Annotated in this window: 49 protein-coding genes, 4 tRNA genes and 1 pseudogene (1 of these 54 running past the window's edge); 11 read left to right on the top strand and 43 right to left on the bottom strand. The window is 49.7% G+C overall.

The window, feature by feature from the left end; all coding sequences use genetic code 11:
- Window positions 1-315: integrase core domain-containing protein (locus tag IO95_RS02810; protein ID WP_037383713.1), on the top strand; the 315-nt coding region annotated here is incomplete at its 5' end.
- A 261-nt stretch (window positions 316-576) separates the two neighbouring features.
- On the opposite strand, the gene IO95_RS02815 is transcribed toward IO95_RS02810, so the two are convergent.
- The 13 genes from IO95_RS02815 to corA form a co-directional block, all read right to left on the bottom strand.
- Entirely contained in the window at window positions 577-1464 is an 888-nt protein-coding gene (locus IO95_RS02815) for a nucleotidyl transferase AbiEii/AbiGii toxin family protein (RefSeq protein ID WP_037383716.1), read from the bottom strand.
- A 1-nt stretch (window position 1465) separates the two neighbouring features.
- Window positions 1466-1990 (bottom strand): type IV toxin-antitoxin system AbiEi family antitoxin, encoded by a 525-nt coding sequence (gene abiEi, locus IO95_RS02820; protein ID WP_023492693.1) that lies wholly within the window; start codon window positions 1988-1990, stop codon window positions 1466-1468.
- A gap of 458 nt (window positions 1991-2448) precedes the next feature.
- Entirely contained in the window at window positions 2449-3795 is a 1347-nt protein-coding gene (locus tag IO95_RS02825; RefSeq protein WP_023492694.1) for a VasL domain-containing protein, read from the bottom strand.
- Between the two features lie 1099 nt (window positions 3796-4894).
- Window positions 4895-6490: a type VI secretion system protein TssA gene (tssA, locus tag IO95_RS02830; protein ID WP_023492869.1), complete on the bottom strand. Its 1596-nt coding sequence runs from the start codon at window positions 6488-6490 to the stop codon at window positions 4895-4897.
- A gap of 123 nt (window positions 6491-6613) precedes the next feature.
- Complete coding sequence (locus IO95_RS02835; RefSeq protein ID WP_037383720.1) at window positions 6614-7249, bottom strand: hypothetical protein; 636 nt, start codon at window positions 7247-7249, stop codon at window positions 6614-6616.
- A 61-nt stretch (window positions 7250-7310) separates the two neighbouring features.
- On the bottom strand, window positions 7311-7904 hold the full coding sequence (locus tag IO95_RS23405; protein WP_051791082.1) for a hypothetical protein: 594 nt from the start codon (window positions 7902-7904) through the stop codon (window positions 7311-7313).
- 249 nt (window positions 7905-8153) lie between these two features.
- Entirely contained in the window at window positions 8154-8423 is a 270-nt protein-coding gene (locus IO95_RS02845) for a hypothetical protein (protein ID WP_037383722.1), read from the bottom strand.
- Window positions 8424-8898: 475 nt separating this feature from the next.
- Complete coding sequence (locus IO95_RS02850; protein ID WP_152554884.1) at window positions 8899-9336, bottom strand: hypothetical protein; 438 nt, start codon at window positions 9334-9336, stop codon at window positions 8899-8901.
- A 341-nt stretch (window positions 9337-9677) separates the two neighbouring features.
- Window positions 9678-10169: a type VI secretion system effector Hcp gene (gene hcp / locus IO95_RS02855; protein ID WP_037383727.1), complete on the bottom strand. Its 492-nt coding sequence runs from the start codon at window positions 10167-10169 to the stop codon at window positions 9678-9680.
- 68 nt (window positions 10170-10237) lie between these two features.
- Window positions 10238-10480 carry a hypothetical protein gene (locus tag IO95_RS02860; protein ID WP_023492509.1) on the bottom strand — a complete coding sequence of 81 codons (243 nt, stop codon included), beginning with the start codon at window positions 10478-10480 and terminating at the stop codon, window positions 10238-10240.
- A gap of 107 nt (window positions 10481-10587) precedes the next feature.
- Window positions 10588-12135, bottom strand: coding sequence for a type VI secretion system contractile sheath large subunit (gene tssC, locus IO95_RS02865; protein WP_037383736.1), 1548 nt, complete (start codon window positions 12133-12135; stop codon window positions 10588-10590).
- 36 nt (window positions 12136-12171) lie between these two features.
- A complete protein-coding gene (gene tssB / locus IO95_RS02870) occupies window positions 12172-12669 on the bottom strand; it encodes a type VI secretion system contractile sheath small subunit (protein ID WP_023492894.1) in 498 nt (165 codons plus the stop codon).
- Between the two features lie 630 nt (window positions 12670-13299).
- On the bottom strand, window positions 13300-14250 hold the full coding sequence (gene corA, locus IO95_RS02875) for a magnesium/cobalt transporter CorA (protein WP_037383738.1): 951 nt from the start codon (window positions 14248-14250) through the stop codon (window positions 13300-13302).
- Window positions 14251-14647: 397 nt separating this feature from the next.
- Between corA and IO95_RS02880 the strand changes: the two genes are divergently transcribed.
- On the top strand, window positions 14648-15121 hold the full coding sequence (locus tag IO95_RS02880; RefSeq protein WP_023489776.1) for a WbuC family cupin fold metalloprotein: 474 nt from the start codon (window positions 14648-14650) through the stop codon (window positions 15119-15121).
- A 61-nt stretch (window positions 15122-15182) separates the two neighbouring features.
- Here IO95_RS02880 and uvrD read toward each other — a convergent pair whose 3' ends face one another.
- The 6 genes from uvrD to IO95_RS02910 form a co-directional block, all read right to left on the bottom strand.
- The gene (gene uvrD / locus IO95_RS02885; protein ID WP_023489775.1) at window positions 15183-17345 is read right to left on the bottom strand and encodes a DNA helicase II; all 2163 of its coding nucleotides are present in this window, start codon (window positions 17343-17345) and stop codon (window positions 15183-15185) included.
- Window positions 17346-17507: 162 nt separating this feature from the next.
- Window positions 17508-18227, bottom strand: a complete 720-nt coding sequence (gene yigB / locus IO95_RS02890; RefSeq protein ID WP_023489774.1) for a 5-amino-6-(5-phospho-D-ribitylamino)uracil phosphatase YigB — start codon at window positions 18225-18227, stop codon at window positions 17508-17510.
- Entirely contained in the window at window positions 18227-19138 is a 912-nt protein-coding gene (gene xerC / locus IO95_RS02895; protein ID WP_023489773.1) for a tyrosine recombinase XerC, read from the bottom strand. Before xerC ends, yigB begins: the two co-directional genes overlap by 1 nt.
- The gene (locus tag IO95_RS02900) at window positions 19135-19839 is read right to left on the bottom strand and encodes a DUF484 domain-containing protein (protein WP_023489772.1); all 705 of its coding nucleotides are present in this window, start codon (window positions 19837-19839) and stop codon (window positions 19135-19137) included. The genes xerC and IO95_RS02900 overlap by 4 nt, the downstream gene beginning before the upstream one ends.
- Window positions 19840-19852: 13 nt before the next feature.
- Window positions 19853-20677 carry a diaminopimelate epimerase gene (gene dapF / locus IO95_RS02905; RefSeq protein WP_023489771.1) on the bottom strand — a complete coding sequence of 275 codons (825 nt, stop codon included), beginning with the start codon at window positions 20675-20677 and terminating at the stop codon, window positions 19853-19855.
- 107 nt (window positions 20678-20784) lie between these two features.
- Window positions 20785-20982 carry a lipoprotein gene (locus IO95_RS02910; RefSeq protein ID WP_037383741.1) on the bottom strand — a complete coding sequence of 66 codons (198 nt, stop codon included), beginning with the start codon at window positions 20980-20982 and terminating at the stop codon, window positions 20785-20787.
- Window positions 20983-21060: 78 nt separating this feature from the next.
- On the opposite strand from IO95_RS02910, the gene cyaY reads away from it, so the two are divergent.
- Window positions 21061-21381 carry an iron donor protein CyaY gene (gene cyaY / locus IO95_RS02915; protein ID WP_023489769.1) on the top strand — a complete coding sequence of 107 codons (321 nt, stop codon included), beginning with the start codon at window positions 21061-21063 and terminating at the stop codon, window positions 21379-21381.
- 276 nt (window positions 21382-21657) lie between these two features.
- Here cyaY and IO95_RS02920 read toward each other — a convergent pair whose 3' ends face one another.
- Window positions 21658-24216 (bottom strand): class I adenylate cyclase, encoded by a 2559-nt coding sequence (locus IO95_RS02920; protein WP_037383744.1) that lies wholly within the window; start codon window positions 24214-24216, stop codon window positions 21658-21660.
- A gap of 276 nt (window positions 24217-24492) precedes the next feature.
- Here IO95_RS02920 and hemC point away from each other — a divergent pair, with 276 nt between their 5' ends.
- The 6 genes and pseudogenes from hemC to IO95_RS24965 all read left to right on the top strand — a co-directional run bounded on the left by hemC (window position 24493) and on the right by IO95_RS24965 (window position 29801).
- Window positions 24493-25434 carry a hydroxymethylbilane synthase gene (gene hemC / locus IO95_RS02925; protein WP_037383788.1) on the top strand — a complete coding sequence of 314 codons (942 nt, stop codon included), beginning with the start codon at window positions 24493-24495 and terminating at the stop codon, window positions 25432-25434.
- Window positions 25431-26174, top strand: a complete 744-nt coding sequence (gene hemD / locus IO95_RS02930) for a uroporphyrinogen-III synthase (RefSeq protein ID WP_023489404.1) — start codon at window positions 25431-25433, stop codon at window positions 26172-26174. The genes hemC and hemD overlap by 4 nt, the downstream gene beginning before the upstream one ends.
- A 17-nt stretch (window positions 26175-26191) precedes the next feature.
- Window positions 26192-27319, top strand: a complete 1128-nt coding sequence (gene hemX, locus IO95_RS02935; protein WP_023489403.1) for a uroporphyrinogen-III C-methyltransferase — start codon at window positions 26192-26194, stop codon at window positions 27317-27319.
- Window positions 27320-27322: 3 nt separating this feature from the next.
- On the top strand, window positions 27323-28516 hold the full coding sequence (gene hemY, locus IO95_RS02940) for a protoheme IX biogenesis protein HemY (protein ID WP_023489402.1): 1194 nt from the start codon (window positions 27323-27325) through the stop codon (window positions 28514-28516).
- A 798-nt stretch (window positions 28517-29314) separates the two neighbouring features.
- Window positions 29315-29575 carry a type II toxin-antitoxin system Phd/YefM family antitoxin gene (locus IO95_RS02945; protein WP_023489400.1) on the top strand — a complete coding sequence of 87 codons (261 nt, stop codon included), beginning with the start codon at window positions 29315-29317 and terminating at the stop codon, window positions 29573-29575.
- Window positions 29553-29801: pseudogene (locus IO95_RS24965) on the top strand (type II toxin-antitoxin system RelE/ParE family toxin). The gene IO95_RS02945 and the pseudogene IO95_RS24965 overlap by 23 nt, the downstream one beginning before the upstream one ends.
- A gap of 219 nt (window positions 29802-30020) precedes the next feature.
- Here IO95_RS24965 and IO95_RS02950 read toward each other — a convergent pair.
- The 18 genes from IO95_RS02950 to trxA all read right to left on the bottom strand — a co-directional run bounded on the left by IO95_RS02950 (window position 30021) and on the right by trxA (window position 46418).
- Window positions 30021-30097, bottom strand: a tRNA-Pro gene (locus IO95_RS02950).
- 75 nt (window positions 30098-30172) lie between these two features.
- A tRNA-Leu gene (locus IO95_RS02955) sits at window positions 30173-30259 on the bottom strand.
- Between the two features lie 55 nt (window positions 30260-30314).
- Window positions 30315-30390, bottom strand: a tRNA-His gene (locus IO95_RS02960).
- A 75-nt stretch (window positions 30391-30465) separates the two neighbouring features.
- A tRNA-Arg gene (locus IO95_RS02965) sits at window positions 30466-30542 on the bottom strand.
- A gap of 194 nt (window positions 30543-30736) precedes the next feature.
- The gene (gene wecG / locus IO95_RS02970; RefSeq protein WP_023489399.1) at window positions 30737-31477 is read right to left on the bottom strand and encodes a lipopolysaccharide N-acetylmannosaminouronosyltransferase; all 741 of its coding nucleotides are present in this window, start codon (window positions 31475-31477) and stop codon (window positions 30737-30739) included.
- A gap of 2 nt (window positions 31478-31479) precedes the next feature.
- Window positions 31480-32856, bottom strand: coding sequence for an ECA oligosaccharide polymerase (gene wzyE, locus IO95_RS02975; protein WP_023489398.1), 1377 nt, complete (start codon window positions 32854-32856; stop codon window positions 31480-31482).
- Window positions 32853-33938 carry a TDP-N-acetylfucosamine:lipid II N-acetylfucosaminyltransferase gene (locus IO95_RS02980; protein WP_037383749.1) on the bottom strand — a complete coding sequence of 362 codons (1086 nt, stop codon included), beginning with the start codon at window positions 33936-33938 and terminating at the stop codon, window positions 32853-32855. The genes wzyE and IO95_RS02980 overlap by 4 nt, the downstream gene beginning before the upstream one ends.
- Window positions 33935-35185 carry a lipid III flippase WzxE gene (gene wzxE, locus IO95_RS02985; RefSeq protein WP_023489396.1) on the bottom strand — a complete coding sequence of 417 codons (1251 nt, stop codon included), beginning with the start codon at window positions 35183-35185 and terminating at the stop codon, window positions 33935-33937. Before wzxE ends, IO95_RS02980 begins: the two co-directional genes overlap by 4 nt.
- Window position 35186: 1 nt before the next feature.
- Window positions 35187-36317, bottom strand: coding sequence for a dTDP-4-amino-4,6-dideoxygalactose transaminase (gene rffA, locus IO95_RS02990; protein ID WP_023489395.1), 1131 nt, complete (start codon window positions 36315-36317; stop codon window positions 35187-35189).
- Window positions 36304-37023 (bottom strand): dTDP-4-amino-4,6-dideoxy-D-galactose acyltransferase, encoded by a 720-nt coding sequence (rffC, locus tag IO95_RS02995; RefSeq protein ID WP_023489394.1) that lies wholly within the window; start codon window positions 37021-37023, stop codon window positions 36304-36306. The genes rffA and rffC overlap by 14 nt, the downstream gene beginning before the upstream one ends.
- On the bottom strand, window positions 37001-37882 hold the full coding sequence (gene rfbA / locus IO95_RS03000) for a glucose-1-phosphate thymidylyltransferase RfbA (protein WP_023489393.1): 882 nt from the start codon (window positions 37880-37882) through the stop codon (window positions 37001-37003). Before rfbA ends, rffC begins: the two co-directional genes overlap by 23 nt.
- Window positions 37883-38023: 141 nt before the next feature.
- The gene (gene rffG, locus IO95_RS03005) at window positions 38024-39091 is read right to left on the bottom strand and encodes a dTDP-glucose 4,6-dehydratase (protein ID WP_023489392.1); all 1068 of its coding nucleotides are present in this window, start codon (window positions 39089-39091) and stop codon (window positions 38024-38026) included.
- On the bottom strand, window positions 39088-40350 hold the full coding sequence (gene wecC / locus IO95_RS03010; RefSeq protein WP_023489391.1) for a UDP-N-acetyl-D-mannosamine dehydrogenase: 1263 nt from the start codon (window positions 40348-40350) through the stop codon (window positions 39088-39090). The genes rffG and wecC overlap by 4 nt, the downstream gene beginning before the upstream one ends.
- Complete coding sequence (wecB, locus tag IO95_RS03015) at window positions 40347-41477, bottom strand: non-hydrolyzing UDP-N-acetylglucosamine 2-epimerase (protein ID WP_037383752.1); 1131 nt, start codon at window positions 41475-41477, stop codon at window positions 40347-40349. The genes wecC and wecB overlap by 4 nt, the downstream gene beginning before the upstream one ends.
- A gap of 365 nt (window positions 41478-41842) precedes the next feature.
- Window positions 41843-42895: an ECA polysaccharide chain length modulation protein gene (gene wzzE / locus IO95_RS03020; RefSeq protein WP_023489389.1), complete on the bottom strand. Its 1053-nt coding sequence runs from the start codon at window positions 42893-42895 to the stop codon at window positions 41843-41845.
- A 20-nt stretch (window positions 42896-42915) separates the two neighbouring features.
- Window positions 42916-44013, bottom strand: coding sequence for a UDP-N-acetylglucosamine--undecaprenyl-phosphate N-acetylglucosaminephosphotransferase (gene wecA / locus IO95_RS03025; protein WP_152554885.1), 1098 nt, complete (start codon window positions 44011-44013; stop codon window positions 42916-42918).
- Between the two features lie 276 nt (window positions 44014-44289).
- The gene (rho, locus tag IO95_RS03030; RefSeq protein WP_021181558.1) at window positions 44290-45549 is read right to left on the bottom strand and encodes a transcription termination factor Rho; all 1260 of its coding nucleotides are present in this window, start codon (window positions 45547-45549) and stop codon (window positions 44290-44292) included.
- 542 nt (window positions 45550-46091) lie between these two features.
- Window positions 46092-46418 carry a thioredoxin TrxA gene (gene trxA / locus IO95_RS03035; protein WP_023492843.1) on the bottom strand — a complete coding sequence of 109 codons (327 nt, stop codon included), beginning with the start codon at window positions 46416-46418 and terminating at the stop codon, window positions 46092-46094.
- Window positions 46419-46672: 254 nt separating this feature from the next.
- Here trxA and rhlB point away from each other — a divergent pair, with 254 nt between their 5' ends.
- Window positions 46673-47959 (top strand): ATP-dependent RNA helicase RhlB, encoded by a 1287-nt coding sequence (gene rhlB, locus IO95_RS03040; protein WP_023490484.1) that lies wholly within the window; start codon window positions 46673-46675, stop codon window positions 47957-47959.
- 9 nt (window positions 47960-47968) lie between these two features.
- Entirely contained in the window at window positions 47969-49462 is a 1494-nt protein-coding gene (gene ppx / locus IO95_RS03045; protein ID WP_023490485.1) for an exopolyphosphatase, read from the top strand.
- A gap of 46 nt (window positions 49463-49508) precedes the next feature.
- Here ppx and rep read toward each other — a convergent pair whose 3' ends face one another.
- From rep to IO95_RS03070, 5 genes are all read right to left on the bottom strand, one after another.
- Window positions 49509-51530, bottom strand: coding sequence for a DNA helicase Rep (rep, locus tag IO95_RS03050; protein ID WP_037383765.1), 2022 nt, complete (start codon window positions 51528-51530; stop codon window positions 49509-49511).
- A gap of 119 nt (window positions 51531-51649) precedes the next feature.
- Complete coding sequence (locus IO95_RS03055) at window positions 51650-53143, bottom strand: pitrilysin family protein (protein ID WP_023490487.1); 1494 nt, start codon at window positions 53141-53143, stop codon at window positions 51650-51652.
- 225 nt (window positions 53144-53368) lie between these two features.
- On the bottom strand, window positions 53369-54655 hold the full coding sequence (locus IO95_RS03060; RefSeq protein WP_023490488.1) for a dicarboxylate/amino acid:cation symporter: 1287 nt from the start codon (window positions 54653-54655) through the stop codon (window positions 53369-53371).
- A 323-nt stretch (window positions 54656-54978) separates the two neighbouring features.
- Window positions 54979-56358, bottom strand: coding sequence for a DASS family sodium-coupled anion symporter (locus IO95_RS03065; RefSeq protein WP_023490489.1), 1380 nt, complete (start codon window positions 56356-56358; stop codon window positions 54979-54981).
- A gap of 185 nt (window positions 56359-56543) precedes the next feature.
- Window positions 56544-57671: the 3' portion of an EAL domain-containing protein gene (locus IO95_RS03070; RefSeq protein WP_023490490.1), read on the bottom strand. 360 nt of this gene lie beyond the right edge of the window; only the last 1128 of its 1488 coding nucleotides appear in the window; its start codon lies beyond the right edge, outside the window — the gene reads right to left on this strand; the stop codon is at window positions 56544-56546.

A 57671-nucleotide genomic window follows, 5' to 3' on the forward strand; every position in this document is an offset into this window, starting at 1 on the left:
CCGGCTAAACCGGTGCAGTGGCTGACGGATAACGGTTCAGCGTACACCGCGCATGACACAAGGAAGTTCGCCAGAGAGTTGAATCTGGAACCGTGTACAACAGCAGTAAGTAGCCCGCAAAGTAACGGAATGGCAGAGCGGTTCGTGAAAACGATGAAGGAAGACTACATCGCGTTCATGCCAAAACCGAATGTGAGAACGGCACTGCAGAATCTTGCGGCGGCGTTCAATCATTACAATGAAAATCATCCGCATAGTGCGTTGGGATATCACTCCCCGAGAGAATACCGACGCCAGCGGGCATCGTTAACTTAAGATACAAAAGCTGTCTGGAGATGGCGGGTCAAGAACAACCTGATCGACAATGTGACCGCGAGATTACCAACACCCAAGCCAGATGACTTGCCAACAAAGGCCTCTCTTCAACATGCATTAGATTGAAAAAACAACTATCCGTTTGGCATTTGTTAAGTGTTGTTACGCTGACTCAAACCATCGCCTCTTCGTAAACTTTATCTACTTCAGCAAACCTTAGCACGCGCTCTAGGCGGGTTAATACCTACCCCAAATAGGGGACTACGCCATATCGAATTTATTCTTTGGCATATCGTTATTGAGCAACTCGGATACGATATCATTCACTTCTCCCTGTACGTAGGTCCAATATTCTGGGTTATCGAGGGTTCTTTCTTTAATTTGCTGGGGAATAAAACGGCTCATTTCCATGTTGAAGTCGTTACGTACTTCGTCTTCCGACATCAGTTTGGCTAGCTGTACCGCGAGCGCATGATGAAAGTCTTCTGTCTGCTTTTGTCTGGCGACCAGTTTTTGCTCAACCAGTGTCTTTGATAAGTTGATACCGCGTTGCTTTATCCAGACAATATCCCATATATCTCGGGGTTTTATACGTCTTGCTCGATAAGCTAAGGCGATCAGTTTATCTGCCAGCGTTTCTTGTAAAGACTGTACCGGAACCAAGATCCCCTCTGTCGGCACAACAATATCGTAGTGATTTAATAACGCACGCTTTTCGATATCGAATGACGGAATAGCGCATACATCAATATGCATTTTTTGCCGAGGTAAATCGGGACGATTAGCCTCTTTTACGATGCTAATTTTCCAAGAAACAGTATCACCCTGCTTTTCACCAGAAGGTTTGCTTACCCAAACTTCCGTTTCATACTTGTTCTGAATGTAGGTTTGGATTTCGGATTCTAGCCCTTCAAATTCCGAAGGTTTGAAATCATGACCGCCATTAAAATCAAGGTCTTCTGACAGCCTTGCGCTGTTGTAGCACATGCGCAATGATGTGCCACCAATGAAGGTAAGCCGCTGCATAACCCCTTGCTTGATCAACACATCCATAATGTCATGATGCAGGATCTCTTTCTCTATTACCGGTGTCACTGCTGCATAATCAGGGTTGGCCTGCACGATTTGGCGAATTTGTTGCTTCAGCATATTAGCTCTCCAACATATGTAGATTGCGCTGGCAGTGCTTTAGGTCAGCGATCGCTTGTTCTGTGTGCGCTCGGTACATTTTGATATCTGGGTCAAAGTACAAATTGGGGGCAATTTGCTCAACAGGCTTTTTAGTATGGGTCAATTCAATCACGCCATAGGGCGTATCAAAGCAACCACTTCGACCTTTAGTCATCACCGAGACTCTCCCCATCACGACTTGTGAAATATCACCAGTATGACTTAGCTGGCTTTCTAGGCTGATGTAGTTCAGCACGGAGCTCCGCAGCTTTTTGACAATTTTATAAATCGCAGTCTCAGGTTCAGGCGGCGTGATAACGCTTTCATATAACCCTTTCACAACCCGTCTGAGTAGCCCTTTCTTAACGCAATCTGTTAGGAACTTTCTAAAGGCTGGGTCACAAGGCACGCCAAGCATAAAAGCCAACTCCGCTGCACTATGAATGCCTCCGCCTGCATTAACCGCTTTAGCCAATGCACTTAATAGCTCACCCGATTTGGTCATAGGTCTACACTTAGTTGCCATTATGGTAATTAAGTGTAGACCTCGCACGGAAGTTTAACAATAAAAAAGTCTACGTAACATTACTTATTAAGTAACATTATGTAGACCTGTTAAGTAAGGGGATCCATTACCGGCTTAGAAAGCGAGATTGCTATCTAGGAACGCTACCTTGCGGAGTTTAGCTATTCCTTGCTGGCATTACAGCAAGGAATAGCCAGGGCTGCTGACGATTTAATCGTGCTTTACGACTGTGACTTTTACGACTGTGACTGCTGGTCATGAGTCGCTTAAAACGACGCTCAAACTCCAACGCATCCTTGTTAAACCGATAAGACAAGTAGTTGGGTCTATTTCTTGCTCACCATATGATTTTTTCGCTTAACAAGATCTTATAAACCAGCCAGGCTACGGTCATATATACCCGTAGCCATTCACACGGCTGGCAAATAAATGCCATATTAACGACTTCCCACCTGCTGTTTGATCAGCATATAGCGGTTAAGCAGTTGTGCCAGCCGCAGTTCTGCCTGTGACTGTACATTGCCCGATAAGCTGTTATCTGTTGAGGCCGTCGCCAGTTGGCGCAGTTGCTCTTCCATCGGCACCGTTTTGCCAAATTCCTGGGTAATGGCAAACACCATGGTTTTCAGTTCGCTGCCCGTCATGTATTTGCCCTTCCGTTCATCCAGCGCATTCAGCCGGTCGGTCAGTTGCTGGAGTTTCACCATCCCCTGATGCCAGTTGTCTAGCGCCGCCAACGGTAAAGCATTGGCTTCCAGCTGTTGTTGCCACGCTTTCTGCATCTGTTCCGCCTCCGGGTTGCTCGGCCACAGGGTCTGTGACTGCGCAATCAGTTGCTGTCCATACTGCAGCGCCCAGGCCGGGGGCAGTGCCATTAGCCAGTTAAGCTGCGTAGTATTCTGCTGCGCCAGATTCCCCGCCTGCCGCTGGGCCAGTGAACCCGGCTCACGCAATGCATTGAGTTGAGCAGCCTGACGCGGGAGTTCGGGCAACGGCGTTATTGATGCCACCAGTTGTTGCTCCACCGCCGTGGGCGAATGCAGGTGATGCCAGCCCCAGAGTAGCAGGCCCCCCACCAATAAAGCACTACTAGCCCCGCCGATAAACGACCAGACATAACCCCGTTTCTCCGGTGGAGGGGGAGGTTCCGGCAACGATTGTGCTACGTAGACCAGTGGTTGATGGCCGCTCAGTTCAGTCACCGGTTGTGCCGTGACAGCTTGCGCAGGCAGCACTACCGTCGGTTCTGGTTGCCCTTCATAGGGGGCATTTTCCAACCGGGTGATGGCCTGCTTGACCTGATGCAGTAACCCGTCCATCCGGCTGGCTTGTTTCAGCTCATGGCGCACCAGCGCCTCACAAAAGCTGTTCAGCCCTTTTTCCGCCTGATACAACGCCGGCAGTTCATCACGCGCATCGAGGGGAAAGGTGCGCAATACCGCCTGCAAACGAGGGCTCAGACCGGCGATAATTTCCATCCGCGCATGACTGTGCCCCGGCCACATCACCGCCCATTGATAACTCACCAGCGCATTGAGCAGTGCCAGCCCTTCGTTAAACCCTACCATCCCGGCAATATGGGTACGTGCCAGGGTGTACCAGGCGGCGGTCTGCAGCTCGACCCCATTTTGTTCAAACAGCCGCAAACACAGGATTTCCGCCTGTTTCCAGTTCACATCTGGCCGCGCCGGATGGGAAAGCTTCATCATCTCATCCCGCAGCGCGGCATAATCAGCCAGGGCTCGCGGGTCACCGCCGTTTTTAAGTTGTCTGCGTGTATTCACGTGGCAAGCTCCCTCTGTTCCAGAAGAAAATTAATTAATAATCGAGTTTATTTTATTGAAGGAAATACGTTGAAACCCGCCTCGCAAGCAGTAACGAGAGAGACTCTCTGCCCATTAAAGAGCCGCGTATCTTTCTTCACAATCCAACCTTAAATTGTTTACTCTGCAATGATATATTGACTGTTACTTATCTCACTACCCATAAAAACGCCACTGCACATCTCTTTTTTACTCTTCAACTCCCTTAAGTTCAGCTATTTTATCCTTTAAGCTATTGATCTTCCTTATTGAAAAAAATGAAATAATCGCGAGGATAATAATAAATAAGATTATTGACGCCCAGTACAATTCATATACTACATCATATATCCCCGAGACCATAAAATATTAATTCTTACCCATAAAATAGGGTTCAAAGCCATACTTAACATCCACCAAAATAACATACAGCATAGCTGTCATTACAGTAAAAAATATAAAGACTGGCGACAGCCATGTAATCAAGCGTAACATAAATTTAATCATTTTCAGATCATGATATATACCTATAAGTTGCTTCATTGCAACCTGCCTTCGCCCCAGCCACAGAGTTATTATACCCCCAGGGTCGCTCAGTTAAGGCTTAAAGCATTTCGCTTTATTTTAACTATATTTTTTACCTGATTTACTATCTGATAAATTTATTCGATAGTAGAATTACGCTGGTGCTTAGCAAAAAGCCAACCCAAGTGAATAGGTATATATTATCAATTGAATTCAATAAAGCATCATAGCCATTGTAATATTCTCTATTACCCAAGATTGTAAGTGCCTTATAATTTAGCAATACATTTACAGCTGGAATGGCTAAGCCTATAAAAAACACCAACAGAGCAAGGAAAATAAAAACAAGTTTATATGGTTTATATTATTTATTGAAACAGCCCATTTATTGACCCGACTTTCACCATCAGTGAAAATCGGGTTTAGCTTTTTTAATGTATGGGACGCATCATATTCCGTGATAATACTTATCACCTCCACCACCGCAGGTCGTTTTATCCTGGATGAACAGATAATAAGCTTTTGTCATTCTCTATCCTTTTAATTATGAAATCACTCAACCACACAATACCGCCGCACGCGCTGGGTCGAGGCTGATAAGCCCGGAAAGCAGGGATTCCATCTCCGGTTGCAGGCGGTTTTTATCCGCTTCGCTACGCGCCGCTTTTAACCGCAACAGTTTCAGGCGGCGGGCCTTCACTTCAAACATCAGTTCCGGGGTCCATTGCGGCAGAGTGAGTGTATGACCACTGCTGTCGAGCTCCGCCAACAGGTGCAGGGCCATGTCGTTTTTACCGTACTGCTCCGCTACCCGCGCCATCAGCAGGCGCATCAGCCAGCGGTCACGACTGCTAGTGAACCCTGGGCGCGCCTGCAGCCAATTCAACGCAGCTTCAATTCCTTCGCTGTCTGCCAGTTGCAGCACTTCCGGCTCCAGGGTCAATATCTCATCATGGGCATGAGAAGCCGCCGCCACCGATTGCCCCTGCCAGCCCGGCAGATTGTCCTGAACCTTTTCCTCTATCCAGTTCAGGGTCACTTCATCGGCAAAAGGAGTGCCGTCACTGAACGCCAGGTTTTCCAGCCCCGGCAAGCGGCTCAGTAGCCCTTGCAGGTCATGGCAGATAATATCCGCCACCACACCGTCACTCCCCAGTTTCACCCAGGCCTGCCACAGATACCATTGCACATCCAGGCACAGATGATTGACCCCCTGGGAAAATTGGCTGTCCGCCTGCTCCAGCAACTCCGTCCAGCTCTGCTGAAGATAAAGCCGTTTCAAGTGGGCACGGTGTTCTGGTTTCGGGGGAGCCAGGCGGGTACGGCCACTGGCATCCAGCGGCGGCAGTTGCGTCAGCGTATCCCAGCGCACACTCTTCATCAGGTGATGCCCCGCCAGCCAGCCCCCGGGCTGGTCACGCAGGTACTTTGCCAATACCCGGGCCTGATCGAGCAAGTCACGCCCGGAGGTGATGGCGGCCATGGATGGTACCGTGCTGGCAGAGGAGACCACGGTATCGTTACCCTCTCGGCTGGTCTGCGGCACCAGACTATTAGCTCCTCCGCTTCTTGCCAGACGGGTTTCCAATGCCAGATACAGCGGCGACAGTTGCGGACGGGCGCTCTCTTCCAGCGTCTGCAGCACCTGTTCAATCAGCTGCAGGGCACCGGCCATGCGCTGCATCACCGCCACATCGGTTTCCGGGTAGCGTGACAAACTATCTAGCATTCGGCTACTGGCCAGCCATTCCAATGCGGATTTGCGGGGGCGCTCACGCTGTGGATGCAGTTGCCCGCCAAAGCGCTGTAACATCCCGGCCAACAATGCCAGCCCGTCCGCCAAACCGGTATCCCCATCCTGATGTAGCCGTGCCCAGATATAAAAGGTCACGACCCGCAGATCCTTGCTGATGGTGGTCAACAGTTTTTCCGCCAGGGTGCAGATAAGTTCGGTATCCATCCCGGAGAGTTTATTGACCTCTTCGCGAATGCGCTGAAAATCTTCGTCATAACCCGGGTCTTCACCGGTTGGCAGGCTCTCACTCAAAGGGGCCAACCAGCTATTCCAGTGGGCAATAAAGGTTTGCTCCTGTTGCGCCAGAGTCTGTTCATCCGCCTGGCAGGCAGCCATTAAACTTTGCAGGTCAGCCATTATTGTGCACTCTCCATGAGTAAATTATTGCTATTGCCGGATGGGGCTGTCTCCGCCACCAAGGCGTCAACACGGAAAGCCTGAACCGGTAAGGTAAAATCGTCAATCTCGCTTCCTTTTTGATTAGATGGAATATATATGAACTTGTTTAAATATGATAGGATATATCTCTTTATTTATACTTTCATCTTCAAGGAGAAAATCTAAAAATAACTTATTGCGATAAGTATACCTTGCCACTTTAAACTTATTAATTGCCTTTAGTCCATCATCATTAATATAAACAGTTTCTTTATCATAAACGCCTTTAAACACAAGTTTTATTGTCTCTATCTCTTTTATATTAAAGGGAACACTAACACTCGAGGCGTTAAAGGCCATGCCAAGTGATACATAAGAAGAAGTCCATTCATTTGAGTTATCTTCTTTAAGCAAGTCTACGTCCACTTCTTGCTTATGTGACATAATATATCTATTTATAGGTCCCCTCTTGGGATAATATGGAGATGCTTGATCGTAGAAACCAGTATCTCCCTCTAATTGCTCATCAATTGAGCTTTCTTGCGAAAGAATTTTCACTGACGTGCGAATTGCTTCGAGAAACACATTTTTGATATCTACCTCCATCTTTATGCCCCCATCATATTGTTCATTCCTTTGTTCTTCAGATGCATAGCTTATCGCAGGGATAAATGTGACGAGAATCAACAATGACATGCTAATATTTAATAAAATATTGCTTTTTTGATGTGTTGCCATAAGTCATCTCCGTTTATAAAGTTGATAAACAGATACTGTTAGTGGTTTTATTAATCAATATTCATTTACTTATATTGACTTCATGAAAATTAAAATACTCAACCCAGTTTAGTGGTGCGAAGTTAACAGTAAGGTAATCTTTCTTTTTGGTACCATCCATTGAGTTCCAAAAAGGCAACCACATCCAATCCCACCAGAATGATAAGTTCCCTTGCATACTCCCCAGCCCATCAGGATCAATTTCAGGGAATGCGACCCATGGAGGAGGCGGCGTTATATTTAATTTCCAAATACTGTTGATAATATGTTCCGAATTAGTGATTAATCGTACAACCTCACCACCAAAATCATTATAGACATTTAGAGCAACAGCCTTATTTTTTGAAAGTATGACAATGTCCCTACTTTTCTCAAATGTCATGCTTGATTCAAAAGCATCATTAATAACATCAATTATTCCTTGTGTGAATTTTTTATCCATACAAAAGAACATTCTATATGCATAAGTGTTATCTTTTATTAATGAGGTTATGCAAGGATACTTTTTAGAATCACTTACTTCCTGAAAATTCCCCTTAGAGAAAATAGATGTGAAATCATTAACTTGATCTTTCTTTATTTTATTGAGTAGATTATTTAAAAATTTAATTTTCATCTATTTTACCCACCACCCAGTCAGCCCCCCAGCACCCAGCTATATTCGTCATACCTCAAGCTGCTTGGGTGTTAGCTACGCGCTGTCACCCTAGTCATATAGTCGGCTATGCTCCAAGGGATTCCATCACTTGCCGCCTACAAACAACTCGAATTATTTAGGATATATATCATTTAAAAATTAAATCAGGTAAAGATAGAAGGAATGAGATCAAACCAAGAGAGATATATAATACAATTAAACCAGCTATTACGTTAAGGATTTTACTTTTCCCCATCCCTCTACATAGTATGTAAATGCAGAACAACCGCAAAAAAAATATAAAATCAAAAGAGCAATAGCAATTGACTCACTAAGTCTTGAGAAACCAACAAAGAGCAATGTGGAAATAATAGCCAAAAAATAATAAAAAAAGTTAATAAAGAAAACAAATAAAATCCTGGCAAGTGTTAACTTCCAACTATCACTCTCTTTGGAAGGCCTATTGAAGATATGGTCAGATATTTCGCCCAAAGTCATTTTATCATCCTTTATATTAGTCAGCGCCAGTAAGTAAATCTTAACGAATGGAACATTCCAATGTTGCGTAGGTAGTCATAGCGGTTGTTTATCACAATTGTGCCAACACCATTATTGTGCAGAATCTGAAAATAGGATTTTAGTTCATATTTACATTCCTATATAGCAACTTGACGTCCCATACCTCAGCCAATTCAATCGCGAACTTATAAAAATATTCTGTTTTCAATGTGTACTCGCTTGCTGAAAGTTCTACTTCCAAGCATTTTCCATCATATAAAAATGAGAGAGAATACCATAGGTCATTCCTCATATTGAACTCTGTTATAATAAGCGCTGATAATCCAATTGCAGGAAATACTAATGCCATGTTTTTGTATTGAATACCACATGCATGACCAGTCGCATCACGGAACCCGCACAATGAACGCGGATACGACAATACAGGCTCTATAAAGTAACATTCAGGAATCAACTATTGAACACGGCTTAAAAAAACAAAAATAAAGTTATTTTCAATTTTTTCCCGCTCACATTCTGGTTTGTTTTTAACGTCAATGAATCTATCTAATCGCCTTGAACTAATACCACGCGCACTTTGATATGGACTCCGCCCAATCTCTTTACTATCTAACCCACTTACAACATCATCATTAATCGATTTTATTTCTGGAGGATCAGAAATAATAACATATTTTTCACTAATCTTTAAATCGACATTATATTTTTTATACTTTGAAAAACAAAATAGCATAGAAAAAACAAGCACAAAAGAACCTAACACCCAACCAAAATGATGATAAATTTCTCGTGAAAAAATCAAAGCGAGCAAAACCGCAAAAATTAAAGCAATATTTTCTCTTAAAAATGATTTATTCATAGCATTTAAGATTCCAGATTCCGGTTTTGACATCCTCCTCGCCCTAAAGAAGGAGGCTCCCTACAGCATTCAGACCGAAGTCTGACTCACCTCGGTGGGTTCCTGCTTCATCGAGCGGCCTAAAGCTGCCATCTCTCCACAGGCTAACGCGGCGTGCCCCCGCCGCTAAAACTGGATAAGGACAGTGCGCCTGGTGATGATGTTTAGTCGCTATCAGCAGTGAAGCGTCTGTTTTGGCACGCTACCGCCCTTCGCTATAAACCAAAGCGCATTAGGTGAGGGAATAGATTGTATTTTCGTTACCTTTTTATTGAGTCTCCGCAGCGCAGGCACTCAGCAAAAAGCGCGGACAGACCAATCTGTCCGCACCGGTATTACGCGGTAGTACGTTCGTTCCAGGAATCGGAATGAATGATGTTGCCGTCTTTGTAAGTCCAGGTGATTTTTTCGTAGCGCAACTCTAACTGCTCCAGGTGGTTGTGCTTCTCATACGCCGGGTCTTTGATGTCATGCATCAACGGATTGACTTTGACCACCTTGACGTTTTCCAGTTTGGTATTGAAGTACTCCACTTCCTGGCCGGCGTCATTGATTTTATACCACTTGAACTCCGCTGACTTCAGGGTCTGGCCGGTGGTCACCGCCTTGTACAGGTACGGGCTGGAGGCATCGATTTCCTTGGTAAACAGGAACGGGGTGTGAATACGGGTCCCCGTCAGTTTGCCGGTGTTGTTGTCAGTCGGGATATACAGATTATGCTGCTGCGCAACCACTTCGATGCTGCCTTCACGGTCTTTGACATCAACAGAACCCTTGATGTCGGCACCGCCGTCATCCTTCAGCCACAGATATACTGGTATTGCCATTGGTTTTTCTCCATTTATACCGTCGTCATTCAAATTGCTGCGTTGTTGGCTTTCAGCCCTCACCCCAGTCACTTGGCTGACCAAGCTGGGGATTCGTTGCCTTGCCGCCTAGCCGCCACTCGAATGAGCTTGGGTACCTTGTTGTGTACCGTCACCATCCTGTGATGACGGCGGGTGTTGTCTGGTAAGTAACAAGCATCGATCGCCTGCGGTACCAGACTGATTTCGATACGCCGGTTATGTGCCGCGTCCAATGCCAATACTGCCGGCAGTATGGCGGCATCAACCAGCGTGCCATGCTGAAAGCGCACCTCTAACTCCTGGGCTCTCACCAGCACGCCTGCTGCTGGAACAGTTGCGGAGCCAGAAAGGCCCTATCGCTCCATAGCTGGCGATAGCTTTTCATTCTGTCGCTGTGTTAAGCCTTCGCTTTTGGCATCTGCGAAACCAGTGACAAGTTGACATCCATCCCTTCCACCTGGAAGTGCGGAATGGCGTACAGTTTCACGCGGAAGAAGCCCGGGTTATCCTCAATGTCTTCCACTGTCACCTTCGCATCACGCAGCGGGTGAGAGGCTTGCAGTTCATCACCCGGGTCGGTCATCTCGGTCACCAGGCTACGCACCCAGGTATTGAGCTCCAGCTCCAGCAAACGACGGTCCTTGGTGGTGCCGATGTTTTCACGCTGGATCAGTTTCAGGTAGTGAGCAATGCGCGACAGCAGGAAGATGTACGGCAAACGCGCGTTGATGCGGCTGTTAGCAGTGGCATCGGCGGTGTCGTACAGTGCCGGCTTCTGGGTTGAGTTGGCGGAGAAAAAGCAGGCGTAATCGCGGTTTTTGTAGTACGACAACGGGATGAAGCCCAGATTGGCGAAATCAAATTCGCGGGTTTCCGGGATCATCACTTCGGACGGGATTTTCACCTGATTGCCGGTGCCCAGGTCATACAGGTGAATAGGCAGGTCTTGTACCGCACCACCGGCCTGCGGGCCACGGATTTGCACACACCAGCCGTTATTGATAAAACTGCGCACCATGTTGGCGGCAAAGGCAAACGAGGCATTGGTCCACAGGTAACGGCTATGGTCCGGACCTTTGACCTCTTCCACGTAGTTGAAGCTGCGCACCGGCACGGTATCCGGGCCATACGGCAGGCGACCCAGCACGCGCGGCATTACCAGACCAATGTAGCGAGAGTCATCGGTATCGCGGAAGGATTTCCATTTGATATACTCGGCGCGGTCAAAATAGTTGCCAATGTCTTTGATGGCCGCAACTTCCTCCATATCATCTTTGAGAAAAAAGCGCGGGCCGGCAGAGCCGATAAACGGCATATGGGCCGCGGCAGAGACTTTGGAGATGTTACGCAGCAGCGCCACATCTTGTGCCGAAGCATCAAACTCATAGGAAGAAATCAGTGCGGCAATCGGCTCGCCACCGGGGGTGTCGTATTCATCAATATACGTATGTTTGTACAATCCAGTCTGGATCACTTCCGGCGCATCTTCAAAATCCTGACGCAAATCTTCCTTCGACAAGTCCAGCAGTTCAATGCGCACGTTCTGGCGAAAATCGGTCTTGTCCACCAGGGATTTGACGCCACGCCACAATGACTCTACCGCCTGAAACTCGGGGTGATGCAGCACTGCATCCAGTTGGCGGCTGATCTGAAAGTCCAGTTCGGCGATATGGTGGTCAATCAGGGTTTTATCCAGTTTTTCCACTTTGGTGCCCGCCAGGCGCAGACGCTCAAGGAACACCTGCACCCCTGCAGTCAAACGCTCATCGGCGTTGGCATCAGACATCGCCTGTGCATCCTGCCAGCTATCCAGCGCACTGAGGTGGGAAACCGGGCTCAGGTTGATTTTTTCAAACAAGGAGGCATAAACACCGCCTGCAGCCGGGCGATCTAACACCACGCTTTCACCCGCGGTCGTATTTTCATGTTGTACAGACATCAGCATTTCTCTCGTGTTAATCCGTTAAAAACCGGTCGCCCGTTAAGCCTGTTGAGGCGCCAGGGCAGACAATTCGGAACGCAGTTCATTACTCAGGGCAGGGTCAAGCAGGATTTTTTCCAGCTCTTTGCGGAACGCCTGGTTATCCAGCAGGTTGGATTTGAGGTCACGCAGCAGACTGCGCATCGCCAGCATGGCTTTGAGTTGCGGGATTTGACGGGCAACCTGCTCAGGAGTGAAGTCTTTCATGTTCTGGAAGGTCAGGCGGATATTTTCTTCACTGCCATCACCGGCCAGGGTGTTTTCTACCGCCAGATTGACCGAAGGTGAGTAGTCTTGTAAGACACTATTAAAATTATTTTTTGAAATATTTATTTTTTTTCGTTCAGACAGTGAGGCTGTTTCTTGACCGTTACTGAAATCACCCGCCACCAACAATTTCAATGGCAATTCGGTTTTCTTCTGCGCACCTCCGGTGTGAAGCGCCAGTTTCAGATTAATCCTAGCTTTCGGGATTTCATTTTGGAAGGAATTTGACATTACTAACCCTGCTCAACAAAGAGAATGAAGAACGGTCTGCCCTGGGTAATAAATCGGTATGGTCCCCTTGCCAAACAACCACTTCCTTTTGCATCACCGGATGCAGACAACAACAGGGTCACCAACCAACCTATTTATATGACAAGATAAGGGCAGAGCGCTGTGTATCATAAGTTTTTCCGAGACTAGAAAAATGGTCAGATAAAAACCTATGGCGGGCAGTTTAAGAAGGTTTATAAGATGAAGGAACCTAAATTGAGTAACAAAATGTTTCAAGCCCTATGAAACCGCACCACACCTACCTCAGTGATTTATAAGATTTTTCTTAATTATACTTCTGGAGTACCCAGCAAAAGATAGGGCCTGGGGCAAATCAATCAACAAAGGATTTACACGGGAAAACAGCATTAGAACATCAATAACTTCACCTTTATTTTTTCTGAAAAAATCAGGGTAAGACGCCATTGCCTATGTTGTTGCTAAAATCACCGTGACTTCCGGTTAATATCCGTCACTGGGTGCTCTTGAGGTGCTTCCTACAAGCCTGAGAGATGCTTGTTATTATCTATCAATCCATTGATTAGCCCATGAAATCCATCAAGACCACCCAAATAAATAACAATGGAAAATTTACAACCATTTTTTCCGTTTGAAATAGAGATAAGGGGCCAACCCAGCGGCAACCATCAACGCGATGGCCGCCGGATAACCAAATGACCAACTTAGTTCTGGCATAAACTCAAAGTTCATCCCATAACTGGATGCCACCAAGGTGGGGGGGAGGAAAATGACTGACACCACGGAGAAGATTTTAATGATTCTACTCTGTTCAATATTGATAAAGCCCATAGCGGCCTGCATCAGGAAGTTCACTTTCTGGAATAGCGACTCATTATGTGGCAGTAGGGACTCGATATCGCGCAATATCTCACGCGCCTGCTCCAACTGAGTGGTGGGCAAACGTGCTTTACGTACTAAAAAATTCAATGCGCGCTGAGTATCCATCAAACACAACCGCACCTTCCAGCCGATATCTTCCAACTCAGCCAGTGTGGAAAGCGCTTCGTCATACCCTTCTCCAGGATGACCTTCCATAATCACCCGGCTGAGTTTTTCCAGATCGCTATAGACGTTTTCAATTTCATCAGCCAACTGTTCAATCTTGGTTTCAAACAGATCAAGCAGCAGCTCATATGCATTACCGTCCATCATTCTCTGGTTACGCGCACGCATCCGATAAAGGCGGAAAGCAGGAAGTTCACGCTCACGCAAAGTATACAGGCGACCATCGCGAATGGTGAAAGCCACCGTGGAGTTGCCGGCATGATCTTCTGCATCTTCGAAATAGAAAAAGGAGTGGATATGTAGACCGTCTTCGTCTTCAAAGAAACGCGCCGACGCTTCAATATCATCCAGCTCTGGGCGCGTCGCCAAACTCTGGCCCAATTCACACTGTACACGCTCACGTTCATCGTCTTCCGGTTCAACCAGATCAACCCACAACGACGAGGTTAAATCATCGGCGTCATCCAACTCCAAACGGGATAAGCGGTTGTTATTCAGTTTAAAAGCGCTCAGCATGTGTCAAAACTCCCTTGAGGTAACAGGGTAGACAACGCAGTGAAGCACAGAAACCGAGAGTGATGTTAATCAGCTCGTTCCAAACCATATGAAGACTTGGCTCAGAGCGACATAGAGGGTCGCCGACAACCACTAAGGGTATCAGCGAAAGGGGATAACCTTAGAAGTTGTACCTGATATTCAGGTTTATGAGCCAGTGTCTACTGGGTGCGTCCAAGGCGTATGTCCTCATTGAAAATAGTGCGCGCATGTTACGCCGAGAAGAAAAAGCCTGTCAATACATTATCCCCATTCCCCCTAACCGCTATAGGGAAGTCAGGAAAACCCTACAGTGATCTCTGAACCTTAGGTGAATAATTGCTAAGATGAGCGCATGAAAACATTGTGGATTGATAACATGAAACAGATTACCGCCCACGACCTGACCGCCATGAGCGAACAAGCCAGTAAACTTCCCCGTCTGCGTGCTCACCGTAACTTACATGAAGAATTGAGTGATCCAGTGCAACGCTTGGTCATCGCCATGGAGCCAGGAACCTATATTCGCCCGCACCGCCATCCGCAAACCTGGGAGTTACTCACCCCATTAAGTGGCCGTTTCGTGGTACTGCAATTTGATAACAACGGCGTGATTACTCAACGCACCTTGCTCGGTGAAGAAACTAAGATATTGGAGATGCCAGCCGCTACCTGGCATGCCGTGCTCTCAGTGGATCCAGGCGGTGTGATTTTTGAGGTCAAACAAGGACCTTACCTGGCACTATCAGAAAACGACTGCATGCCATGGGCCCCGGCAGAAGGGGAGGACGGTATTGAAGCGGTGATGCGCTGGTATGCTACGGCCAAAGTCGGTGACCGTTACCCTCACTAGTTTGCTGCAAACTGCGGTAGCAAAAACATCTTGATGGGCGCCTACTCAACGCCCTGGCTGCTTAAGCCACCTCCAGCTTGGCATAAGCGGCCACTAGCCACTTGATACCTTCCCCGGGAAAAGCCACCTGTAAGCGGCTATGTTCACCGCTCCCTTCGAGGTTAACGATGGTGCCCTCGCCAAATTTTGGATGGCGCACGCGCTGCCCCAATTTATAACCGGTATCACTTTGGCTGATGGGTGTGCCCATGCGGCGATGGCTTACCGAGCGGGATACGCTGGCGCGTAAGCGCACCTCTTCGACACACTCTTCAGGGATCTCACCAATAAAGCGAGATGGCCGGTGATACACCTCTTTGCCATACAGACGGCGGGTTTCTGCATAGGTCAAGGTCAGTTTCTGCCTCGCTCGGGTCAGCCCCACATAGGCCAGCCGGCGTTCTTCCTCCAGCCTTCCCCCTTCATCCAGTGACATCTGGCTGGGAAACATGCCCTCTTCCATACCGACGATAAACACCTGCTGGAACTCCAACCCCTTGGCTGAGTGCAAGGTCATAAGCTGTACGGCATCCTGATAGGCATCGGCCTGACCTTCGCCTGCCTCCAGTGCGGCATGGGACAAGAATGCCTGTAACGGCAGCAGATCCTGATCTTCATCCTGATAGCTGTATTGGCGGGTGGCTGTAACCAATTCTTCCAGGTTTTCAATCCGGGCCTGGCCTTTTTCACCTTTTTCCTGCTCATACATCATAAACAGCCCGGAATCGCGGATCACCCGATCAGTTTGTACATGTAGCGGCATGTCCGCCGTTTCATGAGCCAATGAATCCACCAGTTCGAGAAAACGCTGTAATGATGAAGCGGCACGCCCTGCCAGCACTTTATCCTGCAACAGTCCACGCGTAGCCTGCCACAGCGTCAATTGACGGTCTCGCGCCGTTTGGCGTACCACATCCAAGGTGCGATCACCAATACCACGGGTGGGCGTATTCACCACCCGCTCAAAAGCAGCATCATCATTACGGTTGGCTATCAGGCGTAAATAGGCCAGTGCATCTTTGATTTCCTGGCGTTCGAAGAAACGCATCCCGCCGTAGATACGGTATGGCATCGCCGTTTGCAGCAACGCTTCTTCCAACACCCGCGATTGGGCATTACTACGATACAGAATGGCGCAATCGTTCAGTGCCCCCCCATCATCTTGCCAAGCCTTGATACGGTTAACCACAAAGCGCGCTTCATCCAGTTCGTTGAAGGCACAATAAATTGAGATCGGCGCCCCCTCGGCCCCCTCAGTCCACAGGTTTTTCCCCATACGCCCATCGTTATTGGCGATCAAGGTATTGGCCGCTTTCAGGATGTTACTGGTGGAACGATAATTCTGTTCCAGACGGATGGTTTGTGCCGCAGGGAAATCTTTCAGGAAACGCTGGATGTTCTCGACCTGCGCCCCGCGCCAACCGTAGATTGACTGGTCATCATCGCCAACGATCATCACTTTACCCTGATCGCCAGCCAGCAGGCGGATCCAGGCATATTGAATCCGGTTAGTATCCTGAAACTCATCCACCAAAATGTTGCTAAAACGCTCGCGATAATGGTTGAGGATATGCGGTTTGTTTAGCCACAACTCATGGGCTCGCAGCAACAGTTCGGCAAAATCCACCAGCCCGGCTCGGTCACAAGCCTCTTGATAAGCCTGATAGATGCGTAACCAGGTGGCCTCCACCGGGTTACCGTAACTTTCAATATGCTGCGGGCGCAGGCCGTCGTCTTTTTTGCCGTTGATGTACCACATCGCCTGACGTGGCGGCCACTGCTTTTCATCAATATTCAGTGCGCGAACAATACGTTTAAGCAACCGTAATTGATCTTCACTATCAAGGATCTGGAAATCGGGCGGTAGGTTGGCATCCATATGGTGAGCACGTAACAGGCGGTGCGCCAACCCGTGGAACGTACCGATCCACATCCCTCCTTGGCTGGTGCCAATCAAGTGCTCAATCCGGTGACGCATTTCTGCTGCCGCTTTGTTGGTAAAGGTCACCGCCATAATGGAGTAGGGGGAACAGTTTTCTACCGCTAACAGCCAGGCAATGCGGTGCACCAGTACCCGGGTCTTTCCGCTACCTGCACCGGCCAACACCAACAGGTTGCTGCGTGGGGCGGCCACGGCTTCACGTTGTTTATCATTCATGCTGTCGAGCAGATCGGAAACGTCCATAAGCACCATTAATTGGTAAAGGGAAAACCGCCTTTTCGCGCACTTTCCACTGGGGATTTATACAGATTTAATGCAGATTATACTCAAAAAAGTCCGCGTTGCATGACAAAAACACCCTGCGCCGTTGCTTTTCACTGACTGAATCGGGGCCACCCATGACCATCAAGATAACAAGGCGGTCAACGATGCCAATTGAGAAATTTCGATATGGGGAAGCAAGCGGCTATCATCAGCCTGCATCAGGCTACGTTGGCGGTCGTTGATCCAGCAAGCTTGCAGGCCAGCACGCAATGCTCCCGCCACATCGGTTGTCAGGTCATCGCCCACATGCAAAATCTGCTCTGGGGCCATTGCCAACCGCTGTGCGGCTAACTGATACATATCCTGATACGGCTTGGCGCGACCATCTGGCCCGGAACGCAGCACAAACTGAAAATAACCCGCCAACCCGCACAGCGCCGGATCCACATTACCATTGGTGATCGCCACCAGCGGGTAGTGCCGCGCCAGTGCCTGGAGCGTGGTATGAGTGGTTTCTGGTATCTCGATACAGCTGCGCCACAACGCAAAGTTCTGCATGGCGGCATCCGCACCAATGGTGGCCTGGGCATCACGCAATCCCTGGCGGCTCAGTGCCAGATGTACGGCCCGCCAACGCCACTGAGTCACGTCGTGATAAATCTCAGGTTCCTGCTCACGCAGTTCCTGACGCAAGCGGTAAAAATCCACCGATTGAAAATGGCTCAACCCGGGATGGTAATTTTGCAAAAAGGCGATCGATTGTTGTTCTGCCTGTTTGATCACCGGGCGATTATCGTACAGCGTATCATCCAAATCGAAAGTGAGCGCAGCCAACGGACGCAGCGGACGGTAAAAATGCATCAGGATTTCCCCCGTTTGGCTCGTGGATGAGCAGCATCATAGACATTTGCCAGATGTTGAAAGTCGAGGTGGGTATAAATTTGTGTGGTGGTCAAGTTGGCATGGCCAAGCAACTCCTGCACTGCACGCAAATCCCCACTGGACTCCAGCATATGGGTAGCAAAGGAGTGGCGTAGTTTATGCGGATGGACATGGCTGTTAACCCCCTGTTTGACGCCCCATTCGGCAAAGCGCTTTTGCACATTGCGTGCCGAGATACGTTTACCCTGGTTGGAGAGAAATACCGCATCATCCAGTGGTGCAAACAGATCTCGCAGCGCCAACCAATGCTGCAACCAAGTGACTGCCGTGCGGCCTAGCGGTAATTTTCGCTCTTTACTGCCCTTCCCCATCACCCAGATTTCACCTGCGACCAAATCCATATGGCGGCAATCCAGCCCCACCAGCTCGGCAAGACGCAGCCCGGCACCATACATCACCTCAAGCATCGCGCGGTCACGTACGGCTAACGGATCGTTAAGGTCAATCTCCAGTAGTTGGTTAACTTCATCAACATCCATATTTTTAGGTAAATGGCGACCACTACGGGGTGTGCGGATGCCCTTTGCCGGGTTGGCACTCAACACGCCCTTACTGACCAGCCAATCAAGAAAGCTCCGCAGGGCTGAAAGACGTAGCGCCAGGCTGGAAGCATGGAGCCCGGCACGTTTGCTGCGTACCGCCAGTTGGCGCACTCTGGCTGCATCAAGCATCGGCCATTCACTGACGCCCAGTTCAATCACCATACTGATCAAGGCTGATAACTGGCGCTGATAACTGATTTGAGTCAACGGGCTAAGCTGGCGCTCAACCTTCAAGTAGCGTAAAAACGCGTCTACCGGCTGCTGCAGGCTCGCCACACTGGGGGTCATATCCGCTCTATCCAGCGTTCCAGCAATTCTGGCAGCATAGAGGCCAGTTGACCCAGCATCGCGGTGCCCATCCCTGGCTGATAGTGTTGCGCATCACGGCTACTGAAGATCACCATACCCAGCTCCCCCTGTTCCCCTAATAATGAGAGGGCGACGGAACCAATTTGCTTCGCCTGCGGTAATAGCAATAACAGCTCTGGCCCATTGAGCGTCCCCAGGTAATGATGCTGACTGCCCAAACGTTGAATACGCAACGGTTCAAATGCGGAACGCACCAGACCAAGATGAGTAAAATCCGACGGTGCCCCAATCTTCCAGCGATCAGTAAACAGGCGGATATTGGCGCCCGCCAAGCCGAATTCCCGAGCCCAACGCTGCAAGCGGTTCAGCATATCTTGCAGGCAACTGGCTGTCGCTAAATCCCCCTGCAAATGTAGCAATCGCTCGAACAGCATTTCATTAGCGCGAGCCTGCTCCATCAACAAGGTGATCTCTTCTTCCAGCCGAGTGATATGGTTACGCTGACGTGCCAGTTGCCATTCCACTAACGAAACTGAATCTCGCACAGGATGAGGCACCCGCATCTGCTCTACCTGGCGTGCATTGCGGATAAAGAAATCGGGATTGAGTGACAGGTATTGCATCACGGTGTCGTCATCAAGCTCAATGCCTGCCACTGCCTGCTCTTCGATACGTTTCATACGTCAATGGGCTTCATAGATGAATAAATCCGTCATAAACATGCGTGGCTGGGCCAGTCATAAATAGTGGATGTCCTGGCCCTTTCCAACTGATATACAAACTGCCACCAGGCAGGTCCACCTGCACCTCTTCTGACAGTAACTCCTGTTGGATCCCCACCGCCACCGCAGCACAGGCACCACTACCGCAGGCTTGTGTTTCGCCAGCGCCACGCTCATAAACCCGCAACCTGATATGTTGCTGGCTGACCACTTGCATAAAACCAATGTTCGCCCGCTCTGGAAAACGCTCATGCCCTTCCAGCACCGGCCCCAATAGCTCCACTTTGGCCGTTTGTACATCATCAACCTGTATCACACAGTGCGGATTTCCCATAGAAACCACACCACATAACACGGTATGTTCAGCAGCGCGCATGATGTAGGTTTTTTCCGCTTTGCTGGCACGAAACGGCACTATCTGCGGGTCGAAGTTCGGTTCCCCCATATTGACGCACACCCGATCATCGTCGGTCACACTCAACACCATGCGGCCAGTTTGGGTGCTGACCCGAATATCACGCTTGCCCGTCAACCCCTTTAATCTGACAAAGCGAGCGAAACAACGAGCACCGTTACCACATTGTGCCACTTCACTGCCATCGGCATTAAAAATACGGTAATGGAAATCAAGATCAGGATCGTAAGGGGGCTCTACCACCAACATTTGGTCAAAGCCAATACCCAAATGCCGATCCGCTAAACGGCGGATCAGCTCAGGTGAAAAGTAAACATTCTGGGTAACGGCATCAACCACCATAAAATCATTACCCAAACCGTGCATTTTGGAGAACTGCATATCATACTCCGCTATCTGGACGCACTACCCGTCGTCATTCAAGTTGCAGGCAGGCGGCGACTAAAATCCTTCTGGTCTCCACTTGGGCTGCTGCCAGCGTAAACCCATCACTGCGGGTCGTTCATTGACGGCTGCTGCTGCGTACCGGCAGGTTGCTGCTGGTTTTTACTGACCTTATCCGTGTTGGTGGTCGGTGGTGTTGCCGGTTTGTCTTGCGGCGGAAAATAGAGTGGGCCTTTCAGACCACAGCCAGTCAGCCCTGCCAACATCATGCCCAGTAATACATAGCGTAATTGTTTTTTCATTTGCATTAATGCCTGTAATTCATGCGTCCAAGATTACTATAATCGCAGGTGGATCATGAAAAGCAATAGGAATCGATAATGAACGATAGCGAGTTTCATCAATTAGCCGACCAATTGATGCTGAAAATTGAAGAAACCTTGGATAATTTTACCGGGGATGCGGATATTGATTACCAAACACAAGGTGGCGTAATGACGCTGAGTTTCGAAAACGGCAGCAAAATTGTTATCAACCGCCAGGAACCGCTGCATCAAGTGTGGCTGGCCACCAAAACGGCAGGCTACCATTTTAATTACCATCAGGGTGTTTGGCTCTGTGACCGCAGCGGAGAGGCATTTTTCTCGTTACTCACTGAGGCAACCAGTGCTCAGGCGGGTGAAGCGGTCAGTTTTGTTTGATTAGGCTGGGGCCGATACCTCACCGGCCCCGTGATAAACCCGTGTTATGGGGCACCCGTGACAATGGGATACTGATTCGGCCAGGTCAAAGCAAAGACCACTGAGCATTGGCTATTCCGGGGATCATTCACATGATCTCAAGGGGAAGAACCTTGCCTGGTTGGGTTCCTGCGTCTTATAACATTTACGGTGACAACACACGCCTACGGTGACAACACACGCCGAGCACAACGTCTCGCCGCCGCCATCAGCTTCGTTGAAAGCCTACCGATAAAATCAATGTAACTGGAATTGCTGTTCCAGAGGCGGGACAGGGTTACCGTCAGACATAGTCACGCACAAACTGGATAAGGCATTACTGCGGAATGGGATCACCTGAGTCCGCCCATCGAGTTGTACAATCTGATAAAATTGCGGCAAGTTGAAATTAATAAAGCTGGAACCGTAGGTAAAACGATCATGGGAAGAGGAATAGAAACGGCTGACATCACGCACCAACTCCTCTTTGCTTCCCTCGCAGTGGTGATAAGCCTCCACCCGATTAGATTCATCCAAAATATAGATATTAAAGCCTTGCTGGCCGGTTAAATCTTCAAAGAAGAACTGAATAATCCCCTCGCTGGCAAAACCATCAATGACCGGTGGCAAATGCAACTGATCCGTTTCCACTTTGATCGACAAGCCATGCAGTTTATTGTTGGAGATCGCCCCATAGAACTCCACCGCATTTTCCAGTTTTTGTACCGACACACTCAGGCGTTCAAAAAACAGCCCCCAGGTTTGCCCAGCAACACGCACCGCTTTAAACCGCCCGGGCTCAAGACGGGTACTGGAGAGGCGTAATTCAATACACTCGGAAACCAACTGCTGAATACGGGTACGAATCAAGCCACGCAAGTGCTGACTGTAACAGAACACCTCCACGGTTTCCGGTGGTGACGCATCCTGATGCATCTTGCCAAGAATGGTTTTCAACGCCTCAAGCACCGACTGCTCACCACTAAAATGCAAAGTGCGCACTTCATTCCATGAGTTACGATAGAGCAGGTCAATACTCCCCACCAGACACTGCTGTTGTTGACCAAAACTGAATACATCCAACTTGCGGAAATCAAAATGGACCACTTGATTGCGGAAAGCGACCGTCGGATCCTGTTCCAGATTGACGATGATCGCCAAATGACGGATCTCACAAGGACTGTAGAGTGCTTTTGGGGTGGGTGCCGCCAATCGTAGGGGGAAATGGTGTGAAACATCAGCCACCAATTCGTTCAGTTTTGCTAAGTCGCAGATATCACTGCTCTTGATATGCAAACGCGTTTGTGGCGCCAGCAAGCCGTTAAAGTAGGCCCAAGCCACCAACTTGTTAAGATAACGGTTATATTCTAGTGGCTGATGGCTGACTATAGCCCTCATTTCGGGTGCCTGATTGTACAGATACCAACCAGTGCGATTGGCGCGACCAACAGGCACGTGAATGAAAGTTAAGTCGCTTTCTGACAGATCCGGAGAGATCTGTGGGTTCACCAACGTCACTTTACCCGGTAATGCCTCAAAGGCCGCATACAGTTTACGCGTCAGCACCCCGATATCCTGGGGACTGGCACTGATACTGAGATTATTGCGACGGGCAAAACGGATCAGGTTGCGGTAACTCTGCATCATCGCATCCAACAGCTCGTTATGCGCCTCACGCACCGTCTCGATCTTCCAGTCAGCGCGACTATCGAGGACCGCCAACCGCTGTTCACTCCACCCCCATTCACTCACCAGTTGACCAAGAATTTCACGTCGCCAGGGGATATCCGCCACATTGGACGACGATAATTTTTCGCACACCTTTAAGTAGAAGCAGCGACGAGCCAAATCAAGGCGGGTAGTGTCATTGATTTGCGTCAGATAGTGAGTGACACGGTCGAGCATCATACAGTAGGCATCAAGGCCAAAGCAGACGATTTCCCCTTGGTGTAGGTGGTGTTTGATATCCATCGCCAATAACTGAGTATTCGGGTATTCCCATGAATAGGCTTCAAGTAATAGGGTTTTCAACACCGCTTTATAGGGGGAGTCAATACTCTTATACAATTGCCACAGGCTGGCACCAAAGTACTCTTCTGCCGACAGGGTACCCAACCCACCAAGATCGAGCCACTCATTGGGAGTTAGTGTTCCCTGCGCATACAGCGACAAAACATATTCATCGTAGTGTTCTTCTTCTTCGCTTGGCACCATGTTCCACAAGATGCGTTTCCCTGCCAGGCGAACGGCAGTGCGATAAAATTCATCCAGCAACAGAATGTGCTGGGTTGAACCGCAATCCTCACCACTAAGACTGCCACTTTCATTATGACGGAAACGGTTTTCATCGATCAGGAAGAAGCTGACTTCTACACCCATCGAAGCCGCCCATTTTTCCAGTAAGGTGCATTTTTGTTGCAGGCAGTGACGTTCTTCGTTATCAAGCCAAGATTGGTGACACACCCAAATATCCAGGTCTGAAGTACAACTCTGACCGATTGAGGAGGTACTCCCCATGGAATAGAGACCGGTGATCGGCAGTTCCCCTGAAGCCATCACTTCAAAAGGGCTTCCCCATTTATCTTCTAAATCATTGAGATAGTTTTGTTGAGTTTCATCGGGGGTGTAGAGGCAAATACCATGTGGAACGTTACCATTCAGGTAGCCAGGCAACAATGGATGATGATGGTGCAATAATGTAGGCAGCAGACTATAGACCCGTTGGAACGCAGGCTTCATGGCTGCCAGAGCGCGCTCAACACGTAATTGGTTGATCGCATCCAGTCTTTGTTTCAGTGTCTCGATGTAGAGGTACAAGACGTCTCGCCTGATTGTGCCGATACTTGAAAAAAAACCATATTCCCGGTGCGTCTTTAGTATTAGATAAGTATTTGACGACTTATTATCGGAAACGTGATCAATCTAACATCTTGCTGATTGACCGTAAAGCAGCTAAAGAGAACACGCTGCGTTAAAATCCTCCGAAGCGGGGTAGCCACTTCAAATTGTGTGGTTAATTGCCTATGACGGCTAAGGACACAGCCCGCTACTCAGTGGTAGGATGGAGAGCGAGTAATAAAAATGGTAATCCGCATGCTAGACAAGATTGTTCGAATTGCTACCCGCCAAAGCCCGCTGGCTCTCTGGCAGGCACATTATGTTCGCCAGCATTTACTGGATAATCATCCCGGTTTGCAGGTAGAACTGGTGCCCATGGTCACTCGCGGCGATATTATTTTAGATACGCCGTTGGCCAAGGTGGGTGGAAAAGGGTTGTTTGTCAAAGAACTTGAGCTGGCTCTGTTGGAAGGGCGGGCAGATATCGCTGTGCACTCAATGAAAGATGTTCCGGTCGATTTTCCGGCTGGTCTGGGGTTGGTCACCATTTGTGAACGTGACGATCCGCGCGATGCATTCGTTTCCAACCATTTTGCCTCGCTCGAACAACTCCCCCTGGGGAGCCGGGTCGGCACCTCCAGCCTACGTCGGCAGTGTCAGTTGCGCCAACGTCGCCCTGATCTGGTGGTGTGTGATCTGCGTGGTAACGTCGGTACCCGGTTGGCGAAACTGGATAAGGGTGAGTACGACGCCATTATATTGGCTGTCGCCGGGCTCAAGCGCCTGGGCCTGGAACAGCGTCTAAGCAGCCCAATCAGCCCCGAGCAATCCTTACCTGCGGTGGGTCAGGGCGCGGTGGGTATTGAATGTCGCCTTGATGATGAGATAACGCGCGCCTTACTGGCCCCGCTCAATCACCATGAATCCGAAATCCGTGTCCGAGCGGAACGGGCGATGAATACCCGCCTGGAAGGGGGCTGCCAAGTGCCCATTGGTAGCTATGCGGAACTGACGGGGGAGCAACTGTGGTTGCGTGCCCTGGTGGGTAGACCCGACGGTAGCCAAATAGTACGTGGGGAACGCCGTGGCCCAGCAGCGATGGCCGAACAGATGGGGGTGGAACTGGCTGAAGAACTCCTGGCCGCCGGTGCCCGAGAGATCCTGCATGAGGTTTATCAAGGATATCCCGCCCTATGACCATTCTGGTAACCCGCCCCTCCCCTAACGGAGAACAATTGGTCAGTCGCCTGAGTGCGCTTGGCCGGGTGGCTTATCATGCGCCATTGATCGATTTCGCTCCTGGCGGCGATCTGATCACATTGCCTCAGGCACTATTGCAACTGAAAACGGGTGATCTGGTATTCGCTTTGTCGCAACATGCGGTAAGCTATGCCAGCTCAGTGATCAACCGTGCTGGACTTCAATGGCCAGCCCACTTGTCCTATTATGCTATTGGTCGTACTACTGCACTGGCGTTACACCATATCAGTAGTCGCTCGGTAGAGTACCCGCGTGAACGCGAAATCAGCGAAGTCCTGCTGCAGTTGCCTGAATTACAGCAGCTCGCAGGTAAACAGGTGCTGATCATGCGCGGCAACGGGGGCCGGGAGCTCCTTGGCGATACCTTGGCTGAGCGGGGCGCGGGGGTGAGCTATTATGAATGTTATCAACGTTGCCCGATTCACTACGATGGCAACGAACAAAGTGCTCACTGGCAACGGGCGGGGGTCGATACACTGATCGTCACCAGTGGTGAAATGTTACAACGACTTTATACATTAGTTCCTGACTTCTATCGTTCTTCTTGGCTATTACAGTGCCACTTGATAGTTGTTAGTGAACGTCTGGCTACCCTCGCCCAAGCATTGGGATGGCGCTCAATTCGGGTAGCTGACAACGCAGATAATGACGCGCTGATACGCGCAACAATAACCTGACTATGGGATGTGCCACTATGACGGAACAAAATACTCCATCCGCCCCGGTTGAAGAGCCAACCCCGGTGGCCGAGAGAGTCCAGCAACCAGAGACTGACAGCCGGAAAAGTAAAAGCGGTAGCGGCCCGGTACTGGGGGCAATTGCTATCGTGCTGGTCATCGCACTGGGAGTGGGAGGCTATTATCACACGCACCAGCAAGCCCAGGCGTTGATAGCCGCAAACCAGGCATTGCAGCAACAGTTGACGCAGTTGCAACAGAACCAGCAACAGGAAAAGAGTACGCTAGAAGGTTTGGTACAACAGCAGGCCAAAGCGCTGGATGCCACCAGTGGTGAACAAGCGGCATTAGGCCGTAAATTGAATGAATTGCATGACAAAGTCGCCACTCTCTCCGGTAATGATGCCAAAACCTGGTTACTGGCTCAGGCTGACTTCCTGATAAAAATGGCGGGTCGCAAACTATGGAATGATCAGGACATTACGACCGCTGCCACGCTGCTGAAAAGCGCCGATGCCAGCCTGGCGGAAATGAACGACCCCAGTTTGATTGAGATCCGCCGAGCCATTACCGAGGATATTTCGTCACTCGCCGCGGTAAGCCAAGTTGATTTTGATGGCCTCATTCTGAAAGTTAACCAGCTATCGAACCAAGTGGATAATCTGCGTCTGGCAGATAACCAGCGTGATGGACATCCTATGGAACAGAACGACAGTCAACTGTCGGGCTCACTGAGCGAATGGCGCCAAAACCTGACCAAGAGCTGGCATACGTTTATGGCGGACTTTATTTCCATCCGCCGCCGCGATAGCGGTGCTGAACCGTTATTGGCACCGAATCAAGATATCTATCTGCGTGAAAATATCCGTTCGCGCTTGTTGATCGCCGCGCAGGCAATACCTCGCCACCAAAATGAGGTATATAAACAGTCGCTGGAAACCGTTTCAACCTGGGTTCGCGCTTATTTCGATGCCAATGATCCAGCAACCAAAGCGTTTCTGGATGAGTTGGATAGTCTGCTCCAGCAATCAATTTCAATGGATGTACCGAGTCAGCTCAAAAGCCAGCCTCTACTGGAAAAACTGATGCAGACCGAGGTGCGTAATCTGTTGAGCCAAGCACCTGCTACTCATCAGGAGGGATAAGCTATGTTACGCGTGCTATTCCTATTCCTGGTGCTAATTGCCAGTGTCGTGGTGGGGCCAATGTTGGCCGGTCACCAAGGTTACGTGCTGATCCAAACTGACAATTACAATATTGAAACCAGCCTCACCGGTCTGGTGATTATGGTGATCCTGCTATTCTTGGTGCTGTTTGTCATTGAATGGATATTACGCCGTATTTTCCATACCGGTGCCCGTACACGCGGCTGGTTCGTTGGCCGCAAACGCAGCCGTGCTCGCAAACAAACCAAAGCCGCATTGCTCAAGCTGGCAGAAGGTGATTACAAGCAGGTTGAAAAACTGCTGACCCGCAATGCCGATCACGCTGAACAACCGGTAGTGAACTACCTGTTGGCCGCAGAAGCCGCCCAACAACGTGGGGATCAGTTCCGTACCAATCAGTATCTGGAACGTGCCGCAGAGGCCGCCGATACCGATCAACTGCCCGTAGATATTACTCGTGTACGTCTCCAGTTGGCTCAGGGGGAAAACCACGCAGCACGGCACGGTGTTGACCGTCTGCTGGATCTGGCCCCCCGTCACCCGGAAGTGTTGCGACTTGCTGAGCAGGCTTATCTAAGCACTGGCGCTTATACGTCTCTGTTGGACATTCTACCTTCGATGAGCAAGATCAAGCTGCATAGCGAAGAAGAGATCCAGGCTCTAGAACAACAGGCTTATATCGGTCTAATGAATCAGGCAATGGCAGATGAAGGGAGCGATGGGCTGAAGCGTTGGTGGAAAGATCAGAGTCGTAAAATACGCCATGATGTCTCACTGCAGGTCGCCATGGTAGAACACCTGATTGAGTGTGATGATCATGAGCTGGCACAAGAGATTGTACTCAGTGGCCTGAAACGTCAGTATGATGACCGATTAGTGTTACTGATCCCACGCCTCAAATCTGACCATCCGGAACAGTTGCAGAAAGCCTTGCGCCAGCAGATAAAACTGCATGATGCGACTCCATTACTCAACAGCACACTAGGCCAGTTACTGTTGAAAGAGGGTGAATGGCAGCAGGCCAGTGACGCATTCCGCGCTGCATTGCAACAGCGCCCTGATGCGCATGATTACGCCTGGTTGGCCGATGCACTGGATAAACTACACCAAGCCGATGAAGCTGCGCAAATGCGCCGCGAAGGATTAATACTGACGTTGAAGCAAAACGGCGAGTAATCAATCTGTCGGTCTCTAATGAATGGCTCAGCACTCAAATGCTGAGCTTTTTTTTGCTCTGGCTGCAGGACAAAAAAAAAGACACTTGCCATCAGGTAAGTGTCTAAAAGAAGCAATCAGGTCTAGGACAACTGAGTCGGTGCCTCACTCAACGTTATGCCCGGAGTGTGATGGAGTCGTTGCAAGCAACGTTTTCATCGTTCTGGTGGACAATAGGCACCCTAAAATCGGCTCTGCATCATTCCTGGGTTTATGAAGCCTAAGGCAAACATAAGAAATGGAATGAGCATCTACGTAATAGATAATGCACTTGGCATGCCAACTTATGAAAAATGAGTGCTGATTAAAATAAAATCATTTATCTTTATGAATTTTAATGTTTTTTTATTTAAACCCCAACTTCCCCCAAAATAATCGGTTTATCGGGTATTCTCAAATGTGCCCCGCTTGTCTCCTTAAAACGACGAGATAATTGATAATTTATTTTATTGTTTAAAATCATGGTATTATCTGTCTCAAACTGGCGACAGCAAACCCAGAGATAAGCGACAAAAGGAGACAGGTTAGAATTTATCCCCATCTTCCTGCTGGAAAGAGATTGATCGCTTCGATGCTCGTTACAGATTTGGCTATGACTATTACTGATGCCACAGCTAATGAACACATACCTGTAAACGTCTAAAACCGCCTGTAAACCAGGACTAGCGACTACCCCGCAAGAAAAACACTTTTAAAGACACTTTTAAATGATCCATTAAATAACCTACAATAAAAATTCAACATAAGAGGAGTAAGACCATGCCATTTCAAGTTTTAACCACCACTGCTGCAAGTATTACCGAACTTAAGCGTGATCCAATGGGAACCTTCAATGCAGGTGAAGGGGCGCCTGTCGCCATTCTTAATCGTAACGAACCCGCCTTTTACTGTGTTCCCCCTGCTCTTTATGCACAGTTCATGGAAATGCTTGAGGATGAGGAGTTGGGCCGGATAGTTGATGAACGAGCAGGTGAACCGGTTATTGAGGTCAATATTGATGACCTACAAGCTGGCATTTAATCAATCAGCCCTAAAAGAATGGAAAAAACTGGGGCATACCCTTCAGGAATAATTCAAAAAGAAACTTAAAGAACGGCTAGAAAACCCACGCATTCCTGCCGCACAACTACATGGGCGCAAAGACCAATATAAAATCAAGCTACGCGGGGCGGGATATAATAGGCTAGTTTACTGCGTTGAAGATGACATTATCACGGTCACCGTCATTGGTGTGGGTAAACGTTAAAATGATGGCATCTACCACATCACAAAACAGAGAAACTGATCACCGGGAATTTTCTTTATTAGCTCAAACCTCTTTCGGAGGTGATTACGCACATCCTGTACTCACCCCTTACGGGGCCAACGCCTGGGGCGTTGTTCAAAACTGCTCCAGGCTGTTTTGTCTCATCCTCTTAAACGACAGGCGAAAAAAAACCTGCTAAAAAGCAGGTTTTTTCGAATTTGGTCGGCGAGAGAGGATTCGAACCTCCGACCCACTGGTCCCAAACCAGTTGCGCTACCAAGCTGCGCTACTCGCCGATTTGATGTTGCTGATACTAGTGAATTTTTAAGCTTATGTCTATGTAAATCTTAAAATTTATTAGACATTTTGTGTGGTGCGAAGAGAGGGACTTGAACCCTCACGTCCGTAAGAACACTAACACCTGAAGCTAGCGCGTCTACCAATTCCGCCACCTTCGCACAGTCACAAAACAGCTTTTAATTCATCATTTTACGTTAGTCATGCTCTGTAAAATGGGGTGGCTAATGGGACTCGAACCCACGACAACTGGAATCACAATCCAGGGCTCTACCAACTGAGCTATAGCCACCATTGTTACTTGTTACTTGTTATACTTTACTTCACGCGGTAATCATACCACCGCAGCTCCTGCGCACAAAATTAATGGCGCGCCCGACAGGATTCGAACCTGAGACCTCTGCCTCCGGAGGGCAGCGCTCTATCCAGCTGAGCTACGGGCGCGTAGCGCCGTTGCGGGTGGGGATACTACGGTTTTAAACCCTTCCTGTCTAGTGCTTTTTCTCAGAAATGGTGCGTTTGATTACGCTTTGTTCACTCAACCCGCAGAAAGGCCCCTTCAAGGCTTTTTTAGCTGCCTGGGTTCCCCACATCGTACCCGCAAACAACCGCAAACAAGAGGTAAGCCCAATAGGGGCTCACATCTTGCCGCTATAGTAATAACCGACAAATTTCAGCAACCGCAACTGACGGCGAATACGGCTTGGTTGGCTGAGCAAGCGGTAAAGCCACTCCAAACCAAGATTTTGCCAAACCTTAGGGGCACGCTTTACATGACCAGTAAACACGTCGTAAGTACCGCCTACGCCCATATACAACGCTTGTGGATGTACCTCACGGCAGTCACGCATCAGGATCTCCTGTTTTGGCGACCCCATAGCCACAGTGACAATCGCCGCGCCACTGTCACGAATGCGTTCGAACAGCGCTTCCCGCTGTTCCGGCTTGAAGTAACCGTCCTGGCTCCCCACCAAATTAACATTCCATTGGTTACGCAGCTTTTGCTCGGTTTCCGCCAATACATCTGGTTTACCCCCTACCAGAAACACCGGTGTGCCCTCCTGCCCGGCCCGTTGCATCATGGCTTCCCACAAATCCGCCCCCGCCACGCGGGAAACCTGCGCACCAGGATATTTACGGCGGATCGAACGCACGATACTGATACCATCTGCGTATTTATATTCTGCCTGGTCAAGCAGTCCATGCAGTGCCGGATCGGTTTCCGCATTCAGGATTTTTTCAGCATTCATCGCCACCAGAGTGCCTTGCTTGACCTGACCACCCTCAAACAAAAAATCCATACACTGTGCCATATCACGAAATCCCCATAAGCTAAAACCACGTAGCTCATAGTTAGGAACCGAAATGTTTGCTTCCATTGTTACTCTTTCCTTTGCAGAAGAGAGTTGGCAGTCGCCGCCAACCTACGCTTACGCATCACGCGGGCTTTAATCAGCCCAGCAGCATCAAACAGCCAGTACAGTAATTTTGCCAATACCAGACAAGCACCAAAAATAATACAGAAGAACACCACGCGCGAGACAAAGGAATCTACCCCCTCACGCGCCAACACGATGATATTGAACACCGCACCAAAACAGAACCCCTGCAAAATAGCCGCTTTATAGCGGTTCTGCTCATTTCTGCCCAGCTCATACAACCAATCAAACCACTTGATAATCAGCCCCACCGCCACGGCACCCAGCGGGATAAACAACCAACCGCCCATCACCACCAGTGACCCAATCAAGGTCGGGGAGATCGCCAACCCGGAATGGTTATCCAGCACTTCCCAGGTAAAGTAGTTGGCGGTATTCAGCACCAAGTCCGGCCGCCCAGGCCATAGCCAAGTAGGAATGAAAACGTAAAAATCACGGGCAATCGGTGCCAGCCCCTGAAAATCAATCTTGTCGTAATTTTGCAATAATAATGCCAAGTTTTCCCAGGGTGAGAAGGTATCTCGTGTCAGGTAAAGGAAAGTATAGAGTGCCTCCGCACCACGGACATCCAGGCTGTAGCGTTTCAACGCCAGCCAGAACATACCGACAATACCGAACACCCCGGCCGCCACCAGCATCCACAACGAAATCCAGCCACGCACAATGCCGATAAACAGGAACAATGAGAACGCGATAATGATGTTGGCGCGAGTCCCCCCCACCACCACGTAGGTCAGAATACCAAAGGCAACCGTCGCCACCAGGAAAGCAAACCAGGCGCGCAGGTCCTGTTTAAGGAAATAGACCACCAGCATCGCCGGGATGAAAAAATAGAAGAAACGCTTAAGCGCTACTCCCGCCACATCGCTGGAGAAAATCTGGCTATAGGAATTAAGTTTGAATAATAGGAAGCCGTTCTGCATAAAGAATATGCCAACGGTGCCCATGGCCACCAAGGCCAACAGTATCCAGGTCAGGTTGGTTTCCACACGGTTCATGGTAAACAGCGGCTTATGCGACTGTTGTTTGCTGCGTTTACGCAACCGCGTCTTGTAGCTAACGTAGTAAATCGCATAAAAGCTGGTGGCGGAAAGAATGGCATACAGCAGATATTCTACCGGGACCACCGCCACATCAAACTGGAAAACCAGCAGGCAAGTCAGTGGAAAACCGAAGTAAAACGTCAACAGATAGAGCAGAGAAAAAAAGACATTAAAATTAAATCGTACACGCCGAAACTCCTGATACGTCAGGAACAGGACAAACAGCGCGCCAATCAAATAGACGACAAACAACCCACCAAACTGCGCCAGGGTCATGGGTTTTCTCCTGCTGCCAGCGCCAGAGCCTGCTGCCAGCCATCAACATAGTTCGGATTAAAAAAGGCAATGGCTTGTTTATCCAAAGTAGCCAGTTGGCGTTGCGCCTCACGGATGACGGTTTCATTCAACGGATCACCATAAAACAGTACCGGCAAATGCTGTTCAGCCAAATCCTGCCAGAACGGGTTGTTACGGCTCAATACAAACGGCACGCCAAACTGAATCAGCAGACATAACGTACCTATACCTTGCTGGCGGTCAAAGATAAAGTAACCGAGATCGCATTCACGCAAGATATTGAGATAATCATCAAACGCCACCTGTTGAGTCAGCAGTTGTAGATGCTGTTCACCAAACAATTTCACCCCAACGGCACGCACTTGCTCAATATAGGCCTGATTATTGGCGGGATATCCCATGGGGATAATCACCTGCACATCCGCGCCAAATTGCTGATAGATAGCCTGTAGCGCTTCGATATGGCGATTAGTTTTATCACCGGAGTTGCCCAGCAGAATGGTCATCGGTCCGGCACTCTTTTTGTTGACCTCAATCCCCGTCAAGCTTGGGTCCATCCGCGTAGGGAAATAGAGCAACGAGCCAGGAACCCGCCCATGGCGTTGCCGGTAGTGATTTAAATCTCCCCGCGTCGCAAAGACATGGTGCACGCGCCCTTGGGCAATACGCCGCAGCAGGTAGAACAGACGGAATTTCCAGTGAGTGGCATTTTCATACAGGTCGGCTCCCCAGATATGCCAGCTCACCTGATGTGCTTTAATCTTGCCACTGAGCAATGCTAACCACAGCGCGGCATTAAATTGCCCATGGAAAAAGAAACGGTTATCACGGCTGGCTTGAGCGCAGGCAATCACCGCCGCAGCCAGGCTTTTCTTATCCGGCAAAACCTCGATATCCAACTTGGGATAATGCCCCAATGCGTCGGCATCTTTGGCTGCCACCATAAAATGGCGTACCTGTTCAGCGGGTAGACGCTCTGCCAGCACATCATTGAAAAAGCGCAGCACCGTCTGATTATGATGGGGGATATCAGAGCCCAGTACGTGGATCAGTGTCATCATACTCGTCTACGATAAAGAATAAATACGCCGCTACAGAGCGCGAAATACACTATATAGGTTGCCATATAAGCCTGTGTTGCACCCAACGGACCATGCAATGGGATTAGCCAGTGGGAAAACAGCGTCAGCAATATAAACTGGGTGACTTCTGCCAGAATATAGAAACGCAGTGACGCTTTGGCGATCACCAGATAACCGAAAACGTAAGCGCCCACTTTCAACACATCCCCCACCAGTTGCCAGGCAAACAGATCACGCATAGCGATGAACTGGGGTGAGAACAGTAACCAGATGGCAAAATCACGTAACAGCCAGACGGTAAAGCTGGCGGCGGCCACCGCAGGCAAGACAAACTTCAGTGAACGGATAATTTCCTGCGAAATGGCGTGCTTTTCCTGCAAGCGCGACAATGTCGGCAACAAATAAACCGTAAAAGAGGCGGTAATAAACTGCAAGTAAGCATCAGAGATACTACTCACCCCTTGCCAAATCCCCACGTCATCCCAACTGTAGTGCGCTGCCAGCAGGTTACGCATCATCACATAAGCCACCGGCAGGGTCACCGAGGTGATCAACGCCATAATGGTAAATTTGCCCAGGTGGCTCGCCAAAGCTTTATCCCAGGCCAGAGCCAGATAATGCAGCGGCAGCGCCTTACGCCGCCAAAGCATAAAGCCAGCAGGCAACACCACCAACGCGGGGACCAGGGCCAATCCGGTCAAGGCGCCGGCATATCCGCCCACCCAGAGGCATAAAGTGAACGCCAGCACACCAATAAAGCTACCGGCGATCACCGCCAGGGCATTACCCATGGCATCGCGGTAGCCTTTAATGATCGCCAAAAACAGGTTGGCGTAAGCGATCCCCATCTGGATAAATGCCACCGCGCGCACGACATTCACATACTTAGTATGATCGAACAACGCACGGCTGATAGGCTCGGCGGCCAACAGAAATATCAGCGCGAGTAACGTTGAAAAGCCCAGCACAATCGTCGATGCCGTCCCCACCGTTTTTTTTAAGCGCTGGGGATCATGGTGATATTCGGCAACATACTTGGTGATGCCGTTAAAAATACCGGCTCCGGACAGCACTCCCAGCACGGTAATCAGTTGGCGGTAGTTACCCGCCAACCCGACACCACTGGGGCCAAAGGTCACCGCCAGCATTTTAATCACCACCAAACCCACGCCTATTTTTATCAGCGTGGACCCGGCAGTCCAGATTGATGCTTTTGCCAGTGACATATCAGGCGAAGAAACTCTGGATGGTATTGATTACCGTGCGTTGGTTAACATCAGTCATGTTGTAGAACAGTGGCAGGCGCGCCAGGCGTTCGCTCTCTTGAGTAGTGAAACGATCTTCACCCGCCATGCGACCAAACATCTCACCCGCCGGGCAGCTATGCAGTGGGAGATAGTGGAATACCGACATGATCTCTGCTTCTTTCAGATAATTGATAAACGCGGTACGCTGCTGCATATCTTGCAGTTTGATATAGAACATATGGGCATTCTGCACACAATCTTCTGGCACGCTCGGTAACACAATGCGCCCGGCGTCTGCCAAAGGTTTGAATGCATCATAATAGTTATGCCACAGCTTGAGGCGACGCTGATTAATCTCTTCAGCCGCTTCCAGTTGTGCCCACAGATAAGCCGCCTGTAGGTCTGACATCAAATAGCTGGAACCGATATCACGCCAAGTGTATTTATCTACCTGACCACGGAAAAACTGGCTACGGTTGGTGCCTTTCTCACGGATAACTTCCGCACGATCAATCAACACAGGATCGTTAATCAGGGTTGCACCACCTTCACCACCGGCGGTGTAGTTCTTGGTTTCATGGAAACTGAAGCAACCAATATGGCCAATAGTCCCCAGCGCTTTACCTTTGTAAGTCGACATCACCCCCTGCGCGGCATCTTCTACCACAAACAGGTTGTATTTCTTCGCCAGCGCCATAATGGTGTCCATCTCACAAGCCACACCGGCATAGTGCATAGGGACAATGGCGCGGGTCTTGTCAGTGATCGCTGCTTCGATCTTGGTTTCATCGATGTTCATGGTGTCTGGACGCAAATCAACAAATACTGGCACTGCACCACGCAGTACAAACGCATTAGCTGTCGACACAAAGGTGTAGCTTGGCATGATCACTTCATCACCAGGTTGGATATTCAGCAGTATGGCTGCCATCTCCAGTGATGCAGTACAAGAAGGGGTCAGCAATACTTTCGGGCTGACGAAATGTTGTTCCATCCATTGCTGGCAACGACGAGTAAAACCACCATCGCCACACAGCTTGCCGCTGCTCATCGCTGCCTGCATATAATCAAGTTCAGTGCCAACAACCGGTGGTGCATTAAATGGAATCATGTAAACCTCTATAGAACCAATACGCGGTGCTTTGTATAGTGGCACCGTGCCGTTGATAGAGCCGTAACGCGGCGGTATTACTTATTTGAGTCGCAACCCACAGGCGCTGCAGCCGTTGCTGCTGGCACCAATTGATCGCAGCTACCATTAGCCGTGAACCGGTCCCCTTTCCTTGTTGGTGTGGAAATGCCGCCAGCAAACCAATACGGGCCTGTTGTTGGCCAATATCACGCAGGCTGACAAATCCTTCTGGTTCGCCCCCCTCTCCCAGCACCAATAAGCACTGATGATCAAAGGTACCCAACACCGCTTTCTCAATCCAGGTGGCGTAAAACCGCCCACTGTCTTGCTCCCCGTACCAAGGGGTACGGAAACGGCTGGCAGCAAATACGTTCGTCGCTGCCTGGCGCAGCAAGGGAATATCCTCCACTTGAGCCATGCGCACTGCCGGTAATAATGAAGCACTTTCCATGCCAACTTCTAGCACCAGATCAACTTCGCCCTCCGCCAACCGAAAACCCAAACCGGCCAGCCCATCGGCTAAATCAAGACGCGACGCCGGAATTTTAGCCTGAACCAGGGCATAAGCATCCAGCTCAGCGGGTACCAGCGGCGGTGCCACCTCAGAAAAATCCAGTTTGGCACTGTTGATATGGAAAAATTCGCTTTCCCAGCCCAAAGGCTCAATATTGGCGTGGACGGACATGGAGTAAATCCAGCAAATATTTGCCATAGCCGGTTTTGGCTAACGCCAATGCAGCACGTTTGACACCTTCATCATCCAGCCAACCATTACGCCAAGCGATCTCTTCCAGACAGGCGACCTTAAACCCTTGGCGCTTTTCCACAGTTTGTACAAAGGTACTGGCTTCGATCAGACTGTCATGAGTACCGGTATCAAGCCAGGCAAAGCCTCGGCCTAGCAGCTCAACACTTAATTGCCCGCGCTCCAGATACATCTGGTTGATGGTGGTGATTTCCAACTCGCCACGGGGCGAAGGTTTCACCTGCTTGGCGAAGTCCACCACCTGATTATCATAAAAATAGAGGCCAGTGACCGCCCAGTTGGATTTGGGCTCGAGGGGTTTCTCTTCAATTGACAGCGCACGGAACTGGTCATCAAACTCCACCACACCAAAGCGCTCTGGGTCCATCACCTGATAACCAAATACCGTGGCACCATGCAGGTTATTGACCACGTTTTTCAGTTTCGGGCTAAAGGCCTGGCCAAAATAAATGTTATCACCCAACACCAGGCAGCTCGGTTCCCCAGCGATAAACTCTTCACCGATCAGAAAGGCTTGCGCCAGTCCGTCTGGGCTAGGCTGTTCGGCGTAACTCAGGTTGATGCCAAACTCCGCACCACTACCGAGTAAACGGCGGAACGAAGGCAGATCTTCAGGGGTAGAAATAATCAGAATATCGCGGATCCCGGCCAGCATCAGCACCGAGATTGGATAATAGATCATCGGCTTATCATAGATAGGCAGCAACTGCTTGGAGACACCGCGCGTAATCGGGTGCAAACGCGTTCCCGAACCGCCAGCAAGAACAATACCTTTCATCTTGACTCCTTGACTCACCTTCGCACTGCGAAAGTCCTTTTAGTCATAGGTTATTAAACTGTAATCAGCTTAATGACCTAGCCCATCAATGGGCCAGGTAATACAACCAACCACAAGATTGCTTGAAAAACGAGGAGGAGGTTACTGGCTCAGCCCTAAACGTTCCCCAGCATAGGAGCCGTCTTGTACCCGACGCCACCAGGTTTCGTTGTTCAGATACCAAGAGACCGTTTTGCGGATACCGCTTTCAAAGGTTTCCTGTGGGCGCCAACCCAACTCACGTTCGATCTTGCTGGCATCAATGGCATAGCGCATATCATGGCCGGGGCGATCTTTGACGTAAGTGATCAAATCGCGATATTTAGCCACACCTTGTGGTTTGTTCGGTGCCAACTCTTCCAATAGATCGCAAATCGTGTGCACCACCTCGAGATTCTTACGTTCGTTATGCCCACCGATATTGTAGGTTTCCCCTACTACACCCTCTTTGACCACCTGATACAACGCACGGGCATGGTCTTCCACATACAACCAGTCACGCACCTGTGCGCCATTGCCATAAACCGGCAAGGGTTTACCCGCAATCGCGTTTAGGATCACCAATGGGATCAGCTTCTCAGGAAAATGGTAAGGGCCATAATTATTGGAACAATTGGTGACCACAGTGGGCAAACCATAAGTACGCAACCAGGCACGCACCAGATGGTCGCTGGATGCTTTAGAGGCAGAGTAAGGGCTGCTTGGTGCATAAGGCGTGGTTTCGGTAAACAAGTCGTCCGTACCATGCAGATCACCATACACTTCATCGGTAGAGATATGGTGGAAACGGAAAGCCGGTTTTTTCTCTTCCGCCAGACCTTGCCAATAATGGCGGGCCGCTTCCAACAAAGTGTAAGTACCCACTACGTTGGTTTCGATAAACGCGGCTGGGCCATCAATAGAACGGTCCACATGGCTTTCTGCCGCCAGGTGCATCACTAAATCGGGTTGGTATTGCGCAAACACCCGGTCAAGTGCAGGCCGGTCACAGATATCCACCTGCTCAAAAGCATAGCGCGCATCATCCGCCACTACCGCCAATGAATCCAGATTACCGGCATACGTTAGCTTATCCACCACCACTACGCTATCTGCCGTACCATTGATAATGTGTCTTACTACGGCAGAGCCGATAAAACCGGCCCCGCCGGTAACCAGAATACGTTTCAACGCCAAACTCCTTTAGTATCAACGACCCAAGACTGTTTAACCTCTTGCGGTTTAATCGCCTTGAATTCTTTGTGATCAACCAACATCACGACAATATCTGCCTGCTGCAAAGCCTCGGCAAGGGTTTTCAAAGTCACATGACCGGCCAAAGATTTTGGCAATTGCTCCACATTGGGCTCTACGACTAACGTTTCACCCACATGCCAGTCGGCAATCAGATGAGCCACTTCAACCGCTGGGCTTTCACGCAAATCATCAATATTCGGTTTGAACGCCAGACCAAAACAGGCAATTTTCACTTCATTGGCGCGCTTGTTGGTGGCTGCCAGACAATCTGCCACCGCCGTCTTGACGCGATCAACCACCCAGTGTGGCTTACCATCGTTAACCAACCGGGCGGTATGGATCAAACGGGCCTGCTGCGGGTTCTGCGCCACGATAAACCAAGGGTCAACGGCGATACAGTGCCCACCGACACCAGGACCAGGCTGCAAAATATTAACCCGTGGATGGCGGTTAGCCAAGCGGATCAGCTCCCATACATTGATGCCCTGATCAGCACAGATCAGTGAAAGTTCGTTGGCAAAAGCAATGTTAACGTCGCGGAAACTGTTTTCCGTCAATTTACACATTTCGGCGGTGCGAGAGTTAGTGATTACACACTCACCTTCCAAGAAGATTTTGTACAACTCACTCGCACGCTCAGAGCACTTCGGCGTCATCCCGCCGATCACGCGGTCATTCTGGATCAGTTCCACCATCACCTGCCCGGGCAACACACGCTCTGGACAATAGGCAATGTTAACATCGGCTTGTTCACCGGCATCCTGAGGGAAACTGAGGTCACTGCGCTCCTGCGCCAGCCACAATGCCACCTGCTCAGTCGCACCCACCGGGGAAGTAGACTCCAGGATCACCAAATCGCCTTTTTTCAGTACCGGCGCCAGTGATTTCGCCGCGGCTTCCACATAGGCTAAATCGGGCTCATGATCCCCTTTAAATGGCGTGGGTACCGCAATCAGAAACGCATCTGCGGGCAGGGGTTTATTCACCGCTTGTAAGTAACCCCCTTCAACCGCCGTCTTCACTACGCGGTCCAGATCGGGTTCGACAATATGGATCGCACCACGGTTAATGGTATCCACCGCATGTTGGTTAACATCTACACCCACCACTTTTTTCTTGCGGGAAGCAAACGCCGCCGCTGTTGGCAAGCCGATATAACCCAAGCCAATAACTGAAATCGTGTTAAAACTCATAGTGTCACCTGATGATTCTTTAAAGCTTCGAGGATACGCTGGCAGGCATGCCCGTCACCGTAAGGGTTATGCGCCCGGCTCATGGCATGATAGGCGTTGTCATCTGTCAGTAACCGGGTAACCGCATCAACAATTCTGGCTACATCTGTTCCTACCAATTGCACCGTGCCGGCATCCACCGCTTCCGGTCGCTCAGTGGTATCACGCATCACTAACACCGGTTTACCCAGTGAAGGAGCCTCTTCCTGAATACCACCCGAGTCGGTCAGGATCAGATAAGAGTGAGTCATCAGATAAACAAAAGGCAGGTAGTCTTGCGGGTCGATAAGAATGACGTTTTCGATACCTTTCAAAATGCGGTTAACTGGCTCACTGACGTTCGGGTTCAAGTGCACCGGATAGACCACCTGCACCTCTGGGTGCTGGCGCGCGATCTCTGCCAGTGCGCTGCAAATACGCTCAAAACCGCCACCAAAACTTTCACGGCGGTGCCCTGTCACCAGGATCAACTTCTTATTGGCATCCAGGAAAGGGTAGCGCTGTTCAAGACTATTACGCAGGGTGGCGTCAGACATAACGCGGTCACGTACCCAAAACAATGCATCAATCACTGTATTACCAGTTACGATAATATGGTCATCACTCAGTGACTCACGCAGCAGGTTTTGACGCGAATTTTCCGTCGGCGCGAAATGGTACATCGCCAAATGACCGGTTAATTTACGGTTGGCCTCTTCTGGCCAAGGGGAATAGAGATCCCCCGTGCGCAATCCTGCCTCGACATGCCCCACCGGAATACGCTGATAAAATGCCGCCAGACTGGTGCTCATGGTCGTCGTCGTATCACCATGAACCAGCACCACATCCGGTTTGAAATCTTCCAGCACGCCTTTTAACCCTTCCAGGATACGGCAAGTGATTTCACTCAGCCCCTGGCCCGGTTTCATAATATTCAGATCATAATCAGGTACGATTTCAAACAACCGCAATACCTGATCCAACATCTCACGATGCTGTGCCGTAACGCAGACTCTAGATTCAAAGGCTTCGTCCTGAGCCAGAGCATGTACCAAAGGAGCCATTTTGATGGCTTCCGGCCTGGTACCAAAAACAGTCAACACTTTCACAGCGAATCTCTTTTGGTCTGTAAACTGCAGGCAAACCTGCAAATGGGGCACTTATCCCCGTCATCAATAAAGCTGCTGCGGTGTGGGCTACGCTCGTGCACCCGAGTCACTTACCCATGTAAGCTCATCGGGATGAATGAACCTCATCTCTGAGGTTTACCCTTCGGGCCAGCACGAGTGCTGTTCAAATCGGTGATGACCGATTTGTCTCTCGTTTGCTGCCTACCTGCAACTTCATTGAACTTGGGTAGATGTGTCCGTCAATAAAATCCCGCTATCCTTCAAGCTGCAACAACCTGAATAGCCGCCTGAACTCCCTAGGACATGCTTATTTTAACGCTCTTTTATTTCAACTTTCTTTTATCTCAACTGCGAGGCCGACGCACCAAAGCCACACCAGCACCCACCAAGCTACCAATCGCCCCCCACATAATCAACCAGAATACCCGGCGTGGGCTGTCACGTTTCACCGGCTCTTCTGGTGTACGCAGATAGCGGAATGTCTGAAAATTAGTATCTGGCGTCGGGCCAGCATGCAAGGTGGTCAGCATGGCCCGATTTTGGTCATAATCGAGATCATAGGTTGGACCTGATGCCTGTAACCCTTCCAGACGCGCTTGAAGCGTCGGTTTACCCAGCATGAAAAGGTCAGAATCGGGTAGCTGTTCTGCCGGAATATTGGTCTGAGCACGGTTAATCCCTTGTTGCTCAGCAATTTTCAGTGCTTGCTGGACACTCTTGAGCTCACGTTGATAAACCGCATCTGCCACCGCTTCCTGACGTTTGACCTGGGCATTCATAGCGGTAGTACGCGCAGCCCAAGCGCCCTGAATATCTTCATTCAAATGCTGTGCCGCACGGTGGCTGGCAAAATCCACATACTGGCGCAACAATTGATTAGAGTCAGCGGCAGTTTCTGCCGTTAACTTCACGTTGTCATTGAGTACTTTTTTATCATCACGAGGGGTGAACTGAATATTGTTAATCAGCTCATCTAACAACGCCGCATCGGCGCGTGCATCCCCTTTCTGACGCTGTTTGTAATAATCATTTTGTAACCAGAATTCGCGACGTGTGTCATAGGCGGCCAACTGCATGATGAATTCATTATAGGCTTCATCGGCAATCCCTGGCTGCTCACCCGCCACTGCGGGCATGGTGCGCACATCAAGATTACGCAGGAATTGTCGCTGAGAGTAATATCCCCCCAACGAATTAACTGTTGGCTTATCAGTGATTGCGGTGGCGCTCCACTCCTGCTTTACCAGATAGGAGACAAGCAGTGCGACCACAGCAAATAGCAGCGCAAAACCAATAATCCATTTTTTACCGCGCCACAGGGTAGAGCACAGACCGCGAATATCCAGTTCGTTGTCAACCACCGTAGCACTCTTATCAGACGTTGTTTCAGAAATCATCACTGCCCTAAAGCCTCAGGTTAAGGTACTTGCTTGTTGTGCATTGAATTACGAATACGGCGCTTGATACGTTTGATATAACGAGCAACACGCCACGCACGTTTAATGCAATAGCCATAAAAAAAGAATGCTAGCAAAAACAGCACCAACATCACCCATTCCGGAATGAAACTTAGCCGTTCGCCGATAATACCTATCGCTGCCAGGATTGCCGCGGCCAACGTGATCAAAACAAAGGCCTGACGCGGCGTAAAACCGGCCCGCATAATCAGGTGATGGATGTGTTGACGATCAGGTGAGAATGGGCTCATCCCCTTGCGCAGGCGACGATACATGATGGCAATCATATCCATCAAAGGAATGGCAATAATCCAGAGTGCCGTCACTGGCCTAATGGGATGGTTTTCCCCTTGCGAACTTTGCAACAGTAACCAGATAGCGGTAAAACCAATCAGCGTGCTGCCCGCATCCCCCATAAATACTTTATAGCGGCGGCCAAGAACACCCAGATTCAGTAAAATATAAGGGACAATGGCGGCCAGCATGGCAAAGCACCAAAAGGCGAGCTCATTGTTGCCACTTTGATAGAGCAGAATCCCCATAGCACCAAATGACACGCAGGAGAGTCCACCCAGCAAACCATCAATGCCGTCCACCATGTTAAAGGCATTGATCGCCGCCCAAACAGCGAACAGGGTCACCAAGTAGCCAAACGGACCCAGCAGCATTTCCCAGTTACCAAATACCTGGCCGAGGCTATGCAGATAGAGGTCGGCGAACAGCATCATCGCCACTCCAACCAGGGCCTGCACGGTGGCTCGAATTTTGACACTAATATCAAAACGATCATCCAGCGCCCCAACGAACACCAACACACCCGCACAAGCGAGGTAGAGCTTGCTGTGCACAATCGGTACATCGGTGATCAGGAAAGCGAAACACAGGCCAGCATAAACAGAAATCCCCCCAACCAGCGGGATTAGGCCCTGATGACGTTTCCGATAATTCGGCTTATCAACCAAACCAATGCGCTTTGCTACCTTGCGGGCAACAAACAAAAAAGCCAAAGAAAACAGAAAAACAAAAAGGATTTCAGTACTCATAGTGAGTATGTTCACGGTTAACGAATCTCTAAAAAAAGATAAGGTAGCTTAGCATGAGTAAAAATGGCACCACTATCATCACCCAGCAACCTTTTCAGTCAATTCCTATGACAATAGACATGTCTTCATACATTTGCACTCATCACCTTAAGCTGATAAGTGCAAATCAGACGAAGTCTCAGTAAGTCATCAGGGTAGCTCACTTAGTTATTACTCTTGCTTATCGTATCCGCCAAAAGCAAAAAACGCCATGACTAGGCATGGCGTTCGACAACTTTTTTACTCACCCAATCATGAACGCTTCATCATATCGAAGAATTCATCATTGGTTTTGGTCATCGCCAATTTATTAATGAGGAACTCCATTGCATCAATCTCACCCATCGGATGAATGATTTTCCGCAGGATCCACATTTTTTGCAGCTCTTCCGAAGTGGTAAGCAGCTCTTCTTTACGGGTACCGGAACGGTTGTAATCAATAGCAGGGAAGACACGCTTCTCGGCAATTTTACGTGCCAGGTGCAGTTCCATGTTACCGGTGCCTTTAAACTCTTCGTAGATAACTTCATCCATTTTAGAACCGGTATCAACCAGTGCCGTAGCGATGATGGTCAGGCTGCCACCCTCTTCAACGTTACGTGCGGCACCGAAGAAACGCTTGGGACGGTGCAAGGCATTGGCATCCACACCACCGGTCAACACCTTGCCTGAAGCAGGTACCACGGTGTTGTAGGCGCGTGCCAGACGAGTAATGGAATCAAGCAGAATGATCACATCCTTTTTATGTTCTACCAAGCGCTTGGCCTTCTCGATCACCATTTCCGCCACTTGTACGTGACGTGAAGCAGGCTCGTCAAACGTAGAGGCGATCACTTCCCCTTTCACCAGGCGCTGCATCTCGGTCACTTCTTCCGGACGTTCGTCGATCAGCAACACCATCAACACACAATCGGGGTGATTGTAAGCAATGCTCTGGGCAATATTCTGCAGCAGCATGGTCTTACCGGCCTTGGGTGGCGCGACAATCAAACCACGTTGACCACGGCCAATCGGTGCTGCCAAATCCAGCACCCGCGCAGTGAGATCTTCAGTAGACCCATTGCCACGTTCCATACGCAAACGCGAGTTAGCATGCAGCGGCGTCAGGTTTTCGAATAGGATCTTGTTGCGGGCGTTTTCCGGCTTGTCGTAGTTGACTTCATTCACTTTCAACAAGGCAAAATAGCGCTCACCTTCTTTAGGTGGACGAATCTTACCGGAAATGGTGTCACCAGTGCGGAGATTGAAACGGCGGATTTGGCTGGGAGAAACGTAGATATCATCAGGGCCTGCGAGGTAGGAACTATCTCCAGAACGGAGGAAACCAAACCCATCCTGCAGTATCTCCAACACACCATCGCCGAAGATATCTTCCCCACTTTTCGCATGTTGCTTAAGTATAGAGAAGATAATGTCCTGTTTACGCAAACGGGCCAGGTTTTCCAGCCCCATATTTTCGCCAAGAGTAATCAACTCAGAAACCGGCGTATTCTTTAATTCGGTAAGATTCATAGTAGAGGTTCTTAAACTCGGGGTATATCTCGAACTTGTAACGTGAATGGTATGGCAGCGTATTTTACCCGTTGCTTTTCAAACTGGCAGGACTCACTCACACAGTCATTCAGGGTGGTTGGGTTGCCGCTTTGCTACAGCTTGAAATGCATTAGATATTCGTGCCTGTTACTGCACAGTCGATCACTAACCATTAAACATCGAGGTAAGAAACACCTTACACGGGACATAAGCACTGGCAGTTGATGATCAAAGGTGCTTTAAAAACTGATTTTGCAAAACCGCTTGATTGTCAAAACGTAGGCTAAATTAACAGTCAAATGACAAGGCCGATGATTCGACATAAAGCTCAGATTCAGACTCTTTAGATTTAATACTTCAGGTAAGTTCTATATGCAGTGTGGTTAAACTTAACACGCTTCTTGGCGGGCGTCTAGCAGTAAATCCGCTGCCAGACGCCTGCACTGGGTAGATACCCATCGCCATGTAAGCTACAGCACTATTGGCTGCAACCTCTGATGGAACCTGGGTATGCCCCCCGCTTACAGATTCGCGCTCAGAAAATCTTTGAGCTGACTCTTGGACAACGCACCCACTTTAGTCGCCGCCACTTCACCATTCTTGAACAACAACAGCGTAGGAATACCACGGATGCCATACTTCGGGGCGGTAGCCGGGTTTTGATCAATGTTCAGCTTGGTAATAGTCAGCTTGCCAGCGAATTCTTCAGCAATCTCATCCAGGATCGGGGCAATCATCTTGCACGGACCACACCATTCAGCCCAGAAATCGACCAAGATTGGCCCTTCGGCTTTCAGCACATCAGAATCAAAGCTATCGTCAGTCAGGTGAATAATTTTATCGCTCATATTCTACTCCACAGGATCATGTCTACCTTGTTGGTGTAGCATTAACCAACTCAGGCGATTTTATACCCGTTTCTATTCAAGTTGCCAATGTTGGCTAGGTGTATACGCCCGGAGCACTGACTATTTATGTCAGCTCACCAGAGTATATACTGCCCTTCTGGTGACAGCTTGAATGCACTTGGGTCTATTTCACCGTGTTTATTTCAACGGATATGCTTTCGTAAAGCAACAGTTAGCTGATATTCTAACACACTATGAGCAAAACACACTTGACCGAACAGAAGTTTTCCGACTTCGCCCTGCACCCGTTAGTCCTTGAAGCCCTTGAGAAAAAAGGGTTTTACCACTGCACGCCCATTCAGGCGTTAGCATTGCCGCTCACTCTCAGTGGGCGCGACGTTGCAGGTCAGGCGCAAACCGGTACCGGAAAGACGCTGGCATTTTTAGCGTCTACTTTTCACTATTTGTTAACCCACCCGGCAAAAGAAGATCGCCAAACCAACCAGCCACGAGCCTTGATCATGGCGCCCACCCGTGAACTGGCGGTACAGATCCATGCTGATGCTGAAGCCCTGTCACAATCAAGCGGGCTGAAACTGGGCTTGGCCTATGGGGGTGATGGCTACGATAAGCAGTTGAAGGTGTTGCAAGACGGGGTAGATATCCTGGTTGGCACCACCGGGCGTTTAATTGATTATGCCAAGCAGAACTATATTGACCTGGGGGCAATCCAGGTTGTGGTACTTGATGAAGCTGACCGGATGTACGATCTGGGCTTTATCAAGGATATTCGTTGGTTATTCCGCCGCATGCCTAGCGTCAATCAACGGCTAAATATGCTCTTTTCCGCCACTTTGTCCTATCGCGTGCGTGAACTGGCCTTTGAACAAATGAACAACGCCGAATATGTGGAAGTGGAGCCGGAGCAAAAAACCGGTCACCGCATTAAAGAGGAGCTGTTCTACCCTTCCAACGAAGAAAAAATGCGCCTGTTGCAGACACTGCTTGAAGAAGAGTGGCCTGATCGCTGTATTATTTTCGCCAATACCAAACACCGCTGTGAAGAGATCTGGGGCCATCTGGCTGCTGATGGTCACCGTGTTGGTTTATTGACCGGTGATGTAGCGCAGAAAAAGCGCCTGCGTATTCTTGATGACTTCACCAAGGGCAACCTGGATATCCTGGTGGCAACCGATGTAGCAGCCCGTGGCTTGCATATCCCGTTGGTCACCCATGTATTCAACTACGATCTGCCGGATGACTGTGAAGACTACGTACACCGTATTGGCCGTACTGGCCGCGCCGGGGAAAGTGGTCACTCCATCAGCCTGGCCTGTGAAGAGTATGCCCTTAACCTGCCCGCCATTGAGACCTATACCGGCCACAGCATTCCGGTGAGTAAATACAATAGTGAGGCGTTAATGAGTGATTTGCCGGCACCGAAGCGCCTAATGCGCCCAAGAGGCAGCAATGGCCAGCGCCGTGGTAGTGCACCCCGCCGTGGTAATGCGCCACGTAATCACCGTAAACGCACAAGCTGACCAATCACTATGCCCACATCCAGCACCCTCTATGCCGCCATCGACCTAGGTTCTAACAGTTTCCATATGTTGGTGGTGCGTGAGGTGGCTGGCAGTATCCAGACCGTGGCGCGTATCAAGCGTAAAGTACGCTTGGCGGCGGGCTTGGGCCAAAACAACCATCTCTCCCAAGAAGCGATGCAGCGTGGCTGGCAGTGCCTGCGGTTATTTGCCGAACGCTTACAAGATATCCCACGCGAACAGATGCGCGTGGTGGCCACCGCCACGTTGCGCCTGGCAAACAATGCCAGCGAATTTCTACACACCGCCGAAGCCATTCTCGGCTGCCCAATACAAGTGATCACCGGCGAAGAAGAAGCAAGGTTAATCTATCACGGGGTCGCCCATACCACCGGGGGGCCTGAACAGCGCTTGGTGGTGGATATTGGCGGCGGCAGTACTGAACTGGTGGTGGGTACCGCCTCGCAGGCAGATCAACTTTATAGCCTGCCGATGGGGTGCGTTACCTGGCTTGAGCGTTTTTTCAGTAACCGCGACCTGGAGCGGGATAACTTTGAAGCGGCGGAGTTGGCAGCCCGTGAGATGGTACGCCCCATCGCGCCACAACTGCGGCAGCATGGTTGGCAGATTTGTGTTGGTGCCTCTGGCACGGTGCAGGCACTGCAAGAAATTATGGTCGCCCAGGGAATGGACGAATGCATTACCCTACCCAAACTACGCCAACTAAAACAGCGCGCCATTCAATGTGGCAAATTGGAAGAGCTGGAAATTGAAGGGTTGACGCTAGAGCGTGCGCTGGTATTCCCCAGTGGCCTGTCCATCCTGCTGGCTATTTTCCAAGAATTAAACATTGAAAGCATGATGCTGGCAGGCGGTGCACTGCGTGAAGGCTTAGTGTACGGCATGTTGCATTTACCGGTGGACAAAGATATTCGCAGCCGGACACTGCGCAATCTGCAACGCCGTTATCTGCTGGATATCGAGCAGGGTGAGCGCGTGAACCAGTTGGCGGCGAACTTCTGTTTGCAGACTGCCAACCAATGGCCGTTGGATACTCGCTGCCGTGAGTTACTGCAAGCGGCCTGCCTGCTCCATGAAATTGGCCTAAGTGTCGATTTCAAACAAGCGCCGCAACACGCGGCCTATCTGGTGCGCCACCTTGATTTGCCCGGCTTTACCCCAGCACAGAAAAAGCTGTTGGCCACCTTGTTGCAAAACCAGTGCAATGCTCTTGACCTGTCACTGTTAAGCCAACAAAACGCCGTGCCCGCCGAGATGGCACAGCATCTGTGTCGCATTCTGCGCCTAGCGATCATCTTTGCCAGCCGCCGCCGCGACGACACCCTACCTGCGGTACGCTTACGGGCTAATCAGCAAGAGCTGCATGTAATTTTGCCTCATGGTTGGTTAGGCCAACACCCATTGGGTGCTGAAGCACTGGAACAAGAAAGCCGCTGGCAGGGCAATGCCCATTGGCCGCTCTTATTGGATGAGCAAGATTAGTTTGCATCGCCTGATAGAATAGAAGCTGACTCACTATCGCCTGACTTTATCCCCCTTTGGCCTTCGCTAGCATCGCTTTTACATTCGCCAAATGGCTTTGCCCTTTCTGCATCCGCTCTTGTGGGCTCAGCACTTTTCGCTCACTCTCCCAGGCGAGATCATCCTGTGGCAATTCCAACAGGAAGCGGCTGGGTTCTGGGCGCACTAACTCACCGTATTGGCGGCGTTCACGACATAAAGTAAAAAACAGCTCTTTCTGCGCGCGAGTGATGCCGACATAAGCCAGACGGCGCTCTTCGTCGATATTGTCCTCATCAATGCTACTTTGGTGGGGCAACAGCCCCTCTTCCATCCCCACCAAGAACACATAGGGGAACTCAAGCCCCTTGGAAGCATGTAGCGTCATCAGTTGTACCTGATCCAGATCTTCATCACCTTCCCCCCGCTCCATCATGTCGCGCAGGGTAAAGCGCGTCACCACCTGGGTCAGGGTCATCGGTTCATCCAGTTCGCTACCTTGCAGCATTTCGCTCATCCAACCAAACAGCGTGTTGACGTTTTTCATGCGCATTTCAGCCGCTTTCGGGCTGGGGGAGGTTTCAAATAGCCAGCTTTCGTAATCCACTCCCCTAAGCAGGTCACGCACCGCCATCAGTGGTTCACGTTCCACCCTTTGCGCTATTTCTGCCATCCAGTGGGTAAAGCGCTGTAATGATTCCAAACCACGGCCAGTCAAGTGTTGGCCCAAGCCGAGATCAAAACTGGCGTTAAACAGGCTTTTATTGCGCTGGTTGGCCCACTCCCCCAATTTTTGCAGCGTTGCCGGGCCAATCTCGCGCTTAGGGGTGTTGACGATACGCAAAAAGGCACTGTCATCATCGGGGTTGGTTAACACGCGCAGATAGGCCAGCAAATCCTTGATCTCAGGGCGCGAGAAGAAGGAAGTCCCCCCTGAAATTTTGTACGGGATGCGGTTTTGCATCAGCATTTTTTCAAACACCCGCGACTGGTGGTTGCCTCGATAGAGAATGGCATAATCACCGTAGTGGGTCTTCTTGATAAAGTGGTGGGCAATCAGCTCACCCACCACCCGTTCCGCCTCATGATCTTCATTGTTGGCGGTGATCACTTTCAGTTCTTCGCCGTAACCCAACTCGGAAAAAAGCCGTTTTTCAAACACATGGGGATTATTGGCAATCAGGATATTGGCAGCTTTCAGGATACGTTCGCTGGAACGGTAGTTTTGCTCCAGTTTAATCACCTGCAATTGGGGGAAATCCTCCTTCAGCAACACCAGATTTTGTGGGCGGGCACCACGCCAAGAGTAAATAGACTGGTCATCATCCCCCACCACGGTAAAACGCGCGCGGTTACCCACCAGCAATTTCACCAGTTGATACTGGCTGGTGTTGGTATCCTGATACTCATCCACCAACAGATAACGGATTCGGTTCTGCCAGCGTTCGCGTACTTCCTGATTACGCTGTAGCAGTAAGGTCGGCAGCAGGATCAGATCGTCAAAATCCAATAAGTTACAGGCCTTCATATGGGTCTCATACAACCCATAGCAATGGGCAAACAACTTGTCACGCTCAGATCGAGCCAACCCCATGGCCTGTGTCGGGTCCACCAGGTCATTCTTCCAGTTGGAGATGGTGGAAATAAGCTGCGCCACCAGCGTTTTGTCATTTTCCAGCCATTTCTCAGTCAGTTCTTTCAATAGCGCCAACTGATCCTGATCATCAAACAACGAGAAGTTGGATTTCATCCCCAAAGCGGCATATTCGCGTTTGATCACCTCAAGACCTAACGTGTGGAACGTCGAGATGATCAGGCCACGGGCCTCTTTGCGTGCCATGGTGTGTGCCACGCGCTCTTTCATCTCCCGCGCGGCTTTGTTGGTGAAGGTCACCGCCACAATTTGCCGGGCCTGATAACCACATTGCTGGATCAAATGGGCGATTTTATTGGTGATCACTCGCGTCTTGCCGGAACCGGCACCAGCCAGCACCAGACAAGGTCCGGTAACGAACTCCACTGCGTGTTGTTGGCTGGGGTTTAATCGCATGGTGACTTATTGCTCAAGATGATTGGGGGCGAAATTGTAGCAGAAAGGAGCGGCGAGATGGCGATTAGTCATCATGCAGCTGCAAGAATATCCCCTGCAGCCTGCATGAATATAGATTACTACAGGTGGGTTTCTGCGGCGGTCGCTTTCACGGCTTCAACCGGTTTGACCTCTTCATGGGGCACTTGGCCCGGTGTCATGATGCCATTATAAATGTCCTGCAACTGCTTCATGTTCATTTCCGGCTCCCCCTTGGGTTGCAGCAACACCAGGGTAGCATCTTGTGACAATTGCAGTTTCAGTTCCTGATTGAGCGCTTCCAGCGTCAATGAAGCCAAAAATGCCTGGCGCAACTGCTGATACTGCTCAGGGGCGATATCCACCACACCACTTTGCTGTGAACGCAAGCGTTGGCTCATCAATACGTCAGTATCAGTACGTGCATAGGTGGTAAACAGTTTGTTGAGCTGCTCAGTCTTCAGCCCCTGCAATGCCGTGAATTCCTGCGCAGAGAAACCATTTTTACGCACATTGGCCAATTCGCGGGCAATCACCGCCAAGCTGCTGTTCAGGTCACTGTTAGGGGAGTTGAGATGGATTGCACACTGAGCCCGTTGATACAGTACGCGACAATCAAACCCTAGTTGAATATTTTTCTGCCCGTTCTTCTGCAACACCTGCTGAATATGCCAGAACAAGGCTTCACGGGCGATATCACTACGCCAGTAACGATTCAGGCTTTGCGAATCACGAATAGGATGCCAAGGGGTATCCCACATAATTGACAGCGTACTCTGCTTCACCTGATCGCTCGGGAAACTGACCGGATCAACGGGTAACGCAGCTAACGTTGGCATGGTGGCAGGTGTCTCGCGTTTGCCACTAAGTGACGAGAAAGCCTTATTGATCTGTTCACTCAAACTGCGGCTATCCACTTTACCGACGATGTATAGCGTCATGGCATCAGGGGTATACCACTGTTGGTAAAATGTCTTCAGTTGTTCAATATCCACGGGCCGCTTAATCGGTTGCCCTGGGTCATGCGCCAACAGTGTTGAACCTTTCAGCCGATAACGCCACCAAGAATCTTGCGGATTCAGCGGGTAGGTGCCAATAGGATCCATATCGCTATTGATCACCGCATCCACAGTTTGCTGGTCTATCGCTAGTTTACCGGTGGTATCCGCAAGCCAGGCCAACGCCTCTTTAAGCAGATCCGGGCGGTTATTCGGCAGGCTCAGGTTATAAACGGTGAAATCATAAGAACTGATCGCGGGGGGGAATGGCTTGTCACTATCCACGCCTTGCTGTAACAACGAACGTAACTGAGGCGGGGTAAAACTCTCGCTACGCGTTACGGCAATACGCGGTAACAGGTGAGCAAAACCCACTTGTTGGGAAGACTCCACCAGCGAGCCAGTATTGACCATCAGCCGCAATTCAACCCGATCACTCGGGCGCTGTGGTGTATCAAGGATCTGCCAGGAAAACCCATTTTCCAATTGCCCTTGCTGCCAGGCGGGATCCGGTTGTAGTGCTTCAGCCAGCGCGCAACTATTGGCCGCAACCAACAACAGCCCACCCACTAAAAGACGAATTCTGGTACCCTGCATGTAAACCCCTACTTGATCACTTTTCAAATTTTTATACAGATTTCAATCGAATAACCTGGGTCGCTGTGCCCTGAATTTCACAAGGCACAAAGTGTACCACGTTGTTAGACCATGCATATTGATGGATGTTACTTAGCAATGTGAAAAATAATCTCTACTTTGTTGTCACTCAAGCTGCAGGGGGTAAGCTGCAACTTGAATGAACCGGGGTCTAGCGAGGAAAAATCAGAGAGTGGACTTGACTGGCTCTGGTTGAGCTACCGGGTTGTTGAGTTCGTGATTCAGTTGCTGCTGGTCAAGTTGCTTGCACCATTTAGCCACCACCACCGTCGCCACACCATTACCCACCAGATTGGTCAATGCGCGTGCTTCTGACATAAAACGGTCAATCCCCAGAATCAGCGCCAAACCCGCCAGGGGTAAATGCCCCACTGCCGAAATAGTAGCGGCCAACACAATAAAACCGCTGCCCGTGACGCCCGCCGCCCCCTTGGAAGAGAGCAATAACACCACCAGCAATGTCACCTGATGAATGATATCCATCTGGGTATTGGTTGCCTGAGCGATAAATACCGCGGCCATGGTCAGGTAGATTGAGGTGCCATCAAGGTTGAAGGAGTAACCAGTCGGGATCACTAACCCCACTACCGATTTCTTGCACCCCAGTTTCTCCATTTTATCCAACATGCGGGGGAGTACCGATTCGGAAGAAGAAGTTCCCAGCACAATCAGCAGTTCTTCTTTGATATAACGAATAAATTTGAAGATATTGAAACCGGTGTAACGGGCAATCGAGCCCAGCACCACCACCACAAAAAGCACACAGGTAATATAGAAACAGATGATCAATTGCCCAAGTTGTACCAGTGTGCCCACACCATACTTACCGATAGTGAATGCCATTGCACCGAACGCCCCTATCGGTGCCAAACGCATGATCATATTGATGATGCCAAAGATCACGCGCGAGAAACTTTCGATCACGTTAAAGATCAGTTGCCCCTTTTCACCCAAGTGATGGAGTGCAAAACCGAATAACACGGCAAACAGTAATATCTGCAAGATATTGCCACTGGCAAACGCACCAATCACACTGCCGGGAATAATATCCAGCAGAAACGGGACAATCCCCTGTTCGGCCCCCTGTTGGACATACACCGCCACCGATTTGGCATCCAGTGTACCGGGGTTAACGTTCATTCCCACCCCCGGTTGTACCACATTCACAATCACCAGCCCGATCAATAGCGCAATAGTACTGACAATTTCAAAGTACAACAGCGCAATCGCGCCGGTACGGCCCACCGCTTTCATGCTCTCCATACCTGCGATACCAGTCACGACGGTACAGAAGATCACCGGGGCGATAATCATTTTAATTAATTTTACAAACCCATCACCCAACGGTTTCATCTGAGCACCAAGATCAGGGTAGAAATGGCCAAGCAAGACACCTAACGTAATTGCAGTTAATACTTGAAAATAAAGGCTTTTATAGAATTGTTTTTTCATTTTCAACATCCTTAGGGGGGAAACGGTGCGATAGGTAGGCATTCACTCGTCTACACTGTTCATCGCACGCGCAAAAATAACACTGCAATAACAACATGGAAATAATTTGTTGTTCACCCTAAATAGTTATTTGTAAATTTTAAGAGATGAAACGAATCAGTTTTTCACTGTGGGAATTCAAGTGGTGGGAAAGGTTGCCTGATTACTCGGCCTGACATTTGGCAGGAACACCGCGATTGATACGGATATCTACTGAAGATAATCAGGACGCACAGCGATGTACGTCCTGTGATCAGGGCAGGCAATCCGCGCTGCCCGACAACTTAACGCCAGACGAACCATGCGAATAAGGTAACAACCAGCACACATATAATATTGAGCCAGAAACCAACTTTGACCATCTCACTCTGGCGTATCATCCCGGTACCATAAACAATGGCATTGGGCGGCGTGGCGACCGGTAGCATAAAGGCGCAGGAAGCCCCAATACCGATCACAATGGTCAACAGTGCTGGGGGCATCCCCAAGGCTTCGGCAACGGTGGCAAAGATCGGCACCAACAGCGCAGCACTGGCGGTATTGCTGGTAAACTCAGTCAGGAAGATAATAAATACCGCAACGGCCAGAATAATAATAAACCAGTGGCTGCTGCCAAACAGGGTTGCCATACCTTCTGCCATCACTTTGCTGGCACCGGTATCTCTCAAGATCACACTCAGCGTCAAACCACCGCCGAACAACATCAAGACGCCCCATTCGGTGTTCTGCTGGATTTGCGCCCAACTGGCAACCCCACTGATACCGATCAGGATCACTGCCGCGACCGCAACCACGGTATCAAACTGTTTTATTCCCCCTAAAACCGCACTGATGTAGCTACTAAAAATCCAGCACACCACGGTAAGCAAAAAAATACCCAGGGTGATCTTACGTGACGGGCTCCAGGTGAACTCTTCCAGGCTAATGCTGAACTGGTGGTTCAGGCTGGGGCGCAACATCAGATAGAGCGTACCCACCATCAGCGGCATCAATACCAGCATCACCGGAATACCAAACTTCATCCAACCCATAAAATCCAGCCCAAGCTGGGCGGCAGCAATGGCATTGGGTGGGCTGCCAACCATAGTGCCAAGCCCACCGATACTGGCGCTGTAAGCAATCCCTAACAACAGGAAAACATAAGTGTTATGTTCCCGCTCCCGGTCAAGATTCGACAAAATCCCCATCGCCAGCGGCAACATCATGGCCGCCGTCGCCGTATTACTGATCCACATGGAAAGTGCTGCCGTAGTGGCAAATAACATCAAGGCAGCCACCAACATCCGGCCACGAGCTAACAGCAGCAGCCGATTGGCAATCAACCGATCAATCTTCTGAATATGCAATGCAGTAGCCAGCGCAAAACCACCGAAGAACAGGAAAATGGTGGGGTTAGCAAAAGACGCCAGTGCCTTATCCACATTCATGATCCCCATACCGATCGCCATAATCGGTACCAAGAGCGCAGTAATGGTGATATGTATCGCCTCAGTCAGCCACAAAATGCCGATAAATACCAACAAGGCCAGCCCCATATTCTCTTGGGCATTAAATGGCAAAGTTTGCAGCAACACCACAAACAACAAAAGATCGGCAGCCAGAATAAACAGGCCTCGCCGAATCGCTGGTGAAGAGGTGGAAGGTTTAAGTGGTAGATCAGCCATAAAAAGTTCCCTAAATTAGATACCCAAGTTCAGCAAATTTCATAAAGTGGGGGATAAAATTCGACATGAGTCATTGAAATTGGCGATAGGATAAAGGCAATGAACGGCTCTGTTGATATAAAGTTATGATATATGTGAGCATTAACACATTGAAAACAGATTTGGCCGATTTTTTACCAACAAGATCACAGTTTTTTTACACTAAAAAAGCGCTGTTCAAACTCCTCCTTTGGCAGCAACTGACCAAACAGCGGCCCCTGACCACGGCGAATCCCCTGTTGCAGTAGCCATTCCCGTTGCGCCCCAGTGGCAACCCCCTCCGCCATCATCGGTTGGTGAAACTCAGCAGCAACACGACTCACCGTCTGTGTCATTGCCTGATACTCTGGCACACCAGCAATAACCTCAGCGGCGATTTTAATCGAATCCCATGGCAAATGCTTAAGGCTGCTGACATTGGTCGCATCGATAACCACCAGTACCACCCCCACCCCCAGCTCACGCAGAGAGCTCAGTTGCGCTTGAGTGGCGTCAACATCGTTATTACACGCCGTTGCGGTGATTTCCAACCACAGTTTGCCTGGATTAATTGAACATTTTGTCAACTGTTGCTTCAGGAGGGGGACAAACTCTGGCTGCTGTAACTGCAGTGCCGAGACTTTCACCGCCAGCGGCAGGGCAATATCCTTGGCTTGCCAGTTAGCCAAAATGCGACACGATTCAGCCAGCATCCAGTTGCCAATGGGAACTATCATCCCCCGACCTTCGACCAATGGTAACAGCGCTGCTGGCAAGATAGCCGTGTCATCCTGCAACCAATAGGGAAAAACTTCCGCAGCGATCACTTGCTGGGTCTGCATATCCCATTGGGATTGTAAAAACAAGGCAAACCGACGCTGCTCAAACGGCGCAGTCAACAACAATGAATCGAGTCCAGATGTCATGGCATTGCGGGAACTCGCCAAATGCGCCTTAACCATCGCCTGCTGGTTGCGATTATAATTACGCACCAGCGCCCCTAACTCATCATCGTGATGTTGGGCGGGTAACATCAGTTGGTGGTAAAGCAACGCCTCTTGCGGAACATTTTCCAACTCACGGACCATGGCACGCAACGGATGCACCAACAACCGGTTAATACACCAGGTAATAGCAACGGACAAAATTAGGGTAAGTAAAAGATAAGTCGACAACATCATAGACAGCGTGCTGAGGATAAACTGATACATCCGGTATGAATCAACCTGGAGTACCAGATAAGCCAATGGCTGACTATTGGCAGTAATCGGCTCCGAGGAATAAAGCGGCATTGA

The organism is Serratia sp. DD3 (assembly GCF_000496755.2).

Bases quoted from the DNA above. Each gene is read 5' to 3' on its own strand.
- IO95_RS02815 (WP_037383716.1), bottom strand. From the start codon at position 1,464: ATGCTGAAGCAACAAATTCGCCAAATCGTGCAGGCCAACCCTGATTAT.
- abiEi (WP_023492693.1), bottom strand. From the start codon at position 1,990: ATGACCAAATCGGGTGAGCTATTAAGTGCATTGGCTAAAGCGGTTAAT.
- tssA (WP_023492869.1), bottom strand. From the start codon at position 6,490: ATGGCTGACCTGCAAAGTTTAATGGCTGCCTGCCAGGCGGATGAACAG.
- IO95_RS02835 (WP_037383720.1), bottom strand. From the start codon at position 7,249: ATGGCAACACATCAAAAAAGCAATATTTTATTAAATATTAGCATGTCA.
- IO95_RS23405 (WP_051791082.1), bottom strand. From the start codon at position 7,904: ATGAAAATTAAATTTTTAAATAATCTACTCAATAAAATAAAGAAAGAT.
- IO95_RS02845 (WP_037383722.1), bottom strand. From the start codon at position 8,423: ATGACTTTGGGCGAAATATCTGACCATATCTTCAATAGGCCTTCCAAA.
- IO95_RS02850 (WP_152554884.1), bottom strand. From the start codon at position 9,336: ATGTCAAAACCGGAATCTGGAATCTTAAATGCTATGAATAAATCATTT.
- hcp (WP_037383727.1), bottom strand. From the start codon at position 10,169: ATGGCAATACCAGTATATCTGTGGCTGAAGGATGACGGCGGTGCCGAC.
- tssC (WP_037383736.1), bottom strand. From the start codon at position 12,135: ATGCTGATGTCTGTACAACATGAAAATACGACCGCGGGTGAAAGCGTG.
- tssB (WP_023492894.1), bottom strand. From the start codon at position 12,669: ATGTCAAATTCCTTCCAAAATGAAATCCCGAAAGCTAGGATTAATCTG.
- corA (WP_037383738.1), bottom strand. From the start codon at position 14,250: ATGCTGAGCGCTTTTAAACTGAATAACAACCGCTTATCCCGTTTGGAG.
- IO95_RS02880 (WP_023489776.1), top strand. From the start codon at position 14,648: ATGAAACAGATTACCGCCCACGACCTGACCGCCATGAGCGAACAAGCC.
- uvrD (WP_023489775.1), bottom strand. From the start codon at position 17,345: ATGGACGTTTCCGATCTGCTCGACAGCATGAATGATAAACAACGTGAA.
- yigB (WP_023489774.1), bottom strand. From the start codon at position 18,227: ATGCATTTTTACCGTCCGCTGCGTCCGTTGGCTGCGCTCACTTTCGAT.
- xerC (WP_023489773.1), bottom strand. From the start codon at position 19,138: ATGACCCCCAGTGTGGCGAGCCTGCAGCAGCCGGTAGACGCGTTTTTA.
- IO95_RS02900 (WP_023489772.1), bottom strand. From the start codon at position 19,839: ATGAAACGTATCGAAGAGCAGGCAGTGGCAGGCATTGAGCTTGATGAC.
- dapF (WP_023489771.1), bottom strand. From the start codon at position 20,677: ATGCAGTTCTCCAAAATGCACGGTTTGGGTAATGATTTTATGGTGGTT.
- IO95_RS02910 (WP_037383741.1), bottom strand. From the start codon at position 20,982: ATGAAAAAACAATTACGCTATGTATTACTGGGCATGATGTTGGCAGGG.
- cyaY (WP_023489769.1), top strand. From the start codon at position 21,061: ATGAACGATAGCGAGTTTCATCAATTAGCCGACCAATTGATGCTGAAA.
- hemC (WP_037383788.1), top strand. From the start codon at position 24,493: ATGCTAGACAAGATTGTTCGAATTGCTACCCGCCAAAGCCCGCTGGCT.
- hemD (WP_023489404.1), top strand. From the start codon at position 25,431: ATGACCATTCTGGTAACCCGCCCCTCCCCTAACGGAGAACAATTGGTC.
- hemX (WP_023489403.1), top strand. From the start codon at position 26,192: ATGACGGAACAAAATACTCCATCCGCCCCGGTTGAAGAGCCAACCCCG.
- hemY (WP_023489402.1), top strand. From the start codon at position 27,323: ATGTTACGCGTGCTATTCCTATTCCTGGTGCTAATTGCCAGTGTCGTG.
- IO95_RS02945 (WP_023489400.1), top strand. From the start codon at position 29,315: ATGCCATTTCAAGTTTTAACCACCACTGCTGCAAGTATTACCGAACTT.
- wecG (WP_023489399.1), bottom strand. From the start codon at position 31,477: ATGGAAGCAAACATTTCGGTTCCTAACTATGAGCTACGTGGTTTTAGC.
- wzyE (WP_023489398.1), bottom strand. From the start codon at position 32,856: ATGACCCTGGCGCAGTTTGGTGGGTTGTTTGTCGTCTATTTGATTGGC.
- IO95_RS02980 (WP_037383749.1), bottom strand. From the start codon at position 33,938: ATGATGACACTGATCCACGTACTGGGCTCTGATATCCCCCATCATAAT.
- wzxE (WP_023489396.1), bottom strand. From the start codon at position 35,185: ATGTCACTGGCAAAAGCATCAATCTGGACTGCCGGGTCCACGCTGATA.
- rffA (WP_023489395.1), bottom strand. From the start codon at position 36,317: ATGATTCCATTTAATGCACCACCGGTTGTTGGCACTGAACTTGATTAT.
- rffC (WP_023489394.1), bottom strand. From the start codon at position 37,023: ATGTCCGTCCACGCCAATATTGAGCCTTTGGGCTGGGAAAGCGAATTT.
- rfbA (WP_023489393.1), bottom strand. From the start codon at position 37,882: ATGAAAGGTATTGTTCTTGCTGGCGGTTCGGGAACGCGTTTGCACCCG.
- wecC (WP_023489391.1), bottom strand. From the start codon at position 40,350: ATGAGTTTTAACACGATTTCAGTTATTGGCTTGGGTTATATCGGCTTG.
- wzzE (WP_023489389.1), bottom strand. From the start codon at position 42,895: ATGATTTCTGAAACAACGTCTGATAAGAGTGCTACGGTGGTTGACAAC.
- rho (WP_021181558.1), bottom strand. From the start codon at position 45,549: ATGAATCTTACCGAATTAAAGAATACGCCGGTTTCTGAGTTGATTACT.
- trxA (WP_023492843.1), bottom strand. From the start codon at position 46,418: ATGAGCGATAAAATTATTCACCTGACTGACGATAGCTTTGATTCTGAT.
- rhlB (WP_023490484.1), top strand. From the start codon at position 46,673: ATGAGCAAAACACACTTGACCGAACAGAAGTTTTCCGACTTCGCCCTG.
- ppx (WP_023490485.1), top strand. From the start codon at position 47,969: ATGCCCACATCCAGCACCCTCTATGCCGCCATCGACCTAGGTTCTAAC.
- rep (WP_037383765.1), bottom strand. From the start codon at position 51,530: ATGCGATTAAACCCCAGCCAACAACACGCAGTGGAGTTCGTTACCGGA.
- IO95_RS03055 (WP_023490487.1), bottom strand. From the start codon at position 53,143: ATGCAGGGTACCAGAATTCGTCTTTTAGTGGGTGGGCTGTTGTTGGTT.
- IO95_RS03060 (WP_023490488.1), bottom strand. From the start codon at position 54,655: ATGAAAAAACAATTCTATAAAAGCCTTTATTTTCAAGTATTAACTGCA.
- IO95_RS03065 (WP_023490489.1), bottom strand. From the start codon at position 56,358: ATGGCTGATCTACCACTTAAACCTTCCACCTCTTCACCAGCGATTCGG.